This is a genomic window from Bacillus sp. NS1 (genome assembly GCF_058248265.1).
Genome location: NZ_JBZAZF010000003.1, coordinates 1 through 56,573 on the forward strand (window position 1 = coordinate 1; position 56,573 = coordinate 56,573).

57 protein-coding genes, 7 tRNA genes and 1 riboswitch (1 of these 65 running past the window's edge) are annotated in these 56,573 nt (G+C 44.5%); of the genes, 46 read left to right on the forward strand and 18 right to left on the reverse strand.

Annotation, left to right across the window (positions count from 1 at the left end; translation table 11 throughout):
* Position 1 precedes the first annotated feature (1 nt).
* From AC4CV5_RS10440 to glgP, 12 genes are all read left to right on the forward strand, one after another.
* Positions 2-77, forward strand: a tRNA-Phe gene (locus AC4CV5_RS10440).
* A gap of 21 nt (positions 78-98) precedes the next feature.
* Positions 99-174: transfer RNA gene (locus AC4CV5_RS10445), tRNA-His, on the forward strand.
* Between the two features lie 11 nt (positions 175-185).
* Positions 186-259: transfer RNA gene (locus AC4CV5_RS10450), tRNA-Gly, on the forward strand.
* A 15-nt stretch (positions 260-274) separates the two neighbouring features.
* Positions 275-351, forward strand: a tRNA-Ile gene (locus AC4CV5_RS10455).
* An 18-nt stretch (positions 352-369) separates the two neighbouring features.
* Positions 370-444 (forward strand) — tRNA-Asn (locus AC4CV5_RS10460).
* Positions 445-448: 4 nt separating this feature from the next.
* Positions 449-539 (forward strand) — tRNA-Ser (locus AC4CV5_RS10465).
* A gap of 29 nt (positions 540-568) precedes the next feature.
* Positions 569-640 (forward strand) — tRNA-Glu (locus tag AC4CV5_RS10470).
* Between the two features lie 232 nt (positions 641-872).
* Positions 873-2,756, forward strand: coding sequence for a 1,4-alpha-glucan branching enzyme (gene glgB, locus AC4CV5_RS10475; protein WP_490922717.1), 1,884 nt, complete (start codon positions 873-875; stop codon positions 2,754-2,756).
* Positions 2,753-3,895 (forward strand): glucose-1-phosphate adenylyltransferase, encoded by a 1,143-nt coding sequence (locus AC4CV5_RS10480; protein ID WP_166849246.1) that lies wholly within the window; start codon positions 2,753-2,755, stop codon positions 3,893-3,895. Before glgB ends, AC4CV5_RS10480 begins: the two co-directional genes overlap by 4 nt.
* 22 nt (positions 3,896-3,917) lie before the next feature.
* Entirely contained in the window at positions 3,918-4,949 is a 1,032-nt protein-coding gene (gene glgD, locus AC4CV5_RS10485; RefSeq protein WP_490922718.1) for a glucose-1-phosphate adenylyltransferase subunit GlgD, read from the forward strand.
* Complete coding sequence (glgA, locus tag AC4CV5_RS10490) at positions 4,946-6,400, forward strand: glycogen synthase GlgA (RefSeq protein ID WP_490922720.1); 1,455 nt, start codon at positions 4,946-4,948, stop codon at positions 6,398-6,400. The genes glgD and glgA overlap by 4 nt, the downstream gene beginning before the upstream one ends.
* Positions 6,387-8,783 carry a glycogen phosphorylase GlgP gene (gene glgP, locus AC4CV5_RS10495; protein WP_490922721.1) on the forward strand — a complete coding sequence of 799 codons (2,397 nt, stop codon included), beginning with the start codon at positions 6,387-6,389 and terminating at the stop codon, positions 8,781-8,783. The genes glgA and glgP overlap by 14 nt, the downstream gene beginning before the upstream one ends.
* Positions 8,784-8,812: 29 nt before the next feature.
* On the opposite strand, the gene AC4CV5_RS10500 is transcribed toward glgP, so the two are convergent.
* Both AC4CV5_RS10500 and cotI read right to left on the reverse strand, forming a co-directional pair.
* Positions 8,813-9,280: a TspO/MBR family protein gene (locus AC4CV5_RS10500; protein WP_326221150.1), complete on the reverse strand. Its 468-nt coding sequence runs from the start codon at positions 9,278-9,280 to the stop codon at positions 8,813-8,815.
* Between the two features lie 97 nt (positions 9,281-9,377).
* On the reverse strand, positions 9,378-10,451 hold the full coding sequence (gene cotI / locus AC4CV5_RS10505; protein ID WP_490922722.1) for a spore coat kinase CotI: 1,074 nt from the start codon (positions 10,449-10,451) through the stop codon (positions 9,378-9,380).
* Between the two features lie 189 nt (positions 10,452-10,640).
* On the opposite strand from cotI, the gene cotSA reads away from it, so the two are divergent.
* From cotSA to AC4CV5_RS10520, 3 genes are read left to right on the forward strand one after another with little or no spacing between them, the layout of a single operon-like run.
* Positions 10,641-11,774: a spore coat protein CotSA gene (cotSA, locus tag AC4CV5_RS10510; protein WP_166849264.1), complete on the forward strand. Its 1,134-nt coding sequence runs from the start codon at positions 10,641-10,643 to the stop codon at positions 11,772-11,774.
* Between the two features lie 14 nt (positions 11,775-11,788).
* Positions 11,789-12,844, forward strand: coding sequence for a spore coat putative kinase CotS (gene cotS, locus AC4CV5_RS10515; protein WP_373923848.1), 1,056 nt, complete (start codon positions 11,789-11,791; stop codon positions 12,842-12,844).
* A 1-nt stretch (position 12,845) separates the two neighbouring features.
* Positions 12,846-13,268 carry a hypothetical protein gene (locus AC4CV5_RS10520; RefSeq protein WP_490922723.1) on the forward strand — a complete coding sequence of 141 codons (423 nt, stop codon included), beginning with the start codon at positions 12,846-12,848 and terminating at the stop codon, positions 13,266-13,268.
* A gap of 73 nt (positions 13,269-13,341) precedes the next feature.
* On the opposite strand, the gene AC4CV5_RS10525 is transcribed toward AC4CV5_RS10520, so the two are convergent.
* Genes AC4CV5_RS10525 through AC4CV5_RS10535 form a run of 3 tightly spaced genes read right to left on the reverse strand, consistent with a single transcriptional unit; the run spans position 13,342 to position 16,801 of the window.
* Complete coding sequence (locus AC4CV5_RS10525; protein WP_490922724.1) at positions 13,342-14,565, reverse strand: glycosyltransferase family 4 protein; 1,224 nt, start codon at positions 14,563-14,565, stop codon at positions 13,342-13,344.
* Between the two features lie 2 nt (positions 14,566-14,567).
* Positions 14,568-15,518, reverse strand: coding sequence for an NAD-dependent epimerase/dehydratase family protein (locus tag AC4CV5_RS10530; RefSeq protein WP_222143398.1), 951 nt, complete (start codon positions 15,516-15,518; stop codon positions 14,568-14,570).
* Entirely contained in the window at positions 15,515-16,801 is a 1,287-nt protein-coding gene (locus AC4CV5_RS10535) for a UDP-glucose dehydrogenase family protein (RefSeq protein ID WP_166849294.1), read from the reverse strand. Before AC4CV5_RS10535 ends, AC4CV5_RS10530 begins: the two co-directional genes overlap by 4 nt.
* 171 nt (positions 16,802-16,972) lie before the next feature.
* On the opposite strand from AC4CV5_RS10535, the gene AC4CV5_RS10540 reads away from it, so the two are divergent.
* Positions 16,973-17,776, forward strand: coding sequence for a UTP--glucose-1-phosphate uridylyltransferase (locus tag AC4CV5_RS10540; RefSeq protein ID WP_222143397.1), 804 nt, complete (start codon positions 16,973-16,975; stop codon positions 17,774-17,776).
* Between the two features lie 23 nt (positions 17,777-17,799).
* Here the strand turns inward: AC4CV5_RS10540 and AC4CV5_RS10545 are convergent, their stop codons facing one another.
* Entirely contained in the window at positions 17,800-18,519 is a 720-nt protein-coding gene (locus AC4CV5_RS10545; RefSeq protein ID WP_166849299.1) for a yteA family sporulation protein, read from the reverse strand.
* 291 nt (positions 18,520-18,810) lie between these two features.
* Between AC4CV5_RS10545 and AC4CV5_RS10550 the strand changes: the two genes are divergently transcribed.
* From AC4CV5_RS10550 to mntD, 10 genes are all read left to right on the forward strand, one after another.
* Entirely contained in the window at positions 18,811-20,226 is a 1,416-nt protein-coding gene (locus AC4CV5_RS10550; RefSeq protein WP_490922725.1) for an isochorismate synthase, read from the forward strand.
* Positions 20,223-21,965, forward strand: coding sequence for a 2-succinyl-5-enolpyruvyl-6-hydroxy-3-cyclohexene-1-carboxylic-acid synthase (gene menD / locus AC4CV5_RS10555; RefSeq protein WP_490922726.1), 1,743 nt, complete (start codon positions 20,223-20,225; stop codon positions 21,963-21,965). The genes AC4CV5_RS10550 and menD overlap by 4 nt, the downstream gene beginning before the upstream one ends.
* Complete coding sequence (gene menH / locus AC4CV5_RS10560; protein ID WP_166849309.1) at positions 21,953-22,777, forward strand: 2-succinyl-6-hydroxy-2,4-cyclohexadiene-1-carboxylate synthase; 825 nt, start codon at positions 21,953-21,955, stop codon at positions 22,775-22,777. The genes menD and menH overlap by 13 nt, the downstream gene beginning before the upstream one ends.
* A gap of 34 nt (positions 22,778-22,811) precedes the next feature.
* Complete coding sequence (gene menB / locus AC4CV5_RS10565) at positions 22,812-23,630, forward strand: 1,4-dihydroxy-2-naphthoyl-CoA synthase (protein ID WP_003219322.1); 819 nt, start codon at positions 22,812-22,814, stop codon at positions 23,628-23,630.
* Positions 23,631-23,720: 90 nt separating this feature from the next.
* Positions 23,721-25,181 (forward strand): o-succinylbenzoate--CoA ligase, encoded by a 1,461-nt coding sequence (locus AC4CV5_RS10570; protein WP_166849312.1) that lies wholly within the window; start codon positions 23,721-23,723, stop codon positions 25,179-25,181.
* Positions 25,178-26,293, forward strand: a complete 1,116-nt coding sequence (gene menC, locus AC4CV5_RS10575; RefSeq protein ID WP_326221168.1) for an o-succinylbenzoate synthase — start codon at positions 25,178-25,180, stop codon at positions 26,291-26,293. Before AC4CV5_RS10570 ends, menC begins: the two co-directional genes overlap by 4 nt.
* Before the next feature lie 280 nt (positions 26,294-26,573).
* A complete protein-coding gene (gene mntA, locus AC4CV5_RS10580) occupies positions 26,574-27,494 on the forward strand; it encodes a manganese ABC transporter substrate-binding protein/adhesin MntA (RefSeq protein ID WP_166849318.1) in 921 nt (306 codons plus the stop codon).
* Between the two features lie 17 nt (positions 27,495-27,511).
* The gene (gene mntB / locus AC4CV5_RS10585; RefSeq protein WP_222143392.1) at positions 27,512-28,264 is read left to right on the forward strand and encodes a manganese ABC transporter ATP-binding protein MntB; all 753 of its coding nucleotides are present in this window, start codon (positions 27,512-27,514) and stop codon (positions 28,262-28,264) included.
* 5 nt (positions 28,265-28,269) lie between these two features.
* On the forward strand, positions 28,270-29,577 hold the full coding sequence (locus AC4CV5_RS10590) for an iron chelate uptake ABC transporter family permease subunit (RefSeq protein WP_373923835.1): 1,308 nt from the start codon (positions 28,270-28,272) through the stop codon (positions 29,575-29,577).
* Positions 29,567-30,454 carry a manganese ABC transporter permease MntD gene (gene mntD / locus AC4CV5_RS10595; protein WP_490922728.1) on the forward strand — a complete coding sequence of 296 codons (888 nt, stop codon included), beginning with the start codon at positions 29,567-29,569 and terminating at the stop codon, positions 30,452-30,454. The genes AC4CV5_RS10590 and mntD overlap by 11 nt, the downstream gene beginning before the upstream one ends.
* 18 nt (positions 30,455-30,472) lie before the next feature.
* Here mntD and AC4CV5_RS10600 read toward each other — a convergent pair whose 3' ends face one another.
* The 3 genes from AC4CV5_RS10600 to AC4CV5_RS10610 are packed head-to-tail and all read right to left on the reverse strand — an operon-like array spanning position 30,473 to position 33,099.
* Positions 30,473-30,631 (reverse strand): DUF1540 domain-containing protein, encoded by a 159-nt coding sequence (locus AC4CV5_RS10600; protein ID WP_003219337.1) that lies wholly within the window; start codon positions 30,629-30,631, stop codon positions 30,473-30,475.
* 53 nt (positions 30,632-30,684) lie between these two features.
* Positions 30,685-31,725 (reverse strand): cytochrome d ubiquinol oxidase subunit II, encoded by a 1,041-nt coding sequence (locus AC4CV5_RS10605; RefSeq protein ID WP_248602124.1) that lies wholly within the window; start codon positions 31,723-31,725, stop codon positions 30,685-30,687.
* Between the two features lie 42 nt (positions 31,726-31,767).
* On the reverse strand, positions 31,768-33,099 hold the full coding sequence (locus AC4CV5_RS10610; RefSeq protein WP_248602123.1) for a cytochrome ubiquinol oxidase subunit I: 1,332 nt from the start codon (positions 33,097-33,099) through the stop codon (positions 31,768-31,770).
* A 205-nt stretch (positions 33,100-33,304) separates the two neighbouring features.
* On the opposite strand from AC4CV5_RS10610, the gene AC4CV5_RS10615 reads away from it, so the two are divergent.
* A complete protein-coding gene (locus tag AC4CV5_RS10615; RefSeq protein ID WP_003219346.1) occupies positions 33,305-33,553 on the forward strand; it encodes a type B 50S ribosomal protein L31 in 249 nt (82 codons plus the stop codon).
* Between the two features lie 118 nt (positions 33,554-33,671).
* Positions 33,672-34,235 (forward strand): beta-class carbonic anhydrase, encoded by a 564-nt coding sequence (locus AC4CV5_RS10620; RefSeq protein WP_166849337.1) that lies wholly within the window; start codon positions 33,672-33,674, stop codon positions 34,233-34,235.
* Here the strand turns inward: AC4CV5_RS10620 and yidD are convergent.
* Positions 34,232-34,459 carry a membrane protein insertion efficiency factor YidD gene (gene yidD / locus AC4CV5_RS10625; RefSeq protein ID WP_222143388.1) on the reverse strand — a complete coding sequence of 76 codons (228 nt, stop codon included), beginning with the start codon at positions 34,457-34,459 and terminating at the stop codon, positions 34,232-34,234. The genes AC4CV5_RS10620 and yidD overlap by 4 nt on opposite strands.
* Before the next feature lie 127 nt (positions 34,460-34,586).
* On the opposite strand from yidD, the gene AC4CV5_RS10630 reads away from it, so the two are divergent.
* A complete protein-coding gene (locus tag AC4CV5_RS10630) occupies positions 34,587-35,060 on the forward strand; it encodes an S-ribosylhomocysteine lyase (protein ID WP_014114882.1) in 474 nt (157 codons plus the stop codon).
* A 119-nt stretch (positions 35,061-35,179) separates the two neighbouring features.
* The gene (locus tag AC4CV5_RS10635) at positions 35,180-35,620 is read left to right on the forward strand and encodes a FixH family protein (protein ID WP_166849339.1); all 441 of its coding nucleotides are present in this window, start codon (positions 35,180-35,182) and stop codon (positions 35,618-35,620) included.
* Here the strand turns inward: AC4CV5_RS10635 and ytzI are convergent.
* Entirely contained in the window at positions 35,614-35,754 is a 141-nt protein-coding gene (gene ytzI / locus AC4CV5_RS10640) for a YtzI protein (RefSeq protein ID WP_102702955.1), read from the reverse strand. The two genes, AC4CV5_RS10635 and ytzI, sit on opposite strands and share 7 nt — an antisense overlap.
* 130 nt (positions 35,755-35,884) lie before the next feature.
* Here ytzI and AC4CV5_RS10645 point away from each other — a divergent pair, with 130 nt between their 5' ends.
* The 3 genes from AC4CV5_RS10645 (at position 35,885) to ytkD (ending at position 37,579) form a co-directional block, all read left to right on the forward strand.
* Positions 35,885-36,322: a Dps family protein gene (locus AC4CV5_RS10645; RefSeq protein ID WP_069840179.1), complete on the forward strand. Its 438-nt coding sequence runs from the start codon at positions 35,885-35,887 to the stop codon at positions 36,320-36,322.
* 165 nt (positions 36,323-36,487) lie between these two features.
* Entirely contained in the window at positions 36,488-36,892 is a 405-nt protein-coding gene (locus AC4CV5_RS10650) for a phage holin family protein (protein WP_166849342.1), read from the forward strand.
* A gap of 210 nt (positions 36,893-37,102) precedes the next feature.
* On the forward strand, positions 37,103-37,579 hold the full coding sequence (gene ytkD, locus AC4CV5_RS10655) for an RNA deprotection pyrophosphohydrolase (protein WP_166849345.1): 477 nt from the start codon (positions 37,103-37,105) through the stop codon (positions 37,577-37,579).
* A 26-nt stretch (positions 37,580-37,605) separates the two neighbouring features.
* On the opposite strand, the gene AC4CV5_RS10660 is transcribed toward ytkD, so the two are convergent.
* The 3 genes from AC4CV5_RS10660 to AC4CV5_RS10670 are packed head-to-tail and all read right to left on the reverse strand — an operon-like array spanning position 37,606 to position 40,192.
* Positions 37,606-38,418, reverse strand: coding sequence for an ABC transporter permease (locus AC4CV5_RS10660; RefSeq protein ID WP_490922732.1), 813 nt, complete (start codon positions 38,416-38,418; stop codon positions 37,606-37,608).
* Entirely contained in the window at positions 38,393-39,175 is a 783-nt protein-coding gene (locus AC4CV5_RS10665; RefSeq protein ID WP_490922733.1) for an ABC transporter ATP-binding protein, read from the reverse strand. The genes AC4CV5_RS10660 and AC4CV5_RS10665 overlap by 26 nt, the downstream gene beginning before the upstream one ends.
* A 12-nt stretch (positions 39,176-39,187) precedes the next feature.
* Entirely contained in the window at positions 39,188-40,192 is a 1,005-nt protein-coding gene (locus AC4CV5_RS10670) for an ABC transporter substrate-binding protein (RefSeq protein ID WP_490922734.1), read from the reverse strand.
* Positions 40,193-40,342: 150 nt separating this feature from the next.
* Between AC4CV5_RS10670 and AC4CV5_RS10675 the strand changes: the two genes are divergently transcribed.
* Together AC4CV5_RS10675 and AC4CV5_RS10680 are read left to right on the forward strand one after the other, a co-directional pair.
* Positions 40,343-41,116 (forward strand): alpha/beta hydrolase family protein, encoded by a 774-nt coding sequence (locus AC4CV5_RS10675; protein ID WP_326221182.1) that lies wholly within the window; start codon positions 40,343-40,345, stop codon positions 41,114-41,116.
* Positions 41,117-41,167: 51 nt separating this feature from the next.
* A complete protein-coding gene (locus AC4CV5_RS10680; RefSeq protein ID WP_003223304.1) occupies positions 41,168-41,410 on the forward strand; it encodes a DUF2584 domain-containing protein in 243 nt (80 codons plus the stop codon).
* Between the two features lie 38 nt (positions 41,411-41,448).
* Here the strand turns inward: AC4CV5_RS10680 and pckA are convergent, their stop codons facing one another.
* Complete coding sequence (gene pckA / locus AC4CV5_RS10685) at positions 41,449-43,032, reverse strand: phosphoenolpyruvate carboxykinase (ATP) (RefSeq protein WP_166849360.1); 1,584 nt, start codon at positions 43,030-43,032, stop codon at positions 41,449-41,451.
* Positions 43,033-43,229: 197 nt separating this feature from the next.
* Positions 43,230-43,367: riboswitch (SAM riboswitch) on the forward strand.
* Between the two features lie 167 nt (positions 43,368-43,534).
* On the opposite strand from pckA, the gene metK reads away from it, so the two are divergent.
* The 3 genes from metK (at position 43,535) to alaP (ending at position 48,311) form a co-directional block, all read left to right on the forward strand.
* On the forward strand, positions 43,535-44,737 hold the full coding sequence (gene metK / locus AC4CV5_RS10690) for a methionine adenosyltransferase (RefSeq protein ID WP_166849363.1): 1,203 nt from the start codon (positions 43,535-43,537) through the stop codon (positions 44,735-44,737).
* A 148-nt stretch (positions 44,738-44,885) separates the two neighbouring features.
* A complete protein-coding gene (gene asnB / locus AC4CV5_RS10695; RefSeq protein ID WP_166849367.1) occupies positions 44,886-46,784 on the forward strand; it encodes an asparagine synthase (glutamine-hydrolyzing) in 1,899 nt (632 codons plus the stop codon).
* A 135-nt stretch (positions 46,785-46,919) separates the two neighbouring features.
* Positions 46,920-48,311 (forward strand): alanine permease AlaP, encoded by a 1,392-nt coding sequence (alaP, locus tag AC4CV5_RS10700; RefSeq protein WP_166849370.1) that lies wholly within the window; start codon positions 46,920-46,922, stop codon positions 48,309-48,311.
* Between the two features lie 256 nt (positions 48,312-48,567).
* Here alaP and AC4CV5_RS10705 read toward each other — a convergent pair whose 3' ends face one another.
* Complete coding sequence (locus tag AC4CV5_RS10705) at positions 48,568-49,083, reverse strand: gamma carbonic anhydrase (RefSeq protein ID WP_166849373.1); 516 nt, start codon at positions 49,081-49,083, stop codon at positions 48,568-48,570.
* A gap of 48 nt (positions 49,084-49,131) precedes the next feature.
* On the opposite strand from AC4CV5_RS10705, the gene ytpA reads away from it, so the two are divergent.
* Positions 49,132-49,911: a phospholipase YtpA gene (gene ytpA, locus AC4CV5_RS10710; protein WP_490922735.1), complete on the forward strand. Its 780-nt coding sequence runs from the start codon at positions 49,132-49,134 to the stop codon at positions 49,909-49,911.
* 20 nt (positions 49,912-49,931) lie between these two features.
* Positions 49,932-51,035 carry a tetraprenyl-beta-curcumene synthase gene (tbcS, locus tag AC4CV5_RS10715; protein WP_222143381.1) on the forward strand — a complete coding sequence of 368 codons (1,104 nt, stop codon included), beginning with the start codon at positions 49,932-49,934 and terminating at the stop codon, positions 51,033-51,035.
* On the opposite strand, the gene mnmM is transcribed toward tbcS, so the two are convergent.
* Both mnmM and mnmL read right to left on the reverse strand, forming a co-directional pair.
* Positions 51,025-51,609: a tRNA 5-(aminomethyl)-2-thiouridylate-methyltransferase MnmM gene (gene mnmM, locus AC4CV5_RS10720; RefSeq protein WP_490922736.1), complete on the reverse strand. Its 585-nt coding sequence runs from the start codon at positions 51,607-51,609 to the stop codon at positions 51,025-51,027. The two genes, tbcS and mnmM, sit on opposite strands and share 11 nt — an antisense overlap.
* The gene (mnmL, locus tag AC4CV5_RS10725) at positions 51,606-52,574 is read right to left on the reverse strand and encodes a tRNA modification radical SAM protein MnmL/YtqA (RefSeq protein WP_490922737.1); all 969 of its coding nucleotides are present in this window, start codon (positions 52,572-52,574) and stop codon (positions 51,606-51,608) included. Before mnmL ends, mnmM begins: the two co-directional genes overlap by 4 nt.
* Positions 52,575-52,735: 161 nt before the next feature.
* Between mnmL and AC4CV5_RS10730 the strand changes: the two genes are divergently transcribed.
* The 6 genes from AC4CV5_RS10730 to ytrD form a co-directional block, all read left to right on the forward strand.
* Positions 52,736-53,008, forward strand: a complete 273-nt coding sequence (locus AC4CV5_RS10730) for a YtzC family protein (RefSeq protein ID WP_072566728.1) — start codon at positions 52,736-52,738, stop codon at positions 53,006-53,008.
* 153 nt (positions 53,009-53,161) lie between these two features.
* Positions 53,162-53,299 (forward strand): hypothetical protein, encoded by a 138-nt coding sequence (locus AC4CV5_RS10735; protein WP_166849389.1) that lies wholly within the window; start codon positions 53,162-53,164, stop codon positions 53,297-53,299.
* Positions 53,300-53,332: 33 nt separating this feature from the next.
* The gene (gene ytrA, locus AC4CV5_RS10740) at positions 53,333-53,725 is read left to right on the forward strand and encodes a GntR family transcriptional regulator YtrA (protein ID WP_060399329.1); all 393 of its coding nucleotides are present in this window, start codon (positions 53,333-53,335) and stop codon (positions 53,723-53,725) included.
* Entirely contained in the window at positions 53,718-54,596 is an 879-nt protein-coding gene (gene ytrB, locus AC4CV5_RS10745; RefSeq protein ID WP_003223329.1) for an ABC transporter ATP-binding protein YtrB, read from the forward strand. Before ytrA ends, ytrB begins: the two co-directional genes overlap by 8 nt.
* On the forward strand, positions 54,590-55,576 hold the full coding sequence (ytrC, locus tag AC4CV5_RS10750) for an ABC transporter permease YtrC (RefSeq protein ID WP_490922739.1): 987 nt from the start codon (positions 54,590-54,592) through the stop codon (positions 55,574-55,576). Before ytrB ends, ytrC begins: the two co-directional genes overlap by 7 nt.
* 29 nt (positions 55,577-55,605) lie before the next feature.
* On the forward strand, positions 55,606-56,573 hold the 5' portion of the coding sequence (ytrD, locus tag AC4CV5_RS10755) for an ABC transporter permease YtrD (protein ID WP_326221193.1). Its footprint extends 10 nt past the window's final position; the window shows 968 of its 978 coding nt (coding positions 1-968); the start codon lies at positions 55,606-55,608; the stop codon falls past the right edge of the window.

The window sequence follows — 56,573 nt, forward strand, 5'->3', positions numbered from 1 at the left end:
AGGCTCGGTAGCTCAGTTGGTAGAGCAACGGACTGAAAATCCGTGTGTCGGCGGTTCGATTCCGTCCCGAGCCACCATTTATTCATATATATATTTTGGCGGTTGTGGCGAAGTGGTTAACGCACCAGATTGTGGCTCTGGCATTCGTGGGTTCGATTCCCATCAATCGCCCCAAATATAAAATTGCGGGTGTAGTTTAGTGGTAAAACCTCAGCCTTCCAAGCTGATGTCGTGGGTTCGATTCCCATCACCCGCTCCATTTCTATATTGTCATGGGCCTGTAGCTCAGCTGGTTAGAGCGCACGCCTGATAAGCGTGAGGTCGATGGTTCGAGTCCATTCAGGCCCACCATACCATGACCTTTAATATTCCACAGTAGCTCAGTGGTAGAGCTATCGGCTGTTAACCGATCGGTCGCAGGTTCGAATCCTGCCTGTGGAGCCATATTGGAGAAGTACTCAAGTGGCTGAAGAGGCGCCCCTGCTAAGGGTGTAGGTCGCGTAAGCGGCGCGAGGGTTCAAATCCCTCCTTCTCCGCCATAAGATTTCGATATAAGTTCTCAACCATCGGCCCGTTGGTCAAGCGGTTAAGACACCGCCCTTTCACGGCGGTAACACGGGTTCGAATCCCGTACGGGTCATCCAAAAAACCTTGCATATCCTGCAAGGTTTTTTATTTTTTATAAATCCTGATATGTCATAGACTTCATTCTTTATTAAATATATAGCAACAAAAATCTCCATATATTTCGTTTTTCTCCGGAAAATGAAGTTAATTGTCAATAAGTATAAGCGCTTTCATGAAAGGGCTTTTTTTTATTTCTCCGAATAAATACTATAAATGAAAACTATGATGTCAGAAAGGATGATTACATGGCCGCTGCCAGCCCTACAGCACATGATGTTTATCTTTTTCACGAAGGCAGTCTGTTTAAAAGCTATCAGCTGTTTGGCTCGCATTATCGCGAGCTGAATGGCCAAAGCGGATATGAATTCTGTGTGTGGGCGCCTCATGCGTCAGAAGTAAGAGTGGCTGGGGATTTTAACAGCTGGTCAGGAGAACAGCATGTGATGCAGAGAGTGAACAATAATGGCATTTGGACGTTGTTTATTCCAGATTTAGGAGAAAAGGAACGATATAAATATGAAATCGTGACAAATAGCGGTGAGATCAGGCTGAAGGCAGATCCATATGCTTTTTATTCAGAAGTCAGGCCAAATACAGCGTCACTTACTTACGATTTGGCAGGATACAACTGGCTAGATCAAAATTGGCAAAAGAAACAGAAGGCCAAGACGCTGTATGAGAAACCTATATTCATTTATGAACTTCATCTCGGTTCCTGGAAGAAACATTCTGATGGCAGGCATTACTCCTATAAAGAATTAGGTGAGTCGCTTATTCCTTATATCAAAGAGCATGGGTTTACACATATCGAACTGCTTCCGGTGTATGAGCACCCTTATGATCGTTCCTGGGGATATCAAGGAACGGGTTATTATAGCCCGACAAGCAGGTTTGGCACGCCGCATGATTTGATGAAGTTCGTGGATGAATGCCATCAAGAAAACATCGGAGTCATTCTGGATTGGGTCCCCGGACATTTTTGTAAAGACGCACATGGTCTTTATATGTTTGATGGAAAGCCACTTTATGAATATCAAGAAGAACGTGACCGGGAGAATTGGCTATGGGGTACGGCAAATTTTGACCTTGGAAAACCGGAAATTCATAGTTTTTTAATTTCTAATGCGTTGTACTGGGCGGAACTCTATCATATAGATGGATTTAGGGTTGATGCTGTGGCTAATATCCTGTATTGGCCAAATCAGGAGGAACGCCATACGAATCCATATGCTGTTGAATTTTTAAAAAAACTCAATCAAACCATGAGAGAGGCATATCCTCATGTCATGATGATTGCGGAAGATTCCACGGAATGGCCTCAAGTGACAGGTGCCGTTGAGGAAGGGGGGCTCGGTTTTCATTTTAAATGGAATATGGGCTGGATGAATGACGTACTGAAATACATGGAGACACCGCCAGAAGAAAGGCGGTATTGTCATCAGCTTATCTCTTTTTCATTACTATATGCGTTTAGTGAACATTTTGTATTACCGTTTTCTCATGATGAAGTCGTATACGGAAAAAAATCACTTCTTAATAAAATGCCTGGCGACTATTGGCAGAAATTTGCCCAGTATCGGCTTTTGCTCGGTTATATGACGGCTCATCCCGGAAAGAAATTGATTTTTATGGGATCAGAATTTGCTCAATTTGATGAATGGAAAGATACAGAACAGCTAGATTGGTTTTTAGACTCCTTCCCCATGCATCAGAAAGCCAGCGTTTTTACGCAAGATCTTCTCCGCTTTTATCAAAAAAGCAAAATCCTTTATGAACATGATCATCGTGCACAATCGTTTGAATGGATTGATGTCCATAATGACGAACAATCAATCTTTTCTTTTATTCGTTATGGCAAAAGGCACGGTGAGGCGCTTGTCATCATTTGTAATTTTACTCCCGCGGTCTATCATCAATATGATGTTGGAGTTCCTTTCCTTACACAATACATCGAGGTGCTGAACAGCGACAGTGAAGCTTATGGAGGCTCAGGACAAATCAACAAAAAGCCGTTAACGGCCAAAAAGGGAGCTCTTCATCATAAACCATGTTATATCACGATGACCATCCCACCTTACGGCATTTCGATTTTACGGGCGGTTAAAAAAAGAGGAGAGATAAAAAGATGAAAAAACAATGTGTAGCCATGCTCCTTGCCGGCGGGAAGGGCAGCCGTCTCAGCGGATTAACAAAAAATATGGCCAAACCGGCTGTATCTTTCGGGGGAAAATACAGGATTATTGATTTTACCCTCAGCAATTGTTCCAATTCAGGCATAGACACAGTCGGGATTTTAACACAATATCAGCCGCTTGAGCTGAATTCCTATATTGGCATCGGCAGTGCATGGGACCTTGACAGATATAATGGCGGCGTGACGGTTTTACCCCCTTATGCCGAGTCATCAGAAGTCAAATGGTATAAAGGGACGGCAAGCGCCATTTATGAAAATCTCAATTATTTAAATCAGTACGATCCTGAGTATGTGCTGATTTTATCAGGAGATCACATATACAAAATGGACTACGGCAAAATGCTTGATTTTCACATTGAAAAGAAAGCGGATGTGACCATCTCTGTCATCGAGGTGGGCTGGGAGGAAGCAAGCAGGTTTGGCATCATGAAAACCAATGCAGATGGGATGATCACACATTTCGATGAAAAACCCAAATTCCCTAAGAGCAATCTTGCCTCAATGGGAATTTATATATTCAATTGGCCGCTTTTGAAACAGTATCTTGAGATGGACGACCGGAATCCTTATTCAAGCCACGACTTCGGCAAAGACATTATTCCTCTGCTTTTGGAGGAGAAAAAGAAGCTTTCTGCTTATCCGTTCAAAGGATATTGGAAGGATGTCGGAACAGTACAGAGCTTGTGGGAAGCCAATATGGATTTGTTAAAAGAGGAATCGGAGCTGAAGCTGTTTGAACGGAAGTGGAAAATTTACTCCGTCAATCCGAATCAGCCTCCGCAATTTATTTCATCTGACGCACAGGTACATGATTCGCTTGTGAACGAAGGCTGTGTTGTGTATGGAAATGTGTCTCATTCCGTTCTTTTTCAAGGTGTTACTGTCGGTAAGCATGCGAATGTCACATCGTCAGTCATTATGCCGGATGTGACGATCGGCGAGCATGTAGTGATTGAAAATGCTATCGTTCCTAAGGGTCTGGTGCTGCCGGATGGCGCAGTGATCCGATCCGAAAACGACATTCGGGAGGTGCTGCTTGTTTCAGAGGAATTTGTAGAAAAAGAATTGATCTAATACTGAAGAGGGGGCAGAGTCAGTGTTCAATAATCAAATGTTAGGTGTTATAGATGAAACCACATATAAGCATTCTCTTCAGGATTTAACGGCACAGCGGTCGCTGGGGGCGATCCCTTTTGCCGGGAGGTACCGTCTGATCGATTTTATGCTTTCCAACATGGTGAATGCGGATATTAGGAGTGTTGCGATTTTTCCGAAGTATCGCTATCGTTCGCTTATGGATCATCTTGGAGCGGGCAAGGAATGGGATTTGCATCGAAAAAGGGATGGCCTCTTTTTTTTCCCGTCCCCACACCTTCACCAAGAATACGATGAATTCGGTTCGTTTCGCCAGTTTTCCGACCATCTTGATTACTTCCACAGGAGCACACAGCAATATGCAGTCATCTCCAACAGCCATACAGTATGCAACATTCAATTTCAGTATGTGCTGAAACGCCATCAGGAGGTTGGCTGCGACGTCACCGAGGTATTTCAGGACGGCCAGTCGCTGCAAATCTATATCATGTCTACAACGCTTTTAAAGGATCTGATCTACGGGCATAGTGAAAAAGGCTATAAAACCATTCAGGAGGCTGTTGAAAAGGAATCCTCCTCCTTGACCATTTGCCCTTATGAATATTCGGGTTATGCGGCTGTCATTGATTCGGTGGAAAAGTATTATACGCACAGTATGGAGCTCATACAGCCTCGTTATTGGCAGCAGGTGTTTTTGCCGCAGCAGCCGATCTATACAAAAGTGAAGGATGAGCCGCCGACGAAATACGGAAAACACAGCACTGTCAAAAATTCTTTGGTGGCAAACGGCTGTGTGCTTGAAGGAGAGGTTGAAAACTGCATTTTGTTCAGGGCGGTTCATGTCGGAAAGGGTACGAAGCTGAAAAACTGCATTATTATGCAAAAAACGCAGATTGGCGAAGATTGCCTGCTTGAGCAGGTCATTTCTGATAAGGACGTTAAAATCGGCAATGAGACTGAGGCTGCGGGAACAGCTGAGCAGCCGCTTGTATTAAGAAAAGGTTTGGTGCAAGGAGAGCTGATGAATTCTTGAAGGTATTATTTGCTGTTTCTGAATGTACTCCGTTTGTTAAGTCAGGAGGTCTAGCCGATGTAGCCGGAGCTCTGCCAAAGGCACTTGCACGATTAGGGAATGAAGTAGCTGTGATGCTTCCGAAGTACAGCCAAATACCTGAGCGATGGAAGAAGCGCATGGGAAAAACGGCTGAGTGTACGGTAGCCGTCGGCTGGCGTCAGCAATATTGCGGAATTGAACATATGGCCGAAGATGATGTGAATTATTATTTCATCGACAATGAATATTATTTTAATAGGGATTCGTTGTACGGGCATTATGATGATGGTGAACGGTTTGCCTTTTTTTCAAGAGCTGTGCTGGAAGCCGCCGAAGCTATAAATATTCAAGCTGATATTGTTCATACTCACGACTGGCATACAGCGATGGTCAATTATTTGCTGAAGGAGGAATACAAAAAGCATCCTTTTTATGAGCAGATGAGAAGCGTGTTCACAATCCACAACCTGCAGTTTCAAGGCATATTTCCGCCTGATGTCACTCATGACTTGCTAGGGCTTGAGATGGATCATTTTCATTATGAAAGGTTAGAATGCAACGGATTTGTTAATTTTATGAAGGCGGGCATCATTGCGGCTGATCATGTAACAACTGTGAGCCCCACTTACAGAAATGAAATATTGACGCCGTATTACGGTGAACAGCTTGAGCAGGTTTTGCGATATAGAGAAAATGATGTAACCGGTATATTAAACGGCATTGATGATACTTTCTATCAGCCGAAAAGCGATCCCTATATAGAGGCGCATTACGATTCGGAGCATCTTGCATGCAAGGAAGAAAATAAAACGAAGCTTCAGCGGCGGATGGGGCTTCCAGAGCGAAATGATATTCCTCTAATCAGTATGGTGACAAGGCTCACGAAACAAAAGGGGCTTGATCTTGTTCGCAGAATTATGCACGAACTTCTTGAGGAGCAAGACTTGCAGCTGATTGTGCTGGGCACAGGTGAACGTGAATTTGAAGATTATTTCCGGTATGCAGAATTTGCTTTTTATGAGAAGTGCCGAGCGTATATTGGGTTTGACGAGCCGCTTGCCCATCAAATTTATGCGGGCTCTGATATGTTTTTGATGCCTTCGAAATTTGAGCCGTGCGGCTTGGGTCAGCTCATTGCTCTCCAATATGGCGCCATTCCAATCGTCAGGGAGACGGGCGGTCTTTACGACACTGTCCGTTCCTATCAGGAGGAAGAGGGAACGGGCAATGGCTTTACGTTTTCAGCTTTCAATGCGCATGATCTGAAATTTACGATTGAGAGGGCGCTGTCGTTTTATCGCCAAAAGGATGTATGGAAGAGCATCATGAAGACCGCAATGAATGCAGATTACAGCTGGGAGAAGTCAGCTAAAGAGTATCAGCGCATTTTCGAGCATGTGACAAGGAGTGGACGGGATGTTCTCGAGTAAAGAACGCTTTGCAGCCTTATTTTTGAAGCGTCTGGAAATGACGTGCGGAAAAAGCTTCAAGGACTCTGCCAAACTGGATCAATATAAAACGTTGGGCAATATGGTCAGAGAGTATATCAGCGCTGATTGGATCCAGACGAATGAAAAAAGCAGGTCCAATTCCGGGAAGCAGACATATTATTTGTCAATCGAATTTCTGCTGGGTCAGCTCCTTGAACAAAATTTAATGAATCTTGGCGTTCGTGATGTTGTAGAAGCTGGCTTGAAGGAAATCGGCATTCATTTAGAGGAGATCCTTCAAATGGAGAGTGATGCAGGTCTCGGAAACGGCGGACTTGGGCGTTTGGCAGCTTGCTTTTTAGATTCTCTCGCTTCATTGAATTTACCGGGGCACGGGATGGGTATTCGTTATAAGCATGGCTTGTTTGAACAAAAAATTGTAGACGGGCATCAAGTGGAGCTGCCTGAGCAATGGCTGAAAAACGGGAATGTATGGGAAGTAAGAAATGCGGATCAATCAGTTGACGTGCCGTTTTGGGGCGAGGTGCATATGACAGAAAAAAACGGGCGTCTGCATTTTCGCCACGAGCAAGCTACAATTGTTACCGCTGTTCCTTATGATATCCCGATCATCGGCTATAAAACGGGCACCGTCAACACGTTAAGGCTTTGGAACGCCGAGCCCTATGCGCATTATCACGGCGGTAATATTTTGTCTTATAAGCGGGAAACAGAAGCGGTTTCTGAATTCTTATATCCCGATGACACCCATGATGAGGGGAAAATTTTACGGCTGAAGCAGCAGTATTTTTTAGTATGCGCAAGCTTAAAAAGCATTGTGAACAACTACCGAAAAACACATAAATCTTTATCCGGCCTGCATAAAAAAGTGAGCATTCATATTAATGACACTCACCCTGCGCTTGCGGTGCCTGAACTGATGCGGATTTTGCTCGATGAAGAGAACATGAGCTGGGAAGAGGCCTGGCATATCACCGTACATACGATTTCTTATACAAATCATACGACATTGTCAGAAGCGCTTGAGAAATGGCCGATTCATTTGTTTAAGCCGCTGCTCCCACGAATGTACATGATTATTGAAGAGATCAATGAAAGGTTTTGCCGTGCGGTGTGGGAAAAGTATCCGGGAGACTGGAAAAGAATAGAGGACATGGCGATTACGGCGCATGGTGTTGTCAAAATGGCTCATCTGGCTATTATAGGCAGTTATAGTGTAAATGGCGTTGCCAAAATTCATTCCGATATTTTAAAGGAAAGGGAGATGCGCGATTTTCATTTGCTGTTCCCAAATCGTTTTAACAATAAGACGAATGGAATTGCCCACAGGCGCTGGCTGCTAAAAGCGAATCCCGGCTTGTCTGCTATCATCACGGAGGCGATCGGCAATGAGTGGGTCAAACAGCCGGAATCACTGATTCGCTTAGAATCGTATGCCTCTGATCCTGCTTTCATTGAACAGTTTCAAAACAACAAAAGCAGGAAAAAACAAGAGCTTGCCGATTTGATTTTTTGCTCGGCGGGGGTGGTTGTGAATCCTGACAGCATATTCGATGTTCAGGTGAAACGGCTTCATGCATATAAACGGCAGCTGCTGAATGTTCTGCACATTATGTATTTGTATAACCGTCTCAAGGAGGACTCCGGATTTTCAATCTACCCGCAAACCTTTATTTTCGGGGCAAAGGCTTCACCAAGCTATTATTATGCCAAGAAAATCATTAAGCTGATCCACTCTGTCGCGGAAAAGGTCAACTATGATCCGGCAGTCAAACAGCTGATCAAGATTGTTTTTTTGGAAAATTACGGAGTTTCTATGGCTGAGCGGATTTTTCCGGCGTCAGATGTAAGTGAACAAATTTCAACCGCAAGCAAGGAAGCATCTGGTACAGGAAATATGAAGTTTATGATGAACGGCGCTTTGACCATCGGCACGCATGACGGCGCAAATATTGAGATTCTTGAGCGGGTGGGGTCTGAATGTATTTATACATTTGGTTTAAAGGCAGATGACGTTCTATCGTACCAGGAAAACGGCGGCTATAGATCGAGGGAATATTATCAGCATGACCGCAGAATCAGACAAGTAGCAGATCAGCTGATCAACGGTTTTTTTGAAGGGGAAGCAGATGAATTTGAATCGATCTATGACTCGCTGCTCCCGCATAATGATGAGTATTTTGTACTTAAGGATTTCAGCTCATACGCAGATGCGCAGGAGCGTATTCAAGCTGATTATCGCGATCGGCGGAAATGGTCTGAGCGTTCGATTTTAAACATTGCCCATTCTGGATATTTCTCAAGCGACCGCACGATACAGGAATATGCGAAAAATATTTGGGGAATCCAGCCGATGATGTGAAAAAGCCGCTGTATAAGCGGCTTTTTTGTTTACAAATTCATTGAATAGATTGTAAAGGATAAGAACGTCGCAAATGCACTCCATAAAAAATAAGGCAATAGAAGATAGCTTGCAGCTCTGTTGTATTTTTTCGCTACGATCATTAATATGAGTGCTGTGATCGCGACAAGCAGGCAGTCAATCGATGCAGCCAGCAGATTCTTTTGGGTAAATTGAAAATAGCTGAAAGACTGATTAAGCACATAATTAATCAAAAGTGTAAGCCAAAAGCTTTTCGCATCTTTAAATGAAAACGCGGCATACACAATGGCAGCTGAAAGGGAGATCAGGGCAAACAGGATGGCCCAAATGATGCCAATCACAGATCCGGGTGGCGTCCAGTCTGGTTTTTTCAGTGAATTGTACCATTCTTGGTCAATTGGAAACAGATAGTCTGCGGCTGAAAACAGCGCATATGTAATCACAAAAACCGCGATGGCGCCGATAATCTTCTTCATATTTGAACCTCCGTATGTATTTATTTTACATTTGTACTTACCCTTACCCTTTATTTTATAAAAATCAAACCCCCGATATGCGGGGGAAATGATGGTCTTAGATCAGCTGCTGCAATGCGTTCGCTTTAATGCGTTCATATTCAAATGCTGACTCTAATTCTTCCTTCGGTAAAGCAGACTTGCGGACATATTTTTCGCGAATGACGTCGTAAAGCTCATAAGGAAACAGCATATCAATAAACATGACTTGTTTTTGTTCGTTAGTTAATGGGGCCCTGGATTCGTATGCGTTCAGCATGACATGAAATGTTTCTTCATCCCAAACGCCCGTCGTATCTAAAAGCGGAATAATCATTTTGCGCAAATCTCGAATAGGAAGATCAAATGATACGGTATCCAAGTCGATGACCCAAATTTGTTCATTTTCCCCCAAGAGGGTATTTCCGGTTCCGTAATCCTGGTGGCAAAGGTTAGGGCTTTTTTTCAGCTGTTCAGTCCATGGCACATAGGACGATTGCAAAAGCCGGTCTTTGATGCGCAGTCCGTCTTGAATAAAGCTGTCTATCTCCTGAAGATAAAGCTGTGAGAAAGGATCTTCTTTTTCCTTCTCCGCCATCAGCTTCCACGTTTCCATCTGTTTGCATCGTTTCGTGTAGTGATTCGGCCAGCGTCCTAATTTGGTAAACACTGGAACTCCATTTGGCGGCTGATACCCGACGGAAGCGATGTGGAAATCAGCAAGGCCTTTCATGATAAACTCCAAATCCTGCTTTACAGTCAGCTCAAACGGTCTTCCTTCGATCCAGTCATATACGACAAATAGAAAGGAGCCATGCTTGGAATATAGGCTGCCTTTTTTGTTCGGGAGTATGCCGGGAACGTTCATTCCTTTTTTTGCTAAATAATCTTGTGCGAAAATGGAAAACAAGGCTTTCTTTTCGGGCCTGTGTATTCGTTTCAGACAAACCGCTCCGGATCCTGTGTGTACCTTCCACACAAGCGCCATCTGGTTTCCTTGAATGACGTCTATTTTTTCAGCCTGCACATCCCATCCTTGAAGCACATTTTCAGCCAGTTCGGTTAACTTTCTTTCTTCTTCTGCTGATAAAGGAAGCTCTGATGAATTCCCCTCCTCAATGACTTCTTGGTTTTCTGCCATTAAAGGACACATCCTTACCTGTTTTACTCCTACATTATGAATCAAAAGAAAAAAATGATTGAGATATTTGACTATATTTGATAGAAGAATCTGGTTGTTTACCCGTTTTGTTTTTAGGGCAGTCCTATTCCGCACAAGTTGGTTGTTCAGCCGTATCATGATTCTAACTAGTTAAAAATCATGCAGGAATGGAGGCTATGTATGAAAATAGCACTGATCGCCACAGAGAAGCTTCCTGTTCCCTCGGTTCGAGGAGGCGCCATTCAAATTTACCTCGAAGCAGTTGCCCCTTTGATTGCTAAGAAACACGAGGTGACTGTGTTTTCTATTAAAGATCCAAATCTCGCTGATAGAGAGACGGCAGACGGAGTCCATTATGTGCACTTGGATGAAGACCGTTATGAAGATGCTGTTGGGGAAGAGCTGAAAAAGAGCCGTTTTGATCTTGTGCATATCTGTAATCGCCCAAGCTGGGTGCCGAAACTGAAGAAACAGGCACCAGACGCTGTTTTTATTTTAAGCGTTCACAATGAAATGTTCGCTTACGATAAAATCAGCAAGGCAGAAGGCGAGATATGCATCGATTCTGTAGCACAGATTGTTACGGTCAGTGATTATATTGGCCGGACGATCACAAGCCGTTTTCCGTCAGCACGATCAAAAACAAAAACGGTGTATTCCGGTGTGGACTTGAAGACATACCATCCCCGCTGGACGAAAGAAGGACAGCGGGCTCGCGAAGATATGCGAAGCGAGCTGGAACTTCACGGTAAAAAAATTGTCCTGTTTGTCGGCCGGCTCAGCAAAGTAAAAGGCCCGCACATTTTATTGCAGGCGTTGCCGGACATAATCGAGGAGCATCCCGATGTCATGATGGTGTTTATCGGGTCAAAATGGTTCGGAGATAATGAATTAAATAACTATGTCAAACATCTTCATACCCTTGGTGCGATGCAAAAGGATCATGTGACATTTATTCAATTTGTGAAGCCAAAGGACATTCCTCGCCTTTATACCATGTCAGATGTATTTGTGTGCTCTTCGCAGTGGCAGGAGCCTTTAGCGAGGGTGCATTATGAAGCGATGGCTGCGGGACTGCCTATTATTACAAGCAATCGGGGAGGCAATCCAGAGGTCATAGAGGAAGGGAAAAACGGCTACATCATTCATGACTTTGAAAATCCTAAACAATACGCTGGATATATCAATGATTTGCTCAGCAGCTCGGAAAAACGGGAACGGCTTGGGAAATACAGCCGTCGTGAGGCAGAAAACCAATTCGGCTGGCAGAGAGTGGCGGAAAATCTGCTCAGCGTGTATGAAAAGAACAGATAGAAGGGGTGAACAGAGTGTACCAAAAAGAGCATGAAGAACAGATTGTGTCCGATATCCTCAGCTATTATCCATTCCATATCGATCATGTGGCGCTGAAATCAAACAAAAGCGGGCGCAAAATCTGGGAGATACAAACCGATCAAGGCCAAAAGCTATTAAAAGAAGCGCAGATGAAACCGGAACGGATGCTTTTTATCACCCAGGCACATGCCCATTTACAAGAAAAAGGGCTGCCAATTGCGCCGATTCATCAAACAAAAAATGGAGGGAGCTGCTTAGGCACGGATCGGGTTTCTTACAGTTTATATGACAAAGTGACAGGAAAAGAAATGATTTACTATGATGCAGAGCAGATGAAAAAGGTTATGTCGTTTGCCGGCCGTTTTCATCATGCGTCAAAAGGATATGTTTGTACAGATGAAAGCAAGAAAAGAAGCAGGCTCGGCAAATGGCATAAATTATACCGGTGGAAACTGCAAGAGTTGGAAGGGAATATGCAGATCGCAGCATCTTATCCAGATGACTTATTTTCGCAAACTTTCTTAAAACATGCAGATAAAATGCTGGCAAGGGGAAAAGAAGCCCTGCAAGCGCTTGATGAGTCAGAGTATGAAAATTGGACAAAAGAAACGCTCGAACAAGGCGGATTCTGTTTTCAGGATTTTACATTGGCGCGTTTGACTGAGATCGACGGGGAACCTTTTTTAAAAGAGCTTCACTCGATTACCTACGATTTGCCGTCAAGAGATCTGCGCATCCTTCTAAATAAAGTCATGGTTAAGCTTTCTGTATGGGATACCGATTTTATGGTAGCACTGCTTGCAGCCTATGATGCAGTGTATCCGCTCACAGAAAAACAGTACGAGGTGCTATGGATTGATCTCGCGTTTCCGCATTTGTTTTGTGCAATCGGCCATAAATATTATTTGAAGCAAAAGAAAACGTGGTCAGATGAGAAGTACAATTGGGCGCTGCAAAATATGATTTCTGTTGAAGAATCTAAAGATTCGTTTTTGAATAAAATGCCGGAGCTGTATAAAAAAATAAAAGCGTATCGGGAGGCGAATTGACATGAGGTCTTCGAGACAAAAAGCCTCCATTTCTAAACTCGATCTCGACCAATTCGTATTTACACCGCCCGGATCGATGGGATGGCAGGCACATGACACAAGCTCAGCTGAGAAGGAAGAAGAGGAAAAGCATTTGGCAGCGGGCAGTATCAGAGAGCTCCCTAACATCAATGCACCAAAAGAATTTCAAAAAGAGACGAAGGGAAAGGAAACAGACCACAAAGTTATGGATGAAGAGGAAACGAAATCCGAAACCATTCGTGAGTTTGAGGAGGAGCCAGATACCAAACGTTCAGCGTCTCCAATTGAAGAGGAGGATGAAGAACCAGAATTTGTGGAGGAAGCTAGAGTGGAAATTATTGTTCTTCCAAGTGAATCCGCACCATCTCCATGGTTTTCTCAAACTGTAAAGCGCAAGGCATAAAATCACATTTATGCCTTTTTTCATGCGCTTTGCAGCGAAAAAAAAGCCCGTATTGCAGCACGAGCTGTAGGTTTTATGATTTTGCTTTCACAAAAAGCTGATTGATAAATGATAAATCAAGGTTTTTCGTTAGAAGAGGCGGCGAAAATTGTTTGTTTTCCGGTGTCAGAACGGATTGGTAAACGGCATTGAGCCTTTTGGCAGCATGGGTAAAAGTAAATGAAGATTCTACATTGTGCCGGCCGTTTTTTGTGATTTTGTTCATTAATTCCTGGTCTGTAAAGGCTCTGTCAATTGCTTTCGCAAATGAAGAAGGCTTGTTGTAGCTGTCGATGACAAGGCCGTTGACTTCGTGTTTTACAACTTCCCCGTTTCCGCCCCGGTTTGTGGTAATTAAGGGCGTGCCGGCCGCCATTGCTTCATAATTCACACGGGCAAGGGGTTCATTCCACTGAGAGCTGCACACAAATACATCTGCCATCAGAAAGAGGTTTGGAATGTCGTCTGCGGGGATGAATTTCGTAAAAATCACATGGCCTCTGTATGGCAGCGCGAGCTTGCGCAGATAGGTTACATACTGGTTTTCACCGTCATCGCTGAACCACTTCCCGCCTGCTATGACCAGTACAGCGTCGGGATGCTGCTGCAAAATCCGTTTCATGCTGTGAATGAGAAGATGAGGCCCTTTTGTCGGGCTTAAACGGCCGGCGAATAAAATGACTTTTTTATCCTCAATGCCATATTTTTTCCGGTATGTTTCTCTGATAGCTGAACCCTTCATCGTCCAGGCAGGCGGATAGGAGCGGATGTCAACGCCGGAGTATACGACTTGTGTAATGTCCTCGGCTTCGGGGAACCGTTCAATAACGGTTTGTTTAATAAATTCGCTGACGGTTGTGATCATTGAGACATTGTCGAGTACTTCTTTTCCTTGCGCGAAGGTCATCTTTTTTTCTGAAAACATTTCGTTATGCAGGCTCAAAACAATCTTGCTGTTTGGTGAAGCTTTTTTATATAAAGAGACATTCAAAGGCCTATTGAACACATGAATAAGGTCAAAGGAAGAGGCTCGCAGCTCCTTCGCTACCGCCTCGCGGTAATGCTCTTTTGGCAGATGAATATAATGTACGCCGTCTTTCGTTTCGTTTTTTGGAAGTGATGGATCTTCTATTGAATAAATGGTCAGATCGTACCGGCTGCTGAAGTAGGGCGTGACACCGTCAATCATCATTTGAATTGCGCCGCCGCGTACCGCGGGCGCCGGCAGCTTTTCTGTACAGATAAAGGCAAGCTTCATTTTCATTCCCCCTGATACAGCGACGTTAAATAGGCGATTTCGTTGGCCAAGCCATCCTTTAAGGACGTGGCGGGATCGTAATGTAAGAGCTGTTTTGCTTTTGAAATATCCGCCCACGTTTTGCTTGGTTCCCCTGCTATTTTATCCGAAAAGTGCAGTGTTGCTTTTTTACCGGAAATGTCTTCAATGAGGGAGACAACCTTTAAGACTGAGGCACGCTCTGCGCCGCCGATATTCACCGTTTCACCAATAAGATGGGGATTCCCAAGAACAGCGGTGATGCCTTTAACACAGTCGCCGATATAGGTGAAATCTCTTGACTGCTGCCCATCACCGAAGATGGTGAGCGGCTTTTGCTGAAGGTGCTGCTTGATAAGCCGGTGAAAAGCCATGTCCGGCCGCTGTCTCGGCCCGTATACGGTAAAGAATCGGAGAATCACAATCGGAATGCCAAAGCTATGTTGATACACATGGCAAAGCTTTTCTCCCGTAAGCTTTGTGACGCCGTACGGAGATAAAGGGGAAAGCGCCGCGTCTTCACTGACCTTCCCTTGTTTATCGCCATAGACTGAAGAGGTGGAAGCAAAGACGAATGTTTTAATCGGATGTTCCCGGCAGGCCTCAAGGAGCCTCTGGAGCGCTTGTATATTATGTGCGGCATATGGGTGGAAATGATCGCCCCAGCTTGAACGGACACCTGGTATGGCTGCCAAATGGAAGATGATATCCACTCCATCCAGCAAGGGGGAAAGATCTGCTGTCAGCAGATTTTCCTTTATGAACGTAAATCGTTTTTCTGGCAGCAGGGCTTCAAGGTTTTTGAATTTTAAAGAAAATGGAGTCGGACCAATAAAGTCGTCGATTCCGATAATGTCAAGTGTCTTATCCTTCAGCAATTCTTCGCAGAGATGAGAGCCGATAAATCCCGCTGCACCTGTAACAAGTATTTTCATGGGCGACCAACTCCTGTGCAGATTAGGCCGCAGTCCTCGAGAAGTTCTTTTTTCAGTACGTTGCGCCCGTCGATCACAAGACGCCCTCTCATGATGCTTGCAGCCTTTTTCCAATCTAATGCTAAAAATTCAGGCCATTCTGTTGCCAAAAATAAAAAATCACTCTCTGTTATTGCATCAATAGCTTGAGATTGCTGAGTCACCAGTTGCCGCAAATGTTCTGGAAGAACAGCTTCCGGATCATATGCATGAACATGGCATCCCAGCTCTGTCAGCCTTTCCATCAGCCTGACGGCTTGAGAATTCCTGATGTCATCGGTATGCGGTTTGAAGGAAATGCCGAGTACAGCAGCTTTTTTGCCGTGAAGTGTATCGAAGAATGACTTTATTTTTTTGATATACAGGCCGAGTTGGGTGTCATTGATGTGCTGCACAGCTTGCAGCAGGTAGGTCTCCGTGTTTTTTTCTTGAGCAGCAAATTGCAGCGCCTGCAGATCCTTTGGAAAACAAGAGCCGCCGAATCCGATGCCGGCCTGTAAAAAGTGTGCTCCGATTCTCGGGTCTAGCCCGATGGCGCGGGAAATATCTGAGATATCTGATTGATAGGCTTCACATATGCGGGCCATTTCGTTAATGAATGAAATTTTCGCTGCTAAGAAGAAGTTATTGGCATATTTGATGAGCTCTGCTCCTGCTAAGCTTGTAATGATATAAGGGGTGTCAATGTGTTTGTAAATGGATTTGATGATTGCTGCTGATACGTGATCTCCTTCCTGAACACCGATGACTGTTTTGTCAGGATGCAGCATGTCATACAAGGCGTTGCCTTCCCGCAGAAACTCCGGATTGGATACGATGTTAAACAAGTTTTCGGACACTCCGGAGGCAATCAGCTGTTTTGCTATTTTTTCATTTGTCCCGGGCGGAACAGTGCTTTTCGTAATGATGGTTTTATACGATCCGATTGCCTGGCTCAAATCGCTGATGACGGATTCCAGTGCCTTCGTATCTGCTGATCCGTCCGAACGTGGAGGGGTTCCGACTGCGATAAAAATGACGGGGCATTCCTCCATGCTCGATTTCACTTCAGAAGAAAACGAGAGATTGCCGCAATGATGTAGTGCATCTGAAAGCCCAGGCTCGTAAAAGGGAATGTCTCCATTTTTTAGCTGCTCGATTTTTTTGACGTCTTTGTCTGTGCATATCATGTCATGCCCAATGGATGCCAGTGCCGCTGATAGGGTTAAACCGACATATCCGGCGCCAATTACACAAATTTTCATCACCTGAGCTCCTTTACAAGATTACTGGTCATATATCAATATCCTATTAAAAAAGGGCTGGTTCGTGATTCCGCTTTCTGCCCAGTTGCATCCGCCTAATTTCGGATGTACAAACATCGGGGGGCGCTCTTGGAATATCATGTAATAAACATGAGCTGAGGGGAAAATAACATGATAAAAAAAGCGATCATTCCTGCCGGCGGATTCGGAACGAGGAATCTGCCGGTGACGAAGGTGATTCCGAAAGAGATGTTTCCGGTAGGATCTAAGCCTGTGATTCACTATATTGTTGAAGAGCTGAAGGAGTCAGGCATTGAAGATATTTTAATGGTTGTATCAAGCCAAAAAAATTTGATAGTCGACTATTTTGATTCCTCTTTGGCGCTTGAAGCTTTTCTGGCCTCCCGGCATAAACTGCATTTACTCAGTGAACATCAGATTCCGGATATACGGATTCATTATGTGCGGCAGCCTTATGCAAAAGGTCTTGGCGACGCGATTTCTTTGGGAAAACAATTTGCAGGCGGAGAATCCTTTGCCGTCGTTTTACCCGATGATCTGATCTTTACTGCTAATCAGCCGGCTTTGGGTCAGTTGATTGAAGCGCATACAAAATATCAGTGCAGTGTGATCGGCTTAAAAGAAACAAAAACGGAGAATTTGCACCATTACGGTGTGATAAAAGGAGAGGCTGTTGAAAAAGGGCTTTATCGCATTCAGGATATTGTGGAAAAGCCTAAACAAAACCCGCCTTCTCATTTTGCCGCAGCAGGACGTTATATTTTTACACCGGATATTTTTGAGAAGCTGGAGACATCAGAAGCTGATGCCGGAGGAGAAGTGCAGCTAACGGATGCGATTAAAGCTTCACTTGGGGCATGCGATGTTTATGGGAAATTGCTGGAGGGCAAACGGTATGACATCGGACTGCAAAAGGATTATCTGAAGCTGATTACCGAGATGCTGAAAACGTAAAAGAACCCCCAATAAGCGGGGGTTCAATCAGCGTGGAGATCGCCGAATGTTGTCATGATTCCCTCTTCATCGAGTTCTTCCTCATAGCGCTCATGAGCTCTGCTTTGATAAACTGTAATTTCTTTGCCTGTGATATCTGTTGCGATGAAATTTTCGTACGACTCTGTATTGCCAATATTTTCTTCGGCATTCATCGTCATATCATCATAGCTGAGCGGAGGGTTTTCCATATCCTGAGGTGTTTGCGAGTTTCCGTATTTTTCGACGTCCTGGTAGGAATCTTCACTGTCATAGGGCGCTCTGATTTCTTCATCATCGTCAAATTCAAATTGTCCGAAAGGTGTTTCTTCTTCGATCGGACGGTCTTTGGAAACGACATCCTGTGACGAATATTCTGCGAGCGTCGTGGCAGTTGGAAGCGCTTCAAGACGGTCATAAGGGATTTCCTTTCCGCTGACTTCACAAATACCGTACGTACCGTTTTCAATCGCTTTCAATGAATGCTCAATGTCCCGGAGATGCTCCCGCTCATGTAAGTCGAGAGCGATGTCTTTTTCACGCTCGTAAAGTTCGGTTGCATGATCTCCGGGGTGGTTATCATAAGCTGAAAGCTCACCCATTGAATCATAAGGAAAGGCTGAGTTAAGCTGAAAATGGTCATTGTCTTTGAAACGGTTTAAGATATCTTCTTTTGTTTGTTCCAGTTCATGTTTTAAATGTTGCAGCTGGTCTTTTGTAAGCAATGTGATCGCCTCGTTTCTCTGTGATGCATACCTTTAGTATGAACAGATCGTCTGAGAACTTTCATAAATGGCCTGTGGAGAAATATAGGAGATTTCCCTTATATGGTAAGCGGATACAACCTTTGCTATCAGTGGAGAAAATAATTTAAGGTTTGTTTCTTTTTCATTTCTGAAATTAGGTTTATAATAGGTAAGGCAGGCCATTTGGACTGCATGATCTGTGTGTTTGACACAAAGGAGACACAGGTGTATGGTATTAAAAGCATTTTAAGGATTATGGAGGAATGTCTCATGGTGACAACGGTGCAGCGTACGTTCCGAAAGGAAGTTCTACATGCATTACATAAAGCCAAAGAAGTCAACCATGCTGTCTTAATAAGCTATTCGAGACAAATCGAGTCTCTTGACCCTCTATCATTTTTCAATTACGGAGCAAAAAAATATACAGGCAATCGATTTTTTTGGTCAGATCCTGAAAGTGAATTGACAATAGTCGGTCTTGGCAAAGAAGCGGTTTTCCAGACAAATCAAAAAAACAGCGAGCGGTATCGCGAGGTTTCTAAACAATGGGAGCGCTTTAAAAAGACGGCTTTTCATATTTATGAAGAAGAAAAGCTGCAGCATTCTGCAGTGGGACCAGTGTTATTCGGAGGATTTTCTTTTGACCCTTGCGAAGAAAAAGGTACACAATGGAACCATTTCTCGGAAGGGGATTTCTTTGTGCCTGCGCTTATGCTTACGATGACTGCCGAAGGCCCGTTCTTAACAGTCAACAGATGGGTAAGCGAAGAGGAAGATGCAGAGGCAGTGTTGGAAGGTTTGAAGGCTTTTGCAGCCGAATTTATGGTTTCCGACTTAAATCAAGAAGATCAGGCTGTGATTGCAGCAGCTCAAGAGCTGGATAAGGATGATTGGCTGAAAGCAATCGAAACGGCAACAAAGCAAATTAAAGAGAAACAATATAATAAGGTGGTTCTTGCCCGAGAGCTGCTGCTCATGTTTGACGGCCCGGTCCAAATTGAACCGGTTCTTAAAACACTTCTGAACGATCAGCAGACAAGCTATGTTTTTGCAATCGAACAGGAAGGAAAAACCTTTGTCGGCGCGTCTCCGGAAAGACTGATCAAAAGAGACGGCAGCACTGTTATGTCTTCTTGTCTGGCAGGCTCCATTAAACGCGGCACGAATGAAGAAGAAGATCGCCGCATAGGCCTTGAGTTATTAAACGATGAGAAAAATCTGCTGGAGCACGATATTGTTGTAGGCATGATTCATAACGCTTTTGTATCAAGCTGTTCGGAGGTTGAAAAGCCTGATGGACCTGTATTGTACAAAACGAAAAGCGTTCAGCATTTATTTACGCCGATTGTCGGGCAGCTTCGTGAGTCTGCTTCGCTTTTTGACTTAATTGAGAAACTGCATCCCACACCGGCGCTTGGGGGAGCGCCTCAGAAAAAAGCTGTTGAAGTGATCAGAGATATCGAACCGCTGTCCCGCGGCTGGTATGCGGCACCTATCGGCTGGATTGACAGCCAGGATAACGGGGAATTCGCAGTGGCCATCCGTTCCGGACTGATCGAGGGCAGTACAGCAAGGCTGTTTGCCGGATGCGGCATTGTGGAAGACTCAGACCCGCAATCGGAATATGAGGAAACACAGATTAAATTGAAGCCTATGATCTCTGCATTAGGAGGTGAGAGGCGTTGACAGCCAACCCAATTACTCATTATATTGGAAGTTTTATTGATGAATTCGCCCTTTCCGGGATTACGGATGCCGTCGTTTGTCCGGGCTCAAGATCCACACCGCTGGCTATTCTTGCAGCTGCGCATCCCGATATCAGCATTCATGTCCAAATAGATGAAAGATCTGCCGGATTTTTTGCTTTAGGGCTGGCAAAAGCGAAGCAGCGTCCCGTGCTTTTGATCTGTACATCAGGAACAGCCGCGGCCAACTTTTATCCGGCTGTGATTGAAGCCCATTATTCAAGAGTGCCCATTATTGTGTTAACTGCTGATCGGCCTCACGAGCTGCGCGAAGTAGGCGCACCGCAGGCTATTAATCAGCACTTCTTATTCGGTAACTTTGTTAAGTTTTTCACAGACTCTGCTCTTCCTGAAGAGTCTCCGCAAATGCTGAGATATATTCGAACGCTGGCCGGCCGCGCCGCCGGGGAAGCACAAAAGCGCCCAATGGGACCTGTGCATGTGAATGTGCCGCTGCGTGAACCGCTGATGCCGGATCTTTCAGATGAACCGTTTGGAAGAATGAGAACAGGGCGTCACGTTTCTGTGAAAATGGGTACGCAGTCTGTTGACCGCGAATCCCTTTCTGAGATGGCTGCAATGCTGGCAGAGGCTGAAAAAGGAATGATCGTCTGCGGAGAGCTCCATAGTGATGCGGATAAGGAAAACATTATTGAGTTGTCAAAGGCGCTTAAGTATCCGATTTTAGCGGATCCGCTGTCTAATCTGCGAAACGGTGTTCATGATAAAAGCACGGTCATTGATGCGTATGATTCATTTTTAAAAGATGATGAGCTTAAGTCGAAACTTCGTCCTGATGTTGTCATCCGTTTTGGACCGATGCCTGTTTCAAAACCGGTTTTCTTATGGCTCAGAGATGCTCCGGCAATTCAGCAGATTGTGATTGACGAGGATGGAGGATGGAGAGATCCCACACAGGCAAGCGCGCATATGATTCACTGCAATGCATCTGCTTTTGCTGAAGCAATCATAGCGGAACATGCTGATATGACCAGATCATCAGAATGGCTGGAAAAGTGGCAGTTTGTCAATGAACGGTTCCGTGCGCATCTGCAAACAATCAGCAGTAAAGAGGTTTCGTTTGAAGGCAATCTCTATCGAATCCTTCAGCATCTTGTGCCTGAAGACAGTTCTCTGTTTGTCGGTAACAGTATGCCGATCAGGGATGTTGATACGTTTTTTGAAAAGCAGGAACGCAATTTTCGGATTTATTCAAACAGGGGCGCAAACGGGATAGACGGTGTCGTCTCCTCTGCCATGGGGGTATGTGAAGGAACAAAAGCACCTGTTACCCTCGTGATTGGAGATTTATCTTTTTATCACGATTTAAACGGACTGCTGGCTGCCAAAAAGCTGGGCATTCCTCTTACTGTTATTCTCGTGAATAATGACGGCGGAGGGATTTTCTCATTTTTGCCGCAGGCTTCTGACAAGACACACTTTGAAGATTTGTTCGGCACGCCGACAGGGCTCGATTTCAAGCATGCGGCTGCACTATACGGCGGAACATATTCATGTCCTGCCTCGTGGGATGAATTCAAAGCAGCTTACGCACCGCAGGCAGACAAGCCCGGGCTACATTTGATAGAAATCAAAACGGATCGCCAATCGAGAGTTCAGCTCCATCGCGATATGCTTAATGAGGCTGTGCGGGAAGTGAAAAAACAATGGGAACTGTAAACATAGCTGTTTCAGATGGTGTCCAATATGCTGTGACAGACGAGCGGCCGAATGCTTCCGAAGCCGTCGTCTGCCTGCACGGGTTTACCGGCAGCAAACAATCATGGACTTTTCTTGATGGACTGCTGCCTGATTTCCGGTTGATCAAAATTGATTGTTTAGGGCATGGTGAAACCGATGCCCCACTGAATGGGAAAAGATACAGCACAAGCCGGCAAGTTTCTGACCTTGCCGAGATTTTTGATCAATTAAAACTTCACAAGGTGAAATTGATTGGGTATTCTATGGGAGGCAGGCTTGCTTATTCTTTTGCGACGGCATATCCCGAACGGGTATCGGCACTTGTGCTTGAAAGCACAACACCGGGGCTTAAAACGCTTGAGGAACGGCGGGACCGGATCATGCGGGACCGGAAGCTTGCTGATTTTATTTTGAGTGATGGGATCAATGCTTTTGTGCAGTATTGGGAGAACATCCCTTTGTTTTCATCCCAGCAGCGGCTGGGTGAAGATATTCGGCACAGGATACGGTCTGGCCGTCTGCGAAACAATAAGATTGGGCTTGCAAATAGTTTAACGGGTATGGGCACTGGTTCACAGCCGTCCTTGTGGAACCGTGTAGAAGAAATAGCCGTACCCGTGCTTCTGATCTGCGGAGAATGGGACGAAAAGTTTTGCGCCATCAATCAAGAGGTGCATAAGAAGCTTCCATCTAGTAGAATAGAGATTGTTCCAAAAGCCGGCCATACGGTCCATGTGGAACAACCGCGATTTTTTGGTAAAATAGTGAGTGAGTTTTTGACAAGCATCTGACACACTCACATAGAGAATAAAAGGAGGTCATCATATGGCTGCAGAATGGAAAACAAAACGGACATACGATGAAATATTGTACGAAACGTATAATGGTATTGCAAAAATAACAATCAACCGCCCTGAGGTACATAACGCGTTTACCCCTAAAACGGTTGCTGAAATGATTGATGCGTTTGCTGACGCGAGAGACGATCAAAACGTTGGAGTTATCGTGCTTGCCGGTGCCGGAGACAAAGCATTTTGTTCAGGCGGAGACCAAAAAGTGCGCGGCCACGGCGGATATGTAGGAGACGACCAGATTCCGCGTCTAAATGTACTGGATCTTCAGCGTTTAATCCGTGTCATTCCAAAACCGGTTGTCGCAATGGTGTCCGGGTATGCGATCGGCGGAGGCCATGTGCTTCACATCGTATGTGACTTGACAATCGCTGCCGACAACGCGATTTTCGGACAAACAGGCCCTAAAGTGGGAAGCTTTGACGCTGGTTATGGTTCTGGCTACCTGGCTCGAATCGTAGGACATAAAAAAGCCCGTGAAATCTGGTATCTGTGCCGTCAGTACAACGCACAGGAAGCGCTTGACATGGGTCTTGTCAACACAGTCGTTCCTTTGGAACAACTTGAAGAAGAAACGATTAAATGGTGTGAAGAAATGCTTGAAAAAAGCCCAACCGCACTTCGTTTTCTTAAAGCTGCGTTTAACGCGGACACAGACGGACTTGCTGGAATTCAGCAGTTTGCAGGGGATGCCACCCTTCTTTACTACACAACTGATGAAGCAAAAGAAGGCCGTGATTCCTTTAAGGAAAAACGCAAACCTGATTTCGGACAGTTCCCTCGTTTCCCGTGATCAGCAATACTTAGTAAACAAACAGCTTGAGACTTTGCGGTCCAAGCTGTTTTCTTTTCAATACAGACATTTTACCTCGGAGATGATGACATGCTGACAGAACAGCCTAACTGGCTCATGCAGCGGGCACAGCTGACACCTGAGAGAATCGCTCTCATCTATGGAGACCAAACCGTGACCTTTGCAGAATTGTTTGCTGCGTCTAAGCGAATGGCGGCGCAGCTTGCTGCTCATTCGGTTCGGAAAGGAGATACTGCGGCTATTTTGCTCCAAAACCGTGCAGAAATGGTATACGCCGTTCATGCTTGTTTTTTGCTTGGTGTTAAGGCGGTGCTTCTGAATACGAAGCTGTCAACACATGAAAGGCTGTTTCAACTGAAGGATTCCGGCGCCCGCTTTTTACTGACAGATTCAAACGTTGACAAGCAAGATTATGAGCAAACCGTTCAAACCATTGATGTGGACGAACTGATGAAAGAAGCCGCAGAGGAAATTGAGATCCAAGCTTATATGCAATTGGATCAAACGGCAACGCTGATGTATACGTCGGGTACGACTGGCAAGCCCAAGGGAGTTCAGCAAACGTTCGGAAACCATTATTTCAGTGCGGTGTCATCCGCGCTTAATTTGGGTATAACAGAACAAGACCGCTGGCTTATCGCATTGCCGCTCTTTCACATAAGTGGATTGTCCGCGCTATTTAAATCTGTGATCTATGGAATGACTGTCGTGCTTCACCAGCGTTTTTCAGTAAGCGATGTGCTGGATTCTATCAACAGGTATCAAGTGACAATGATATCTGCGGTGCAGACAATGCTGGCCAGTCTTTTGGAAGAAACAAGCCGCTGTCCTGAATCCATCAGGTGCATTCTGCTCGGCGGAGGTCCTGCACCGCTGCCATTACTGGAGGAGTGCCGTGAGAAAGGATTCCCTGTTTTTCAGTCATACGGAATGACAGAGACATGCTCACAAATTGTTACCCTGGCGCCGGAATTCAGTATGGAAAAGCTCGGATCTGCAGGTAAACCGCTGTTTTCATGCGAAATCAAAATAGAGCGGGACGGACAGGTGTGTGAACCGTTTGAACACGGTGAAATCATGGTCAAAGGCCCGAATGTGATGAAAAGCTATTTTAACCGGGAGAGCGCAAACGAAGCCTCCTTTCAAAATGGCTGGCTGAAAACAGGTGATCTTGGGTATTTGGACAGCGAAGGCTTTTTATATGTACTGGACAGACGTTCAGATTTGATCATATCAGGCGGAGAAAACATTTATCCAGCTGAAGTGGAGTCAGTGCTGCTTTCACACCCTTCTGTAGCCGAAGCCGGTGTTTCAGGGGCAGAGGACAAAAAATGGGGGAAAGTGCCCCACGCCTATCTTGTCCTTCACAAGCCTGTGAGCGCAGAAGAATTGACCGCCTACTGCAAAGAACGCTTGGCGAAGTATAAAATTCCGGCAAAATTCTTTGTACTGGACAGCCTGCCGCGCAATGCGTCTAATAAGCTCATGCGAAATCAGCTGAAGGATGCGCGTAAAGGAGAACTGCTATGATCGAAATAGAGAAAATTACGCTTTACCATTTGAGCATGAATTTAAAGAAACCATTCAAAAACAGTATTGAAACGCTTCAGGAGCGTAAATTTCTGATCGTGGAAGCTATTGATACATCCGGTGTCACAGGCTGGGGAGAAGTGTCTGCGTTCTCTTCGCCTTGGTACACCGAGGAAACCATTGGAACATGTTTGCACATGTTAAAGGATTTTTTTATTCCCAATGTTGTGGGACGTGAATTCAATCACCCTTCCGACGTGCCGGACAGTCTCGCGCGCTATAAAGGAAATCGGATGGCAAAAGCAGGACTTGAATCGGCCGTCTGGGATATCTATGCGAAAAAGAAGGGCATACCCCTCGCCGAGGCATTGGGCGGGACAAGAGATAAAGTGCCTGCTGGGGTTGTTGTCGGCCTGGCGCCTCTTGACGATATGCTGAAGGAAATTGAGAGCTATCAAAAAGAAGGATATCAAAGAATAAAAATAAAAATTCAGCCGGGGCAGGATGTGGAATTGGTCAAGGCCATTCGCAGCCGATTCCCAAACATCCCGCTCATGGCCGATGCTAATTCCTCCTATGAGCTGAAGGATATCAGCCGCTTAAAGGAGCTTGACGAGTACCATTTAATGATGATTGAGCAGCCGCTCCAAGCTGATGACATCGTTGACCACCGCCACTTGCAGAAACATTTAAACACGGCCATTTGCCTTGATGAAAGCATTTGTTCAGCTGATGATGCAAGACGGGCGATTGAGCTCGGAAGCTGCAAAATCATTAATATTAAACCTTCACGTGTCGGCGGTTTAACAGAAGCCTTAAAAATTCATGATTTATGCAGAGAGCATCATATGCAGGTTTGGTGCGGCGGAATGCTGGAAACAGGCATTTCCCGAGCCCAAAACGTGGCGCTTGCTTCACTGCCGCAATTCACAATACCTGGTGATATTTCATCATCTTCGCGTTATTGGGATGAAGATATTGTAACCCCTGATATCCGTATTGATAATGGATTTATATCTGTGTCGAAACAGCCTGGTTTAGGGGTTGAAGTGAATCAGGACATTATGAGAAAATATGTGACCAAAATGGATGTTTTCACACAGCATGGATAAGAAAAAAGCATTTTGCCATTTTGAGAGAATGTCAGTGTGCTGTTATAGTAAAAGCGTTCATTGAATACATTCCTTCTCGTTTGGACCGGCTGCTAACCCAGCCGGTTTTTTTATGCAATTGTTGCTTGACAAATGTGGACAAACGCGATATTTTTGCACAAGGGAAACTTTTTGTCCTATATAAATAAAATATGCTTTTAGCTAATTTAATGTCACATGTCTAAGAAATAAAAACATAAGATAATACAATCAGACATTGGTGGCAAAGAGGAGGGAATATATGAAACAGGGACTGATGGCAGCAATGCTTTTTGCCTGCTTTGCTTTAACGGGATGTGGTACGGATTCAGCTGGAAAAAGCGCCGATCACCGGTTACAGGTAACGGCAACAACATCCCAAGTTGCCAATGCAGCCGAAAACATTGGAGGGAAGCATGTAAAAGTCACCTCTTTAATGGGACCGGGGGTTGATCCGCATCTTTACAAAGCATCACAAGGTGATACGAAAAAATTAATGTCAGCCGATGTTGTGTTGTACAGCGGATTGCATTTGGAAGGGAAAATGGAGGACGTTCTCCAAAAAATAGGCGAACAAAAACAAACAGCGGCTGTCGCTGAGGCCATACCTAAAAGCAAGCTTATTTCTGCCGGAGAAGGCAAGACGTTTGATCCGCACGTTTGGTTTAGCATTCCGCTATGGATCTATGCAGTGGATGAAATCGAAGCGCAATTCAGCAAAGCGATGCCTGAGCATGCGGATGATTTTAAGAAAAATGCCAAAGAGTACAAAGAAGATTTGCAATATTTAGATAAGTGGTCGCGTCAGGAGATCGCACATATTCCGGAGAAAAGCCGTGTGCTTGTTACAGCTCACGATGCCTTTGCGTATTTTGGAAAAGAGTATGGTTTTCAGGTGGAAGGCCTGCAAGGACTCAGCACAGATTCGGATTACGGATTGAAGGATGTTCAGGAGCTGGTCGATCTCCTGACAGAAAAACAAATAAAAGCTGTTTTTGTAGAAAGCAGCGTATCTGAAAAATCAATAAATGCGGTGGTGGAGGGGGCTAAAGAAAAAGGCCATACAGTCACAATCGGCGGTCAGCTCTATTCGGATGCCATGGGCGAAAAGGGCACAAAAGAAGGCACCTACGAAGGAATGTTCCGCCACAATATCAACACAATTACTAAAGCGCTTAAATAAAGAAAAGAGGTGAAGGTATGTTCCCTGTTGAGCTTGATAATGTGACGGTCGCTTATCATAAAAAGCCTGTTCTGCAGGAAATTTCGCTGCAGGTGCCTGAAGGAAAACTGATTGGCATTATCGGTCCAAACGGCGCGGGAAAATCAACCTTGATCAAAACCATTCTCGGTCTTGTGCCCTGCGCTTCAGGAGACATCTCTATTTACGGCAAAGACTATAAAGATCAGCGGACAAGAATCGGATACGTACCGCAGCGCGGCTCGGTTGACTGGGATTTTCCCACAAACGCGCTCGATGTGGTGCTGATGGGAAGGTATGGCCGTATCGGTTTATTGAAAAGGCCCAAAAAAGCCGATGTGGATATGGCGAAGGCTGCTTTAGAAAAAGTCGGGATGCTTGATTATGCGAAAAGGCAGATCAGCCAGCTGTCAGGAGGCCAGCAGCAGCGGGTGTTTCTTGCCCGGGCGCTATGCCAGGACGCCGACATTTATTTTATGGATGAACCGTTTGCCGGCGTTGATGCAGCGACGGAGCGGGCAATTATGACGCTTTTAGCGGAACTCAAAGAAAAAGGAAAAACAGTGCTTGTCGTCCACCATGACCTGCAGACCGCCGAGGATTATTTTGATTGGATCCTACTGCTTCATCTAAGAATAATCGCTTTCGGACCGGCGGAAAACGTTTTTACGATCGAAAACCTGCAAAAAACGTATGGAGGAAGGCTGACGTTTCTAAAAGATAAAGTGCTGGCAGAAGGACATAAGGGGTGAGCGCATTGTTTGAAAGTTTGTGGCTGCAGCTCCAGCATCCGAATACACAGTGGGTGCTGGCGGGTACGCTTTTGCTCGGGGCGGCAAGCGGTGTTTTGGGCAGTTTTGTGCTGCTGAGAAAGCAAAGTTTAATTGGTGATGCGATGGCCCACTCAGCTCTGCCGGGAGTGTGTCTCGCTTTTTTGTTAACCGGGCAAAAATCACTGTCTTTCTTTTTGCTGGGGGCAGCGCTTGCCGGGCTGCTCGGAACGTGGTGTATTCAACTGATTCCGCGGCTTTCAAAAACAAAAGAGGATTCTGCAATCGGGATTGTTCTCTCTGTGTTTTTTGGCGTCGGGATCATACTGCTGACATATATTCAGCAGCAGGGAACGGGAAGCCAAAGCGGGCTTGATTCTTTTTTGTTCGGCCAGGCCGCTTCGTTGGTCAGGGCGGATATCATTTTGATTGCCGGAATATCTGCTGTTCTATTACTCCTTTCCATGGTTTTCTTTAAGGAGTTTACGTTGATAACTTTCGATCTCGCGTTTGCAAAGGGATTGGGACTGCCGGTGCGTTTTTTAAACGGGCTTTTGGCTTGCCTTATCGTCTGTGCTGTCGTCATCGGGCTTCAGACAGTTGGTGTAATATTAATGGCGGCTATGCTGATTACGCCTGCCATAGCTGCAAGGTATTGGACCGAACGATTAACCGGAATGATAGTCATTGCCGGGGTCACAGGCGGGGTCAGCGGCGTGGCTGGAACCTTGCTGAGCACGACGATGAAGGGAATGGCGACAGGACCATTGATGATCTTATCAGCAACGATGATCTTTTTATTTTCAATGATTTGCGCGCCTAAGCGGGGATTGGCTGCAAAAGCAATAAGGCTGATCAGGCTGCGGCGCAAAACAAGCCGGGAGCAGGTGCTGCTGACGATTTATGAGCAGTATGAAAAGAACGATCTTTATGTAACAGCTGAAAATGTAAGGAAAAAAAGGCGGCTATCCCCTTCATTATTCCATAAGGTATTGAATGACTTGGAAAAAGAGAAGTGCATCGTGCGTGTTGAAAATGGGATTTGGCAAATGACACGCACTGGGATAGAAAAAGGCTATCACATGGCTTTGAAGCATCGGATGTATGAAATGTACCTGATGCACGAAATGGAGCTTGCGAATATAGAAATTGACCAGGATCATTTTGACCCGGATCGTTTGCCTGGGGAAACAAGAGCGCGGCTTTTTTCACTCTTAAAGCTGTATGGCCGGATGCCTGAGCTTCAGAAGACGGCCCCCGATGCCGAGAAGGGACAGATCGTAAATGAGTTTTGAAGCATGGATTATAGCGACCGGTGTATTAGTCGGTGTAAGCTGCGCGTTGATTGGCACATTTCTCGTGTTAAGAAAAATGGCGATGCTGGCCGACGCGATCAGCCATACAGTGTTGCTTGGCATTGTCGGTGCTTTTCTTGTGACAGGAAGTCTTGATGGGATTCCTATGTTTATCGGCGCGGCTGTATCTGGACTGTTAACGGCATTTTTGGTTCAGCTTCTCCACAGCAAGGGGGTTCAATCAGATGCCGCCATAGGGGTTGTTTTTACATCCTTATTTGCGGTCGGTGTCATTTTGCTTTCTGTGTACGGAGCGAATGTTCATCTTGATATTGAGCACTCGTTAATGGGAGAAATCGCTTTTGTGCCGTGGAATACGATGACGGTATTCGGAATTGATATTGGGCCGAAAGCGTTTTGGATGCTGGCATCTGTTTTGGTTTTAAATGTATTGTTGATCAGTGTGTGCTATAAGGAGTTCAAAATCGCTTCGTTTGACCCGCAAATGGCTTTAGCTCTAGGAATACCGGTTTTGCTGATTCATTATGTGCAAATGGGCATGCTGTCGCTGACCACCGTTGCTTCTTTTGATTCGGTTGGTGCTGTATTGGTTGTAGCCATGCTGATTGTCCCGCCTGCTGCGGCTCATTTGCTGACAGACCGGCTGCTTTATATGCTGATTATCAGTGCGGTGATTGGAGGGCTGTCGGCGGTTATGGGCTATTTCTTCGCAACGTGGCTCAATGTTTCGATTTCCGGAGCAATGGCGGCCATGACAGGTGTATGTTATGCTGGCGCCTTTTTGTTTTCACCTGCAAACGGGGTCGTGACTAAAAAGCTGAGAACACTGAACATGCAAAAAGAAAGAGCTGGCTGATGCAGCTCTTTCTTTTGATTACAAATCATGCGGCTTAAACGTTTTGCAGTCCGTTTCCTGGCTGTTTTCAGCCGTTTCACCAGTATGGCTGACAACATAAATGGCATCAGCGGTGCATTTGTTTCCTTTGCCCCAATAAGAACAGTTGTTGACTTCGCATAGAATTTTCTGCTCCATGCCATCCCCTCCTCATAAAGGTTCTGGCTTAGTATAGCCGGTGGGCTTGCCCTCTATTCCTCCTGACGGATATACCGTTTATCTCGCATAAACATTTTCCAGAAGAAATAGAAGCCAGGAAAGAGAATGATAAATGCAACGATATACGTGGCAAACAGCGCTCTGAACGTTGCTGGCTCAGTAAAGCCTGACATGACTGTCACATCGGGATAAATCATATACGGGAGATGCGCCCGCCCGTACGCGTAACTTGCCAAAAAGTACTGGATCGCAATCGCAACAAGTGCAAGCCGCGGCTTTCCGATGTTTTGGCCAAAGCTCTTGTTAGGCAGAAAAAGAGCGATTCCCGCAATGACAAATGTAATGAATGATGCAATAATCCAAGAGAAATCATTCATCATTCCGCTGTACAGCCAGTTTGCTTCATTCCGCATTGTCAGCATAATGCATACAGCAAACAGGAGTGAAATCGGGCCGGTAATTAAGGCGCTTTTTCTGTAGGCGCGGTACGCATCCTGTTCCTCCGCCACATTTGAAAAATCAGCAAGCAGCAGTGAGGACAAAAACAAAGTGCTTAAAATCGCAAATCCGATAAATGAATAGGCATTGGGGCTTGAAAAGATTTTAGACATGTTCAAGTTGTAGATTCCATCCGTTTTTTCTATAAACCCTCCATGTGTCACAGGAAGCACTAAAATTAAAATAGCAGGAATGATAAAGCCGGAGATGCCGGAAATATATCTTAGCATTTTCCGCTCTTTTGCTGTGTTTGAAAAAACGAGAAATCCGCTTCGGATCGCTAAAAACAGTAAAATCATACTGCCGGGAATTAATAAAACGGTTCCGAGCACAAATGTCGCGCCAGGAAAAAAGCTGAAAAGCGCCACGACGATGGCCACAATAAAGACGTTTGTGACCTCCCAAGTCGGGGACAGAAAGCGGTTCGCAATATCGGTGGCCTTCATACGCTCCTTATTTAAATAGATCATAGACCAAAATCCCGCTCCAAAATCCATTGTCGCCATGACGGCGTAAATAAACACAAAGCCCCAGATAATTGAGATGGCGATCAGAGCGTCAGTTGAGATGTCCATTTGTCGATCTTCCTTCCATTTGGTTTCCTGTTTGCGGAGCCATTACGACTCCGCTGTATTTAAATCTTCTTCAACCGGGTGCTTGCGGAAATAGTACAGAAGCACATAGACGACAGCTGCGCCTAATACGGCGTAAACAAATGTGAAAAATAAGAAGAGCACCCCGATCGAGCCAGTCGTTGTTACGACATCTGACGTTTTCAAGAGATGATAGATGACCCAAGGCTGCCTCCCTGTACAGGCGAAAATCCAGCCGAATTCAATGCCGATGAGACTAAAAGGGCCTGCTGTCATGAAAATGACCAAAAGCCACGTTGGGAAGCGGTCTTTCTTGAGCACCTTTTTCCAGACCACACCGATAATGGAATAAAGGATAAGCAGCATTCCTACACCGACCATCGCATTAAACAGCGTGTGAATGAAGAGCGGCGGCCACTCATCTCTAGGAAATGCATTTAATCCCTTTACGACAGTATCAAAGCGGTTCGCTGCCAGAAAACTTAACGCCCATGGAATCTCGATGGCCCACTTTACTTTCTCTTCATTCGGGTCGGTAAAACCGCCGATAGCAAGAGGGGCGTGAGATCTTGTTTCAAACAAGCCTTCGGCGCCGGCTAATTTTTCGGGCTGATATTCGTACAGCATTTGTGCAGATTCGTGCCCGTTCAAAGCGGTCAGCAGTGAAAAAATACCGCCGATCGTCAGTGCGAGCAAAAGGGCTTTCCGGTGAAAGCGATAGACCTTTTCCTTTTTTCTCGACCGAATCATTTTATATGCAGCAACAGAAGCAACGATAAACGCTCCCGTCATAAATGCGGATAAAACAACATGGCCTGCGGTGATAAAAAAGCTTGGATTGAAGAACGCAGCCCACGGATCAACATCTGTAATTTTCCCGTTTAAAATTTTAAAACCGGCCGGCGTACCTTCAAATGCATGGACATTCGTGATCAGAACAGCCGACGCTGCAGCCCCGACTAACACAAAGAATACGGCAACAATCCTCATTGCCGGTGACAAGCGGTCTGCGGCGTATACATAGATCGACATGAAAAGGGCTTCAACAAAAAAAGCGTAGATTTCAATTTGAAACGGCAGGGACATGACCCGGCCGATGACTTCCATAAAACCCGGCCATAAAAGCGCGAGCTGAGTGCCCGCAATAGTCCCGGTCGGTATGGCGACCCCCAGCAAAACGGCTTGTGCTTTCGTCCATCTTTTCGCCATGATCGCGTAATGGTCATCTTTCGTTTTTTGATAAATCAATTCCGCCACTAAAATCATGAGCGGCAGACCCACTCCAAGCGTTGCGAAAATGATATGAAAGCCCATTGTCGTGCCAAAAAGGCTTCTGGCCAAAACTAAATCATCCACAATCGTAAACCACCTTTCTAAAAAGACGTTCTGTATGTATTTTGGGTTTATTATTTGCTTCCTCGGTTAGATTATTCTTCCTATTCTTAAATGCAATGAGGTTTACAATGCGAAAACGCAGGGAAGGATGTAAGGAGATTGACAAAACGTTTGTGAGGATATAAAATAAAACGTAATTATTACGATTTGAAGAAAGGAGATACACATGAAAGAAGGAATTCATCCAAAGAACCACAAAGTCATCTTTCAGGATGTCAACAGCGGCTACCGTTTTCTCAGCACCTCTACTAAAACATCTAATGAAACAGCAGAGTGGGAAGACGGCAACACATATCCGGTCATTAAAGTAGAGGTCAGCTCTGACACGCATCCGTTTTATACCGGGCGCCAGAAATTCAATGAAAAGGGCGGAAGAGTCGAGCAGTTCAAAAAACGATATAATATGGGAAAATAAGGCAGACCTTGAGGGTTTGTCTTTTTTTCTTACCCAGTTTCATTTTGATAAGATGACGAAAAGACAGATGCTGTGATATATTGAAGAGAAAAAAGACAAGGAAGGAATACAACTAGCTATGAGCCTGCTAAATGATATTCTTGAATTTAACAAGACTTTTACTGAAAAAAAGGAATACGAAAAGTATCAAACATCAAAATTTCCTGATAAAAAAATGGCGATTCTTTCTTGCATGGATACTCGTTTGGTTGAATTGCTGCCGCATTCGATGAATCTGCGAAACGGTGATGTGAAAATCATTAAAAGTGCCGGTGCGCTTGTGACACACCCATTCGGAAGCATCATGAGAAGTTTGCTCGTCGCAGTGTATGAGCTGAACGCCGATGAGGTATGTGTGATCGGGCATTACGATTGCGGCATGAGCAAAATCAGCAGCGAAAGCATGCTTAACAGAATCAAAGAAAGAGGAATTCCGGAAGAACGCATCGAAACATTAAAGTATTCCGGTGTTGACTTTGATCAATGGTTTAAAAGCTTTGATTCAGTGGAAGCAAGTGTGAAAGACAGCGTAAAAGTCATTAAACATCATCCGCTGTTTCCGGAAAATGTTCCTGTCCATGGTCTAGTCATTGATCCTGAAACAGGAAAACTGGATCTTGTCGTAAACGGCTATAACGCTTAATGTTTTCGTTTCTTTTCAGGAACGGGATCGACTCCTCCCGGATGGAACGGATGGCATTTCAAAATCCGTTTGATTGTCAGCAAGCTGCCTTTTAAAGCCCCATGTGTTTTAATCGCTTCGATTCCATATTGGGAGCAAGTCGGATAAAAGCGGCATGTTGGCGGCGTCAAGGGTGAGATGAATTTTTGATATCCTCTGATCAGAGCGATAAATAGGGTTTTCATATGTCTTCAGCAACCTTTCTGATGCAAGTATAAGAAAAAAAACGCAGATTGAAAAGTTATTCGATAATCCTTATCGGAAAGGTATGTTATAATGAATGTACATTTTTAAAAAGAGGAGAGTGCCATTATGCCTTCAGTAGAAAGTTTTGAGCTAGATCATAATGCGGTTGTTGCTCCATATGTAAGACATTGCGGCGTGCATAAAGTAGGAACAGACGGCGTTGTAAATAAATTTGATATTCGTTTTTGCCAGCCAAATAAACAGGCGATGAAGCCTGACACCATTCACACACTTGAGCATTTGCTCGCGTTTACGATTCGTTCTCACGCTGAGAAATATGATCATTTTGATATCATTGATATTTCTCCAATGGGCTGCCAAACAGGCTATTATCTTGTGGTGAGCGGAGAGCCGACACCAGCGGAAATCGTTGATCTGCTAGAAGACACAATGAAGGAAGCTGTAGAGATTACCGAAATTCCGGCTGCGAATGAAAAGCAGTGCGGCCAAGCGAAGCTTCATGATCTGGAAGGCGCTAAACGTTTAATGCGCTTCTGGCTGTCACAGGATAAAGAAGAATTGCTGAAAGTATTTGGCTAAACAGAAAGGGACCTTTTTGCGCTTATGCAAAAAGGTCTTTTTTGTGACGTATCATCTTTTATGTACCATTTGCTGTAAGCGTTTGCTACTATTTAGGTAAACGATGAAAGGGTGATGGCATGAAAAAGATGTTAGTTGTTCTGCTTTTTTCTGCTCTTTTGCTTAATGGATGCGGATCAGGTGAAAGCAAAGCAAATTCTGCAGCTGAGACACCTGAGGTATTGGATGTCAAGCTGACCGGCCCTGAAAAAGTAAATCCCGGTGAAAACGTAGCATATGAAGCAGCGGTATCATATGGTGACGAAGCGGTGACGGATGCTGATGAAGTAGAGTTTGAAGTGTGGAAAGAAGGAGAAAAAGACGCCAGCCACATGTTTAAAGCAAAGCAAGAAAAAGGCGTATACCGATTGGAAACAACGTTTAAGGAAGATGGTGTATACACTGTCCAATCCCATGTCACAGCAAAAAAACAGCATAGCATGCCGACCTTGAAAGTCCAAGTCGGTGACGCCGATGCTGCCAGCAATCAGTCTGAAGATGAGCATTCACACAATCATTGATTTTTTGACTCAGAACGAGTTTCTTGCGGAGGATCAATGGTGTGCTTTACATTATAGGCTTTCACAGTCGTCCAAATGGTGACAAACAAAACAGCCAGCACAATCAAAATACTTACCGTAATGAGAAGCGTCATGACATTCCACCTCCCGTTTTTTAACAATTGTAGCATAGTAAAAGATGTCGTGACAGATAAGGGTAAAAAAGAGGTTTTAACGTACGATATAAAGGGTATACATAGTCATATAACAAGGAGGAAGATAATCATGTCAGAACAATTGATTCAAGCAGTGAACAAACAAGTAGCTAACTGGACAGTCATGTATGTGAAACTACATAATTATCACTGGTATGTGAAAGGGAAAGATTTCTTCACTCTTCATGAAAAGTTTGAGGAGCTGTATAACGAAACGGCAACTTATATTGACGACTTAGCAGAACGTCTTTTGGCGCTGGACGGAAAACCGATTGCGACAATGAAGGAATCCTTGGAGACGGCTTCTGTAAAAGAAGCGGCAGGAAATGAAACAGCTGAACAAATGGTTCAAAGCGTATATGATGATTTCACAGTTATCGCGGAAGAGCTGAAAAATGGCATGGATTTAGCTGATGAAGTCGGTGACGAAACAACAGGGGACATGCTTCTTGCGATCCATCAGAATATTGAAAAACACAACTGGATGCTGAAAGCTTACCTGGGTTAGATCCAAAAAAGAAAGGCCGGATGTCTTATAAAAGACGTCCGGCTTTTGATTTTGCATCCGAAAAAATAGGCGACAACCAGTCCATTTTTCTGAAAAATCCAATCCGTTCGGCTTGTTTTCCATAGAATATCGTAAGGCCGTTTCTGTGAAAGGATGTTGGGAAAAATGGATAGAGACTTTGGCATCTTTTCGTTTTTAGCAGTCAGCGTTTCAGCAGCGGGGTTTTTCTTCGGAGGTTTTCAGTATTCATTTCTGATTTTGCTCTCTCTTATGGCAATTGAATTTACCAGTACGACCTTGAAGGAAACGATTATTCACAAACTGGCGTTTAAAAAGGTATTTGCCCGGCTTGTCAAAAAATTAGTCACGTTGTCTCTGATCTCTGTATGCCACTTTTTTGATCAGCTGCTGAATACACAGGGGTCAATTCGTGACTTGGCTATTATGTTTTATATTCTTTATGAATCTGTGCAAATTGTAGTGACAGCCAGCTCTCTCGGCATACCGGTTCCTCAGATGCTTGTCGATCTTTTGGAAACGTTAAAAAATAAATTCAAGCGCAAACCGTAACTTTTACCTGTTCACGGGTCATAATAAAGCCCAGAGCGTCAGTCGCACATTCTGGCAAAAGGCACGGCAAAAACTGTACGAGCTGGTCTGCATGCTTTAGACCTTGATGGCGTGCTGGGTTTCCCTTATTTTTTGATAAAAGGCTTCCGATGAAACATAACTGTGGTATGATGTATGGAAGATAGCTAGGAACGGATTTGAGGGATAAACATGTACGAGTTTAAAGATTATTATCACAATACTGTTCAGCTTTCCTTTGACGATCAGCCTTTCTCGGACAGTCCGAAGCACGTCTGGGTGATTTGCCGTTTTGGCGGCAAATGGCTTTTAACAGAACATGAGGACAGGGGCTATGAGTTTCCAGGCGGGAAAGTAGAGCCGATGGAGTGCGCAGAAGAGGCGGCGCTCCGGGAAGTAAAGGAAGAGACGGGTGCAAGAGTGAAAAGCCTCAAGTACCTCGGACAGTATAAAGTTCTCGGTAAAGAAAAAGTGATTGTAAAAAATATATATTTTGCAGATATAGAAAAGCTTGAAAAGCAAGCTGATTACTTTGAAACGAAAGGCCCGGTTTTGTTTCATGAGCTTCCGGAGAACCTTTCCCGCAATAAAAAGTTCAGCTTTATTATGAAGGATTCCGTTCTTCCGATCAGTTTGAAAAAACTGAAAGAAGCTGGATGGATCGAATAAAAAACCCGGCTCATGTGCCGGGTTTTTTATGTCCTGCCCTTCGTCCATTTCTTTTCCAGCAGCTCTACGCCCTGATACATTAAAGTGGCGAATATGGCGATGATCAGCAGGCTTAAGAAGACGAGTGTAAAATTGAAGACTTGGAAACCGTAAATAATCATATATCCTAATCCGACCTTTGAAACAAGGAATTCTCCTACAATGACGCCAACCCATGATAAACCGACGTTTACTTTCAGTGTTGAAATAATAGCGGGGGAGGATGCGGGAAGAATCACTTCTTTAAATATCACCCATTTTTTTGCGCCGAATGTTTTCATGACTTTTATATAGTTTTCGTCAACCTCTTGGAAAGCGGTGTACACGACGATGGTTGTGATAATAACGCTGATGATGGCTCCCATCGCAATAATGCTGATAAAACTGGGACCGAGCGCGACAATCAGGATCGGGCCCAGCGCCACTTTCGGCATTGCATTCAAAATCACAAGATACGGATCTAAAATCCTGGCAAGCCGGTTGGACCACCATAACAAAGCAGCGAGGCACGTGCCCATAAACGTCCCAAGCAAAAAGCCAAGCACCGTTTCAAATAAGGTGACGCCGATATGTGACAGTAAAGACCCGTCACCGAGCTTCTCCAGCAATAAATGCCATACAGCTGACGGAGAGCTGAAGATCAGCGGATCAATCCAGCCGAACCTGCTGGAGATTTCCCAACCTGAGAAAAAGAGAATAAATATGGCAAGCTGAAAGGTATGGACATTCCATTTTTCCTTTTTCTGTTTGAATTGATATTGCTCGTGGAGAAGATCAATCGTTTCTTTGCTGTTTCTCAAGAGAATTCAGCTCCTTCCATATCGTTTGAAACAGCGTCTGGAAGGATGGCTCCTGGCGGGCGTCAAAAGGCATCATCGCGGCCAATTCTTTAGGAATGGTAAAAATCTGATGGATGGTGCCCGGCTGGTTTGAAAATAAAAAGATCGTATCGCTCATCGCTATCGCTTCCCCAATATCATGTGTGACAAGCACTGCAGTTTTTTGATACTCCTTTAATGTACGAAATACCAGGTTTTCCAGTGACAGCTTTGTCTGAAAATCAAGCGCGGAAAATGGCTCATCCAGCAAAAGTAGACTTGGATTTGGCGCAAGAGTTCTTGCAAGCGCGGCACGCTGGCGCATTCCGCCCGACAGCTCTTTCGGATATTTTTTCTCTACATCAATGAGACCGAACTCCGGCAATAGACCGAGTGCAGCAGCCTTGCTTTCTTCTGTCAACGTGTCGGCGATTTTTAAACCGAGAAGCACATTTTCCTCGATAGATTTCCAGGGAAATAAGTAATCCTGCTGAAGCATGTAGCCGATGTTATGTTCTTTTTGATTCGGCTCACTTCCTTCAATCAGAACTCTGCCTTCCGATGGTTCAATCAGGCCGGCAATAATGGAAAGCAGTGTTGTTTTTCCGCAGCCGCTTGGGCCGAGAAATGAGATGAAATCACCTTTTTCGGCATTGAAATGAATGTCCCGTACGGCCGTCGTTTTTTCTTTAATAGAAAAATAAGTATGGGTTACATGGTCGACATGTAAGAAAGACATAGATGGCGCCTCCTATTTTTCCAAGGTGACTTTTTCGGCAATTTGTTTATTTACAAGCTGATTGTATGGAATGTGCTTCGGCAGTTCTCCCGATTGATCCATAATGGTTTGGAGCAGCTCCCATTCTTTTTCGTTTAGCAGGGGATCTGGCGAATACGATTGCTGCTTTTTATAACGTTCGATGGATGTTTCGATGACTTCTGGATCGGTATCATCAAATTCATCTTTGATGGCATCTGTGATTTCTTTCGCCGAGTGATTTTTCACCCACTGCTGCGCCTTATAAATAGCTCTTGTAAACTTGACGGCTGTGTCTTCATTTTTTTTCAAATAGCTTTGTTTTGCCATAAAAGTTGTATAAGGAACCTGGCCTGATTCTTCTCCGAACGAAGCCACGATATGGCCGATGCCTTTTTTCTCAAAGAGAGAAGCTTGCGGTTCAAAAAGCTGCACATATTCGCCGGTTCCAGAAGCAAATGCATTGGCGATATTGGCGAAGTCTATGTTCTGGATGAGGTTAATATCCTTATGCGGGTCAATCTTATGGTTGTTCAGTACATACTCGCCGACCATTTGCGGCATGCCGCCTTTTCTCTGGCCGAGAAACGTTTTTCCTTCCAGCTGATCCCAATCGAACTGTTCGACATCTTCTCTTGCGACAAGAAACGTTCCGTCTGTCTGAGTCAGCTGGGCGAAATTAATGACAGGGTCTTTAGCCCCTTGGGCTTCGACATAAATAGATGTTTCTGACCCGACAAGTGCGATGTCTGAGCCGTTTGAAAGAAGCGATGTCATCGTTTTGTCGCCGCCCCAGGTCGTATTTACATTGACATCAAGCCCTTCTTCCTTGAAAAATCCTTTTGACTCAGCAACATATAAAGGCGCGTAAAAAATCGAATGGGTCACTTCGGCTACTTTGACTTTGGTGAGCGTTTCTTCCTGGCTGCAAGCCGCCAGGGCGACCATCAGAAATATACTGCCAACACAGGCGCAGCCCAGCCTTAACCATTTATTCACATAGACAACCTCCTTATTTAGCATCAAGTTAATATCCTTTTTTGCTTTACATATCGTATGATGGGTATAAAAATGTGTGAATGCCTAATCAGGTTCTCAGGATGTAATTTTGGAGTAAGGAAAGCATATAGAAAAAAGGAGGCGGCTGCCTTGATTGTTGAGAAAAGAAGATTTCCGTCGCCGAGCCAGCATGTGCGTCTGTTTACGATCTGCTATCTTTCAAATGGCTTACGGGTAAAGGGGCTTCTGGCTGAGCCGGCGGCACCGGGACAATATGACGGATTTTTATATTTGCGCGGCGGGATTAAGAGCGTGGGCATGGTTCGGCCAGGCCGGATTATCCAGTTTGCATCCCAAGGGTTTATTGTGTTTGCTCCCTTTTACAGAGGAAATCAAGGGGGAGAGGGCAACGAGGATTTTGCCGGAGAAGACAGGGAAGATGCTTTTTCCGCTTTTCATCTACTTCAGCAGCATCCAAATGTTAAGAAGGACAGAATCCATATCTTCGGTTTTTCCCGCGGTGGAATTATGGGAATGCTCACTGCGATTGAAATGGGCCGGCATGCGGCTTCATTCGTTTCCTGGGGAGGCGTCAGTGATATGATCCTTACATATGAGGAGCGGCAGGATTTACGGCGAATGATGAAAAGAGTCATCGGCGGAACACCGAAAAAGGTGCCTGAGGAATACAAATGGAGAACACCGTTTGACCAAGTAAACAAAATTCAGGCACCCGTGCTATTAATTCATGGAGAAAAAGACCAAAACGTTTCGATTCAGCATTCCTATTTATTTGAAGAGAAGCTAAAACAGCTGCATAAGCCGGTGGAGACGTGGTACTACAGCAAATTCACACATTATTTCCCGCCAAAAGAAAACCGGCGTATCGTTCGGCAGCTCACGCAATGGATGAAGAACCGCTGACGGTGAAATATGGTATGATAAAGAAAAAAGAGAACGAAAGGGGATTTCACTTTGGGAATGCCTGTTGAATTTAATACATTGATTGTGACAAAAGGAAAAGAAGTTCGCATAGATGAAAATATATTCACGTTAGAGAAAGACGGATACCGTGTGTATCCGATGGAGATTCCGATGGATGTGCGCAAAACAAAGTTCGGCGAAAAGTCGGGAACAGCTGAAGTGCAGAAGCTTCAATGGGAAGACGGCCGGACCATCATTACATACAAGCTGACTTCTCTGCATTCTGTGAATTAAAACAAGCCAAGAGCGTAATTGCTCTTGGCTTTTGCTTTTTAAACGAGAGGGCCGCCTGCCTGTGCAATCGCATCTGTATGTGCGAACTTTTTAAAGTTCTCTTTGAATTCATTCGCGAGGTAGACAGCCTTTTCTCTGTATTCTTCCTTGTTGTTCCATGTGTTTTCCGGCTGAAGGATATGATCAGGAACGCCAGGAACTTGAACCGGAATGTGCAGGCCGAAAATATCGTCAGTCATCATTTCTGCATCCTCTAATTTGCCTTCAATCGCTGCTTTGACCATCGCCCTTGTGTAAGAAAGCTTCATGCGTTCGCCTGTGCCGTAGCCGCCGCCGGTCCAGCCGGTATTGACCAAGTAAACGTCTGCGCCGTGTTCATCGATCTTTTTGCCGAGCATTTCAGCATAGACGTGAGCAGGAAGCGGCAGGAATGGTGAGCCGAAGCATGTGGAAAACGTCGTCTCAGGAGACGTCACACCGCGTTCGGTTCCAGCAAGTTTGCTCGTATAACCGCTTAAGAAATGGTACATCGCCTGTTCCTTCGTCAGTTTGCTGATCGGCGGCAGGACTCCGAATGCATCAGCCGTCAAAAATACAATTGCTGAAGGGTGGCCTGCCATGCTTGGTGTCACGATGTTGTCAATCATATGAATCGGGTAAGCCGCCCGCGTGTTTTCGGTATAGAAGGAATCATCATAATTGGCTTCGCGTGTATCATCATCAACAACAACATTTTCAAGAACAGACCCGAAGCGGATCGCGTTAAAGATCTGAGGCTCCTTTTCTTCGCTTAAATGAATGCACTTGGCGTAGCATCCGCCTTCAATATTAAAGACGCCTGTGTCAGACCAGCCGTGTTCATCATCACCGATCAGTTTGCGGTCAGCATCGGCTGAAAGGGTGGTCTTGCCTGTTCCGGACAATCCGAAGAAAAGGGCGACATCGCCTTTTTCACCGACATTGGCAGAGCAGTGCATGGATAGAATATCTCTTTCAGGGAGCAGGAAATTCATAATGGAGAAAATCGATTTCTTCATTTCTCCAGCATACTCTGTTCCGCCGATTAAAATCGTCCGCTTTTCAAAAGAGACAATAATAAAGGTTTCAGAATGTGTGCCGTCTGTTTTTGGATCCGCTTTGAAATGCGGAGCAGAAAGAATGGTAAACGGTTGTTCAACTGTTTTCTTATCATTGCCCTCCGGTCGGATAAACAGCTGTCTGGCGAATAAATTGTGCCATGCGAACTCATTTACGACGGTGATGGGCAGCCTGTATTTTTCATCTGCTCCGGCAAATCCTTCGAATACAAACAGCTCATCTCGCTGTTTCAGATAGCTGACAACTTTCGTGTACAGCCGCTCAAATGCTTCTTCTGAAATTGGCTGATTCACCGTACCCCAATCGATCTTATTTTTCGTGCTTTCTTCCTTCACGATAAATTTGTCTTTAGGCGAGCGTCCTGTATAAGCGCCTGTTGTCGCCCGAACAGCGCCTGTGGAAGTTAAAATGCCTTCGTTCCGGGATAGTACTTTTTCTGTAAGCTGTGCTGCTGATAAATTATGACGCACATTTGGGCTTGTTAATAAGGCTTGTAGATCAGCGGTTAAATCAACTGAGTTCATATGAAACCTTCCTTTATCGTTTTTTGTGTTTTGCTAATTGTGAATTAGTATAACATATATTTTCAAATAGTCTATACTATTTAACGTTTTTTGTGTGTGCGTTTTCCAATGTTTTCTCTCAATATAGGTGCCTATTTCTTCTGAATCATATTGACATTGCAAACCCTTTTACGATAAGATATTTCATTGAGCGGATACTCTTATCCCGAGCTGGCGGAGGGACAGGCCCTATGAAGCCCAGCAACCGGTTTCTCTGTTATTATTATGTTCAACTGTGTGAGACAACCAAGGTGCTAACCTGTTGCAAGGTTGTATGATTCCTTGAGCGATAAGAGTGAAAGGCACAAAGACCAAACCCTTTCCTCGATGGAAAAGGTTTTTTTATTTCATAAATATGCCAATTAACATTCTCTAATATAACGTTACATTGTATAAGAGGGAGCGAGTTCCGTATCATATATACAAGGTCTTTCGGGAGGCCTTGTGCAGGAGGAAGCAAATCATGAGTAAAAATCGTCGTTTATTTACATCAGAATCTGTTACGGAGGGGCATCCGGATAAAATCTGTGACCAGATTTCTGACAGCATTTTAGATGAAATTTTAAAGAAAGACCCTAACGCGCGTGTTGCTTGTGAAACGTCTGTGACAACTGGTTTGGTTCTTGTCAGCGGAGAGATCACAACATCTACGTATGTTGACATTCCGAAAACGGTTCGTCAAACCATTAAAGAAATCGGATACACACGTGCGAAATACGGATTTGATGCGGAAACTTGTGCAGTTTTAACATCAATTGACGAGCAGTCTGCTGATATCGCAATGGGTGTAGACCAGGCGCTTGAAGCCCGTGAAGGCACAATGAGCGATGAAGAAATTGAAGCGATCGGTGCGGGTGACCAAGGTTTAATGTTCGGTTACGCGTGCAACGAAACAAAAGAGCTTATGCCTCTTCCAATTTCACTTGCTCATAAATTGGCCCGCCGCCTGAGTGAAGTCCGTAAAGAAGATATTCTTCCGTACCTTCGTCCTGACGGCAAAACACAGGTAACAGTTGAGTACGATGAAAATAACAAACCTGTCCGCATTGACGCGATTGTTATTTCAACTCAGCATCACCCTGAAATTACGCTTGAGCAAATCCAGCGCAACATTAAAGAACATGTTATCAATCCGGTTGTTCCTGAAGAGCTGATTGATGAAGAAACAAAATATTTCATCAACCCTACAGGACGTTTCGTTATCGGAGGCCCTCAAGGGGATGCGGGACTTACAGGACGCAAAATCATTGTTGATACGTACGGCGGCTATGCACGCCACGGCGGAGGCGCGTTCTCAGGTAAGGATGCAACGAAGGTAGACCGTTCTGCGGCTTATGCAGCGAGATACGTTGCGAAAAACATCGTTGCGGCTGAGCTTGCTGATTCTTGCGAAGTACAGCTTGCTTACGCGATCGGTGTTGCACAGCCTGTGTCAATCTCAATCAACACATTCGGTTCCGGAAAAGCTTCTGAGGAAAAATTGATTGAAGTTGTTCGCAATAACTTTGATTTACGACCTGCCGGCATTATCAAAATGCTTGATTTACGCCGTCCGATTTATAAACAAACTGCTGCGTACGGCCACTTTGGACGCCACGATGTTGATCTTCCGTGGGAGCGTACAGACAAAGCAGAGAAGCTGCGTGAAGAAGCGTTAGGAGAATAATTTTATAGCCGCTTACTGGTTAAGCGGCTTTCCCTTTTTTACGTTGTATTCATGTTTATTTTTTTACATAACCGTGAAACCAAATACTATTCACAGCGTCTATAAATAGGGGTTCAATGATGACAATTTTAATTATGGAGGCAATACTATGTGTGGATTTGTCGGGGTTTTTAACAAGCATCCGTTAGCTCAAACCGCTGATCAAGAAGAACTAATCAAACAAATGAACCAAATGATCGTTCACCGCGGTCCTGACAGTGATGGATATTTCCATGATGAGCACGTTGGATTCGGTTTCAGACGGCTCAGCATTATTGATGTAGAAAATGGCGGACAGCCTTTATCATATGAAGATGAAACATATTGGATTATCTTTAACGGAGAAATCTATAACTATATTGAATTGAGAGAAGAACTTGAAGCAAAGGGGTATACATTCAACACGGATTCGGACACAGAGGTTCTTCTTGCGACTTACCGTCACTATAAAGAAGAAGCTGCGTCCAAACTGCGCGGTATGTTTGCCTTTCTGATTTGGAATAAAAACGATCATGTGCTTTATGGAGCAAGAGATCCATTCGGTATTAAACCGTTGTACTACACAACGATCAATGATCAGGTTTATTTTGCCTCAGAGAGAAAAAGTTTAATGGTTGCTCAGAATGATATTGAAATAGATAAAGAAGCATTGCAGCAGTACATGTCTTTCCAATTCGTTCCTGAACCAAGCACGCTCGATGATAATGTGAAAAAAGTAGAGCCGGGTTCACAGTTCACAATCCGCCCGGATGGCGATATCACATTCAAAACGTATTTTAAAGCGAACTTTAAGCCAGTTCAGACTGAAGAAGATAAGCTTGTAAAAGAAGTCAGAGACGCGATCTATGACTCTGTAAACGTTCATATGAGAAGTGACGTTCCTGTCGGTTCATTCCTATCTGGCGGAATTGATTCTTCTTTTATTGTATCCGTTGCGAAGGAATTTCATCCAAGCTTAAAAACATTCTCTGTCGGATTTGAACAGCAGGGCTTCAGTGAAGTCGATGTAGCGAAAGAAACTGCAGCGGCACTTGGCATTGAAAATATCAGCAAAGTCATTTCGCCTGAAGAATACATGAACGAGCTTCCGAAGATTGTATGGCATTTTGATGACCCGCTTGCTGATCCGGCAGCGATTCCGTTGTACTTTGTTGCAAAAGAAGCGAAAAAACATGTAACGGTTGCTTTATCAGGTGAAGGTGCGGATGAGCTCTTCGGCGGATATAACATTTACCGTGAGCCGCTTTCGCTTAAACCGTTTGAACGCATTCCGTCAGGCCTGAAAAAGATGCTTCTGCACGTTGCGGCTGTTATGCCTGAAGGTATGAGAGGAAAGAGCCTGCTTGAGCGCGGCTGTACTCCGCTCCAAGATCGTTATATCGGTAACGCGAAAATCTTTGAAGAATCTGTTAAAAAGCAGCTGCTGAAGCATTATAATCCGAACCTTTCATATCGTGATGTGACAAAGACTTACTTTACAGAAAGCAGTTCATACAGCGATATTAACAAAATGCAATATGTCGATATCCACACTTGGATGCGCGGGGATATTTTATTAAAAGCAGATAAAATGACGATGGCCAATTCTTTGGAACTGCGTGTGCCGTTCTTGGATAAAGTCGTATTTGACGTCGCTTCAAAAATTCCTGATGAGCTGAAAACGAAGAACGGCACGACGAAGTATCTTCTTCGTAAAGCGGCTGAAGGAATTGTGCCTGAGCACGTATTAAACCGCAAAAAACTTGGTTTCCCTGTACCGATCCGTCATTGGCTGAAAAACGAAATGAACGAATGGGTGCGGAACATTATCCAGGAAAGCCAAACGGATGCTTATATCCACAAGGATTATGTCCTTCAGCTTCTTGAAGATCATTGTGCGGACAAGGCTGATAATAGCCGTAAAATCTGGACTGTACTGATCTTTATGATCTGGCACAGCATCAATATCGAAAAACGGTATATGCCTGAAGAGTTGAGCCATCAGCCTAAAGAAGTCATCTTTGTGTAACAGACAACAAGGCTTTCGATTCGTCGAAAGCCTTGTTATTATCCTTTTATTTCTCCATCACATTGATTTACCCAATCCACACGGAAAATTCAGAAAAATGATTTATTGATATTTTTTTCTAGGGGAGAAGAAAGCATGCAAAAACAAAAACAAGAGCTGCACCGCGGACTCGAAGAAAGGCATATTTCTTTAATGTCTTTAGGAGCTGCCATAGGGGTGGGATTGTTCCTTGGCTCCGCATCAGCTATTCAATTAGCAGGTCCGGGTATTTTGGGAGCGTATGCCATAAGTGGCATGGTCATGTTTTTTATTATGAGAGCGCTTGGAGAAATGGCCATTCAAAAACCGGTCGCTGGCTCTTTCAGCCGCTATGCCCGTGATTATTTGGGACCGCTTGCAGGCTATTTAACAGGATGGAACTACTGGTTTTTATGGGTTGTAACCTGTATGGCTGAAATCACTGCTGTCGGGATTTATATGGGGTACTGGTTTCCGGACGTGCCAAACTGGATTTGGGCATTATCGGCGCTGGTCATTATGACGGGTGTTAATTTCTTGGCTGTCAAAGCCTACGGAGAGCTGGAATTTTGGTTCGCTTTGATTAAAATTGTCGCGATCTTATCTATGATTGCTGTCGGTTTATTGATGATCATCGCAGGGGTCGGCAATGGAGGCATTGCAACCGGAATCAGCAACTTGTGGAACAACGGAGGATTTTTTCCACATGGAATAAAAGGGGTCTTATTGTCACTTCAAATGGTGATGTTCGCCTATTTAGGGATTGAAATGATCGGGGTGACAGCTGGCGAGGTGAAAAACCCGCAAAAATCGTTAGCCAAAGCAATTGATACGGTATTTTGGCGTATTTTGATTTTTTATGTAGGCGCTTTATTTGTCATTATGTCTATTTACCCATGGCAGGAAATTGGCTCACAAGGAAGTCCATTTGTCCTCACATTTGAAAAGGTGGGCATTCCATCGGCAGCAGGCATTATTAACTTTGTCGTTTTAACGGCCGCGCTGTCTTCATGCAACAGCGGCATTTTCAGCACAGGGCGGATGCTGTTTAATTTAGCGGAGCAGGGTGAGGCGCCGCAAGCATACGGGCAGCTGACGAAAGGCGGTATTCCGGGGAAAGCTGTTCTGGCTTCAGCGGGTGCTTTATTAGTCGGAGTGCTGTTAAACTATGTTGTACCTGCAAAGGTGTTTACTTGGGTCACAAGTATTGCGACATTCGGAGCGATTTGGACGTGGGCGATCATTTTGCTTTCTCAAATTAGATACCGGAAAAGCTTGCGGCCGGAAGAAAAGAAACACTTAAAATACAAAATGCCTTTCTTTCCGTTTACGTCTTATGTATCATTGGCATTTTTAGCATTTGTCGTTATTCTTATGGCTTACAGTCCCGATACAAGAGTAGCCGTGATTATCGGACCGATTTGGTTTCTTATCTTGCTTGCCGTGTATTATGGAAAAGGTTTTCATAAGAAAAATGCGGCTGCTGCCAGCGAACGAAATATCAGCTAACAAAAAGAGCTCCCAGCGAGCTCTTTTTGTGTGTTGTCATAGAAACTAGAGAAAAGGAAAGAATAGGAATATGTTTTTTGCAGAGGCAGCTTACAGTTGCGGATCAAGTTTTATGATAAGATAAAAGTCATACGTTTGATGCCATGTGAACGTTTTATGGAGAAACCAAAACCCGAACTGTCATTACGTCCGGGTAAACAAAGGTTATTGCTTTCAAACATAATTTGAAAAATGGTAAAGTAAGACGAAGCAGGTCTTATGTTTTTTGAAGTGATTTATAATATTGGCCCTTTGCTACATATTCCGACCGTATTCTTTGCATATCTTGTCGGTCTTCTTCGGTCAAAGGGCGGATGACTTTTGCAGGACGGCCAAAAGCGAGATGGCCAGGCGGAATGATTTTTCCCGGCGGGACAAGACTGCCGGCGCCAATAAAGGCACCTTCGCCAATCTCGGCTCCGTCTAAGATGATTGAGCCCATGCCGATTAAGGCGTTCTTGCGGATAACAGCACTATGAAGTGTAACCTGATGGCCTATCGTGGCGTCATCTTCAATGAGAAGCGTCCGGTTCGGGCTTTGATGGAGGCAGCTTAGATCTTGAATATTGACTCTGTTTCCGATTCTAGTCGGCGCGACATCTCCCCTTATGACAACAGAAAACCAAATGCTAGACTGTTCTCCGATAACGACATCACCGGTAATAGTTGCATTATCAGCTACAAAGGCTGTTGGGTGGATATCTGGCATGTGTTCCTTATAAGGGTAGATCATAGTATTCATCCTTCTTTCTCTATTTAAATTTCGTATGAGGTGAAGAGCATGTGGACCTGGAAAGCAGACAGACCTGTTGCCGTGATTGTGATGATCCACGGGGCAAGTGAATATCACGGACGATATAAATGGCTGATTGAAATGTGGAGATCTTCGGGTTATCACGTTGTCATGGGCGACTTGCCGGGTCAGGGGACAACCACAAGGGCCAGAGGTCATATTCGCTCATTTCAAGAATACATTGATGAAGTAGATACTTGGATAGATAAAGCACGAACCTTTGAGCTGCCGGTTTTTCTTCTCGGTCACAGCATGGGCGGCCTGGTTGCGATTGAATGGTTTAAACAGCAAAGAAATCCCCGTATTACGGGAATTATTTTATCATCACCGTGTCTGGGACTGCAAATTAAAGTGAATAAAGCGCTTGATCTTGCATCACGAGGCCTGAATGTCATCGCTCCGTCGCTTAAGGTTGATTCGGGATTATCAATTGATATGGCGACGCGCAATGAAGACGTCATCGAGGCCGACCAAAATGACTCGTTATATGTCAGGAAAGTATCTGTCAGATGGTACAGAGAACTGTTAAAAACAATTGAGTCAGCGATGGTGCCGACAGATGCGTTTTTGAGAGTGCCGCTCTTTGTGATGCAGGCCGGTGACGATAAGCTTGTTGACAAAACGATGGTCACTAAGTGGTTTAATGGTGTAGCTTCCCACAATAAAGCGTACAGAGAGTGGGAAGGGCTTTATCATGAAATATTTAATGAACCCGAAAGAGAAGATGTCTTTAAAGTAGCAAGAGCGTTTACTGATCAATATATTTGAACTAATTGGGGGTGCATGTGTTGACAGTACCGGAACATCCTTTTGGATTAATGGCAAAAGTATATCGAGATATTTTTCCGCTCGTTCATCAAGAGCTGGACATATGGAAGCAAAAATCAGAATCAATTCATAACAGTGAATTAAAAGCACAGGCAACCGCAAGTATACGAGACAAAACATTCCACTGTGAAGGCGGCGGCATACTGGCCTTGTTGTCAGGCAATCAAAAGCAGAAATGCGTCGAGTTTATCATCGCGTATCAAACGATCAGTGATTATCTGGACAATCTGTGCGACCGCAGCACCTCACTTGACCCGCAAGATTTTCGGATGCTCCACGCCTCAATGCAGGACGCACTGACAGTCGGGGCGGAACCGCAAAATTATTATCAATTCAGAGAAGAACAGGATGACAGCGGGTATTTGCATGAGTTGGTCAAAACGTGCCAGCGTGTTCTTGGTTCAATTGACCACTACGACATGATTAAACCTTATCTGCTTGAACTGTGCGGCTATTATTGCGATTTGCAGGTGCATAAGCACGTCATTGAGCATGAGCGTGTTCCGCGGCTTGAGAAGTGGTTTACTCAATATGAGTCAGAGCTGCCTGAGATGGAATGGTATGAATTTTCAGCCTGTGCAGGCTCGACGTTAGGCATATTCTGTCTTGTTGCGTATTCGTTCCAGCCTGATTTCACAGAAAATACCGCTAAAAAAATCCGCAATAGTTATTTTCCTTACATACAAGGTCTTCACATTCTGCTCGATTATTTAATTGATCAAGAGGAGGACTTGCTGGAAGGGGACTTGAATTTCTGCTCGTATTACGAGTCGCATGAAGAAATGATGAAGCGGCTTGAACATTTTATCCAAAAAGCAGACGAACATTTACAAGGCATTCCGCATGAAAACTTCCATCGTTTAATCAATCGCGGCTTGCTTGGCGTTTATTTGTCAGATGATAAAGTGGCGGGCCAAAAGGAGATGGGCCGGCTTGCGAAGAAGCTGATCAAAGCAAGCGGAAAAACCTCCTTTTTCTTTTATATCAACGGCAGAGCCTACCGGAAATTTCAAAAAATGGCCTGGATGAAAAACTCAAAGAAAAAAGCTCAAATCATTTGCTGATTTGAGCTTTTTTTTCGATGGCGACAATAAATGGCGGGTCATTTTGCTGGTTGATAAATCCGTATGTTAACACGCGGGCTGTTTGCTGGTCCAAGCTCCGGCAAAAGTCGAGCACGTCGTTTTTTTCAGCTTTGCCTTCCGGGTGGCCATGATAGACGACCAAAACAATCAGGCCTTCATCTTTCATGATGCTGAGAAGCTGTTCAATTGCTTTGATCGTTGAAATGCCGTTCGTCGTAATCGATTTGTCCCCGCCCGGCAGATAGCCGAGGTTAAACACAGCGGCCGCCACTTTGCCGTGTGTTTCCGGCGGAAGGGATTCAGCGATTTTGTCATGGCTTTCGTGAAATAACGTTGTTCGCGCTTGATATGTCTCACCGAGCCGTTCCTTCGTATTGGCCACGGCTGATTCTTGGATGTCGAATGCGTACACATGGCCGTTTTCACCGACAAGCTCCGCTAAGTACTGCGTATCGTGCCCGTTGCCCATCGTTGCATCTATGACGATATCTCCTTCTCCCGCGGCCATTTTCAGCAGTTCTTTGCTGTAAGGAAGAATTTTCTTCAAAATCATAGCGCTGATTCCTCCTCGAACCGCTGAAAGAGCTTCCCTTGATAACTGCCGCGATTTTCAAGTTCTTTATTAATGGCGCCAAGCACTTCCCATTTGTTGACGCTCCACATCGGCCCGATCATCAATTCTATAGGTCCGTCACCTGTAATGCGGTGGACGATCATTTCCGGCGGAATGATCTCAAGCTGATCGCAAACGAGCTGCACATATTCATCTTGAGAAAGGAATTCCAGCTTTCCTTTTTCATATTGCTTGACCATCGGCGTGCCTTTCAATAGGTGCAAAAGATGGATTTTAATGCCCTGGACGTCCAAATCTGCGACAGCCTTTGCGGTTTCCATCATCATGTCCCGGTCTTCCAAAGGCAGTCCGTTGATAATATGTGAGCAGACCCGTATGCCGTGTTTTCTTAATTTTTTGACGCCTTCCACATAGCAGTTAAAATCATGTGCGCGGTTGATCAGAAGAGCGGTCCGTTCATGAACCGTTTGAAGCCCAAGCTCCACCCACAAATACGTGCGGTCATTCAGCTCTGCCAAGTAGTCCACGACATCATCAGGCAGACAGTCCGGGCGTGTGGCGATCGAAATGCCGACCACATCATCAAGTGCGAGAACAGATTCAAACTTCTCACGAAGCACCTCAACCGGCGCGTGTGTATTGGTGAAGGCCTGAAAATAGGCGATGTATTTGCCGTCCTTCCATTTTTCGTGCATGCGGTTTTTGATGTCATGGAATTGCGTAATTAAATCATCGGCCCGGTTCCCGGCAAAATCGCCGGAACCTGCAGCGCTGCAAAAAGTACAGCCGCCGTGTGCAACGGTGCCGTCCCGATTTGGACAGTCAAAGCCGCCGTCAAGCGCCACTTTAAACACCTTATGGCCGAAATGTTCTCTGAGATGATAATTCAATGTATGATAGCGTTTTTCCGTATTTGAATAAGGAAAAGGATTGTTCTGCATCACAATTCATGTGCCTCCTTGCGTACGATTGCATCCTAAAATTGTAGCACGCATTTTGCAAGAGAACAAATGAATATCGACCATAAATTACTTTATTGAACGAAGTCAGATGGGGCTACAATATGAATGATGGATTATTTCCATTACCAAGAGGAGGGGTTACTGTGGCAACAAGACAATCAGTAGATGAACATCTCCAGCAATGTATGCAGGCGTATGATTATGCTGAAGAACAGCTGACAATCGCTTCAAAACAAGAGCATTATAACGACCAAGAATACAGTGATGCGCAAATGCAGCTTGAAAATGCGGTAAATGCCTTAAATAAGCTGTGGCTGTCGTCAAATGATCAGCAGAGGGAGCAGCTGTACAGAATGAGGCTTCAGCTTCAAGCTTTGCAAAATAACATGATCCTTCAGCACCCTCTTGATGTGTAAGAAACGGACCCTTTTAATAAGGGTCCGTTTTTTTGTAAAAAAAGGATTGACTTTGTGTGGGAAAATATTTATTGTATTAAGTGTACTAATTGAAGTAATACACTATAGACACTGATGAAAAGTCATTTATATATTAAATTAAGGGAGGCAGTTATGAAACATAAAAAACGAAACAAACGTAACTTGCCGATGCTGATCGCGGCATCTGTGATCGCTTGTTCTTTTTTTCTTGTTCTTGTGATAATCGGTTTTGAATGTCAAAAAAGTATCATTGATCAGTTTTATTTATAAAAGGTTCAGATCGTATAGAAAGTAGGGAAGTAAATGATTCAAATCGATCCAAGAAGCTCAACACCCATTTACGAACAAATTATTCAGCAAATGAAAGAGCTTTGTTTGAAAGGGATCATGAAGCCTGGCGATAAGCTTCCTTCTGTCAGAGAATTGGCGACGATCATTATTGCGAATCCGAACACTGTCAGCAAAGCGTATAAAGAGCTTGAGCGAGAGGGGATTATTGAAACGCTTCGAGGCAGAGGAACCTATATATCGGAGAATGCAAAAACGACACTGGTTGAAGGGAAGATGACGATGATTAAAGAGCAACTCAAACAGCTCATCATCGATGCACACTATGCAGGGGTTGAGCTGGAGAAACTGCAAGAATGGATAAAGGAAATCAGCGCTGATGTGAAGGGAGGCACAGAAAATGATTGAACTACGGCAGCTGTCAAAAACGATTGACGGCAATCAAGTATTAAAAGATGTTTCATTAACAATTGAAAAAGGAGAAATTTTCGGGCTGCTCGGCCGGAACGGATCGGGCAAAACGACGATGCTCCGTTTAATCCAGCAAATCATTTTTGCAGACAGCGGGACGATTTTGTTTGACGGCGTAGAAATCAAAAAGCATCCGAAGGTCAAACAGAATATCATCTACATGCCTGTTCAAAATCCTTTTTATGACAAGTATACATACAAGCAGCTTGTTGACATCCTGAGAAGGATTTATCCGAAGTTTGATGTCACCTACGCGAATGAGCTGATGAACAGATACGAAATTCCGGAAACGAAAAAATACCGCGAGCTGTCGACAGGTTTGAAAAAACAGCTTTCGCTCGTTCTGTCGTTTGCAGCAAGGCCGGCGCTGATCCTCCTTGATGAGCCGACGGATGGAATAGATGCGGTGACAAGGCATGATGTGCTGCAGCTGATGGTCGATGAAGTGGCAGAGCGTGATACGAGCATTCTGATCACCTCTCACCGGCTTGAGGACATAGAGCGGATGTGCAACCGAATCGGTTTTCTCGAAGATAACAGGCTGACGAATGTGATGGATCTTGATGAGCTAAAAGAAGAGTACATCAAAATTCAAATGGCGTTTGATACAGATGTCAATTTGGCCATCAGAGAGCAAAACATTCCGATGCTCGATCAGGCCGGCGTGTTCTATACGGTGCTGATTCCGAAAAGCGACGAAGAGAACAAGAGCTTTTTGAGAGAGCTGAAGCCAAAAGTGTGGAATGAGCTTCCTGTCAACTTGGAAGAAGTGTTCATTGCGAAGTTTGGAGGGAAGCGGAGATGGTAGACCGAGGTCTCCTCTATCGAGAGTGGAAGCAGAATCAAGTGGTGATTTTGCTAAGTATTGCGTTTTTAGTGCTGGCAAATCCGCTTTCTATCGTTAATACGTATTTGTCTTATCAAGGGTGTCTGGCTCATCAAGACCCGCAATATTGTGAATTTATTGTGAATTATCATAGGAGCAATCTAATAGATATCAACTGGATGCCGGGGGTCATTTTGGCGGTCTGCTTCCTCGGAATGGAACGTTCGAAAGGCACGATGGATTTTATATTAAGCCTCCCGTATAACAGAAGCCAAATTTTCCAGACGAAATTTTGGTTAGGCGGTTTTGTGATTGTGCTGTCACAATTGATTGGCTTTTTACTTGCGTGGCTGCTGATTCTTGGCTATAACCCTGAACACGTCTACTTTTTTGAACACAGCAGCGTTGGAGTAATCGTGATTAGTTTTATGGCTTTTTCACTGGTGATGGCCGCCGGAGCGTTAACTGGAAATGCTTTTGCCCAACTGTTAACGGCGTTTTCTGCAGCTATATTGCCGTATTTAATTATTGCATTGCCGGTTGGAAACCTTGAAGTTGTTTTTGGTGTGAATATATGGGAAATGTTCCCTTCCCCTGAGAGTTATTTCTCTCTGGCAAGCAATTTATCGAACCTAGTACCGATTAGTTACGTTGTAAATGAATGGCTGACTAACAGTAAATATCTTTTATTGATTCCAGCCGTAATGAGCATGCTATTTTACTTGATTGGCTTTATAAGCTTCAAAAAGCTTCCAAGTGAACGGAACGGACACTTTTTCTTATGGAACAAATTAGATCGTCCGGTGCAAATTCTGGTTATGGCTTTCGGCATCCTTGGATTTGGTTTATTTGGATACTATACCGGACATTCCATTATTGGTTATATTTTGGGTATGATCATTGGGGCAGTGGCTGGATTCTTTGTGAGCTACTTCTCTATTTATAAGAAAACAAAAGTGTAAGAAATGCCTTAGGTTTGGAGGGAAGTGAGTTGCCGGATTCCGGACTGCTTTACAAAGAGTGGCGGCAGAATAAAGTCGCCTTAGTTATCACCATTTTGGTTTTTATATTGGGTAATCCCTTATCAATTATAAATATGTATCTCATCTATCAAGGCTGTGTCACCTCAAAAGAAAATTGGGTTGGTCCCTGCATATTCAGTGTTGATTATTTAAACGGCACATTTATCTCATTTTTTTGGATTTGGGGAGTCGTTTTAGCGGTCAGCCAGCTTGGGATTGAACGTAGCAAGAGCTTCTTTGATTTTACATTAAGCCTTCCATATACACGAGGGCAGATATTTAATGCGAAGTTCCTTACCGGCGGAATGGTGATTGTGGTGCCGCAGCTCATAGGTTATATTTTGTCTGTTTTGCTGATCATACTTTTGAAGCCAGATCAGGCCGTTTATTTTCACAATTACAGCCTTGGAATGATCATTGTCAGCATGCTGGCTTATTCGCTTGTTATGGCAGGAGGAGCTCTGACAGGCAATATTTTTGCACAGCTTTTGGTCTCATTTACCGTGGCCATTTCGCCATTTTTACTCATCAGCCTGCCTGCGATCAACCTCGAGATTCTTTTTGGCGGATCAATTGATTTTATCCATGGTCCAGTACCAAAATGGGTGCAGTATTTCATTCCGATAATTTATGTAGACTCGAAATGGGCTGAGAATTCACCATATTATTTAGTGATTCCGGCTATCATGACTATCATCTTCTACATCATCGGCTATATTAGTTTTGTCAAACTATCTAATGAAAGAAACGGGTACTTTTTCTTATGGAAGCCGCTTGACCGTCCGGTGCAGATCATCGTTATTATCATAGGAATCATGGGATTTGGCTATTTTGGATTTTCTGCCAGCGAGAGCTTTGCAGGCTATCTCATTGGCATGGCTGCAGGCGCTGTGATTGGTTTCTTCATCAGCTATTTTGCAATTTATAAAAAAACAAA

Bases quoted from the DNA above. Each gene is read 5' to 3' on its own strand.
- glgB (WP_490922717.1), top strand. From the start codon at position 873: ATGGCCGCTGCCAGCCCTACAGCACATGATGTTTATCTTTTTCACGAA.
- AC4CV5_RS10480 (WP_166849246.1), top strand. From the start codon at position 2,753: ATGAAAAAACAATGTGTAGCCATGCTCCTTGCCGGCGGGAAGGGCAGC.
- glgP (WP_490922721.1), top strand. From the start codon at position 6,387: ATGTTCTCGAGTAAAGAACGCTTTGCAGCCTTATTTTTGAAGCGTCTG.
- AC4CV5_RS10500 (WP_326221150.1), bottom strand. From the start codon at position 9,280: ATGAAGAAGATTATCGGCGCCATCGCGGTTTTTGTGATTACATATGCG.
- cotI (WP_490922722.1), bottom strand. From the start codon at position 10,451: ATGTGTCCTTTAATGGCAGAAAACCAAGAAGTCATTGAGGAGGGGAAT.
- cotSA (WP_166849264.1), top strand. From the start codon at position 10,641: ATGAAAATAGCACTGATCGCCACAGAGAAGCTTCCTGTTCCCTCGGTT.
- AC4CV5_RS10520 (WP_490922723.1), top strand. From the start codon at position 12,846: ATGAGGTCTTCGAGACAAAAAGCCTCCATTTCTAAACTCGATCTCGAC.
- AC4CV5_RS10525 (WP_490922724.1), bottom strand. From the start codon at position 14,565: ATGAAGCTTGCCTTTATCTGTACAGAAAAGCTGCCGGCGCCCGCGGTA.
- AC4CV5_RS10530 (WP_222143398.1), bottom strand. From the start codon at position 15,518: ATGAAAATACTTGTTACAGGTGCAGCGGGATTTATCGGCTCTCATCTC.
- AC4CV5_RS10535 (WP_166849294.1), bottom strand. From the start codon at position 16,801: ATGAAAATTTGTGTAATTGGCGCCGGATATGTCGGTTTAACCCTATCA.
- AC4CV5_RS10540 (WP_222143397.1), top strand. From the start codon at position 16,973: ATGATAAAAAAAGCGATCATTCCTGCCGGCGGATTCGGAACGAGGAAT.
- AC4CV5_RS10550 (WP_490922725.1), top strand. From the start codon at position 18,811: ATGGTGACAACGGTGCAGCGTACGTTCCGAAAGGAAGTTCTACATGCA.
- menH (WP_166849309.1), top strand. From the start codon at position 21,953: ATGGGAACTGTAAACATAGCTGTTTCAGATGGTGTCCAATATGCTGTG.
- menB (WP_003219322.1), top strand. From the start codon at position 22,812: ATGGCTGCAGAATGGAAAACAAAACGGACATACGATGAAATATTGTAC.
- AC4CV5_RS10570 (WP_166849312.1), top strand. From the start codon at position 23,721: ATGCTGACAGAACAGCCTAACTGGCTCATGCAGCGGGCACAGCTGACA.
- menC (WP_326221168.1), top strand. From the start codon at position 25,178: ATGATCGAAATAGAGAAAATTACGCTTTACCATTTGAGCATGAATTTA.
- mntA (WP_166849318.1), top strand. From the start codon at position 26,574: ATGAAACAGGGACTGATGGCAGCAATGCTTTTTGCCTGCTTTGCTTTA.
- mntB (WP_222143392.1), top strand. From the start codon at position 27,512: ATGTTCCCTGTTGAGCTTGATAATGTGACGGTCGCTTATCATAAAAAG.
- mntD (WP_490922728.1), top strand. From the start codon at position 29,567: ATGAGTTTTGAAGCATGGATTATAGCGACCGGTGTATTAGTCGGTGTA.
- AC4CV5_RS10600 (WP_003219337.1), bottom strand. From the start codon at position 30,631: ATGGAGCAGAAAATTCTATGCGAAGTCAACAACTGTTCTTATTGGGGC.
- AC4CV5_RS10605 (WP_248602124.1), bottom strand. From the start codon at position 31,725: ATGGACATCTCAACTGACGCTCTGATCGCCATCTCAATTATCTGGGGC.
- AC4CV5_RS10615 (WP_003219346.1), top strand. From the start codon at position 33,305: ATGAAAGAAGGAATTCATCCAAAGAACCACAAAGTCATCTTTCAGGAT.
- AC4CV5_RS10620 (WP_166849337.1), top strand. From the start codon at position 33,672: ATGAGCCTGCTAAATGATATTCTTGAATTTAACAAGACTTTTACTGAA.
- yidD (WP_222143388.1), bottom strand. From the start codon at position 34,459: ATGAAAACCCTATTTATCGCTCTGATCAGAGGATATCAAAAATTCATC.
- AC4CV5_RS10630 (WP_014114882.1), top strand. From the start codon at position 34,587: ATGCCTTCAGTAGAAAGTTTTGAGCTAGATCATAATGCGGTTGTTGCT.
- AC4CV5_RS10635 (WP_166849339.1), top strand. From the start codon at position 35,180: ATGAAAAAGATGTTAGTTGTTCTGCTTTTTTCTGCTCTTTTGCTTAAT.
- ytzI (WP_102702955.1), bottom strand. From the start codon at position 35,754: ATGACGCTTCTCATTACGGTAAGTATTTTGATTGTGCTGGCTGTTTTG.
- AC4CV5_RS10645 (WP_069840179.1), top strand. From the start codon at position 35,885: ATGTCAGAACAATTGATTCAAGCAGTGAACAAACAAGTAGCTAACTGG.
- AC4CV5_RS10650 (WP_166849342.1), top strand. From the start codon at position 36,488: ATGGATAGAGACTTTGGCATCTTTTCGTTTTTAGCAGTCAGCGTTTCA.
- ytkD (WP_166849345.1), top strand. From the start codon at position 37,103: ATGTACGAGTTTAAAGATTATTATCACAATACTGTTCAGCTTTCCTTT.
- AC4CV5_RS10665 (WP_490922733.1), bottom strand. From the start codon at position 39,175: ATGTCTTTCTTACATGTCGACCATGTAACCCATACTTATTTTTCTATT.
- pckA (WP_166849360.1), bottom strand. From the start codon at position 43,032: ATGAACTCAGTTGATTTAACCGCTGATCTACAAGCCTTATTAACAAGC.
- metK (WP_166849363.1), top strand. From the start codon at position 43,535: ATGAGTAAAAATCGTCGTTTATTTACATCAGAATCTGTTACGGAGGGG.
- asnB (WP_166849367.1), top strand. From the start codon at position 44,886: ATGTGTGGATTTGTCGGGGTTTTTAACAAGCATCCGTTAGCTCAAACC.
- alaP (WP_166849370.1), top strand. From the start codon at position 46,920: ATGCAAAAACAAAAACAAGAGCTGCACCGCGGACTCGAAGAAAGGCAT.
- AC4CV5_RS10705 (WP_166849373.1), bottom strand. From the start codon at position 49,083: ATGATCTACCCTTATAAGGAACACATGCCAGATATCCACCCAACAGCC.
- ytpA (WP_490922735.1), top strand. From the start codon at position 49,132: ATGTGGACCTGGAAAGCAGACAGACCTGTTGCCGTGATTGTGATGATC.
- mnmM (WP_490922736.1), bottom strand. From the start codon at position 51,609: ATGATTTTGAAGAAAATTCTTCCTTACAGCAAAGAACTGCTGAAAATG.
- AC4CV5_RS10735 (WP_166849389.1), top strand. From the start codon at position 53,162: ATGAAACATAAAAAACGAAACAAACGTAACTTGCCGATGCTGATCGCG.
- ytrA (WP_060399329.1), top strand. From the start codon at position 53,333: ATGATTCAAATCGATCCAAGAAGCTCAACACCCATTTACGAACAAATT.
- ytrB (WP_003223329.1), top strand. From the start codon at position 53,718: ATGATTGAACTACGGCAGCTGTCAAAAACGATTGACGGCAATCAAGTA.
- ytrC (WP_490922739.1), top strand. From the start codon at position 54,590: ATGGTAGACCGAGGTCTCCTCTATCGAGAGTGGAAGCAGAATCAAGTG.